This is a genomic window from Kineosporia sp. NBRC 101677, from assembly GCF_030269265.1.
Lineage (GTDB): Bacteria > Actinomycetota > Actinomycetes > Actinomycetales > Kineosporiaceae > Kineosporia > Kineosporia rhizophila.
In genome coordinates this window covers 166,129-221,171 of record NZ_BSTA01000006.1, presented here as the reverse complement: position 1 = coordinate 221,171, position 55,043 = coordinate 166,129, and the positions used below count along the sequence as shown (strand labels likewise).

Below are 55,043 nucleotides of genomic sequence, written 5' to 3'. Positions count from 1 at the left end.
TCTGACCGGCACCGGCCTGACGGCCACGGCCGTTGCGGTAGTGCTCAACTGTCTGGCCGCCGCGTCGGCCCGGGCCGCCGGGGTCGATTTCCGGATCCCCGACGGCGGCGAGGCCATTCCGCTGTCCGGGTTCGCCGTGGTGACCGGCTTCTTCTGCCTCGTGGGCGTCGTCCTGGCCCTGGCCTTCGGCCGTTGGAGCGCCCGCCCGGCCGAGCGATTCGGGCTCACCACGACGGCGCTGACCGCGGTCTCGCTCGTGCCGCCGTTCGTCTCCGGGGCCGATGCCGCCACCGTCGTCGCTCTGGTTGCGCTTCACCTCGTCCCCGCCGCGGTCATGATCCCGGCTCTGACCCGGCGACTCCCGGCGTTCCGCACCGATGAGGAACGCCGCGCAGCGCAGTCGGCCTAGAGTCCGGCGAAACGCTCGGGAAGGTCTCCCGCACCGCGCCGGTCGCGGGATCGGTCACCTGGTAGGGGTTCGTGCGGATACTCCGGTGGGTGGAGGGCCGAAGCGGACGATCGAGCGGCCTCCGGTGGCGTTGGCCAGGTCGGTGATGGCGGTGGCGGCGCCGTCGAGGTCGACCACGTCGCCGACCAGCTTGTCCAGGGGCAGCCGGCCGGCCAGGTAGGCCTCGGCGATGAGGGGGAAGTCGCGGGCGGGGACGGCGGATCCGTAGTTGCAGCCGACAACGGTCAGGCCGCGGGTGACCACGTCCCAGGTGTCGATGGCGGCGGTGGCGGCGATCGCGGGCATGCCGACCAGCACGGCTGTGCCGCCGGCGCCGAGGTAGCGCGGGGTCTGGGCGGCCACGGCCGGGGCACCGATGGCGTCGAAGGCGTAGGCGGCGCCGTCGGGGACGATGGCCAGGGCCTGCTCGACCTCGCTGCCGTCGGCGAGCACGGTGTGGGTGGCTCCCAGGTCGCGGGCGGCCTCGAGGCGGGCGGGCGAGCGGTCCACCGCGATGATCGGGTGGGCGCCGGCCTCGGCGGCGGTGGCGATGATGGCCTGGCCCACCCCGCCGCAGCCGCTCACCACCACGGCGTCGCCCTTGGCCACGGACACGGTCAGGCGCACGGCGCCGTAGCCGGTGGTGATCGAGCAGCCGATCAGGGCGGCGACGTCGGCGGGAACCGTGTCGGGCAGGCGCACCGCGGCAGCCTGGGGCACGACGATGTACTCGGAGAAGGCCCCGACTCCGAGGAAGGGCCAGACCTCGCCGTCGGCCGAGGAGACTGCGGTGCTGCCGTCGGGGAGCTGGTTGTCCAGGGCCGGGGAGCCGGTACACAGCCAGGGCCGGTCATGGGCGCAGGCCGGGCACGCGGTGCAGGCGACGTACCAGTTCAGGGCCACCGCGTCGCCCGGGGCCAGGTCCTCCACCCCGGGGCCCACTTGGTCGACCACACCGGCGCCCTCATGGCCAAGCACCAGACGGCGGCCCATCGGCCAGTCGCCGTTCACGGTGTGCAGGTCGGAGTGGCAGACGCCGGCCGCGGTCATCCGGACCCGGATCAACCCCGGGCCGGGCTCGGCCACCTGGGTGTCGACGACCTGGGGCGGTTCGCCGGTGCGGTCGTCGAAGACCAGGGCGCGCGATGCGATGGGCATGGTTCAGCTCTCGTCGGGGGCGGGCAGGTCGAGCACGAGGCGCCCGCAGAGGGCGCGCGAGACGCAGGGGAAGACGCAGTCCTGAGCCTCCCTCTCCTCCGGCAGGAGGATCTGGTCGCGGTGGTCGGCCTCGCCCTCCAGCAGGGGAGTTTCGCAGCTGGCGCAGGTACCTTCGCGGCACGACCACAGGATATCGGCACCGGCTTCGAGCAGTACGTCCAGCATGGGGGTGCCCGCCGGGACCTCGCGGACCGGGCCGCCGTGGCCGAACTGCACCTCGAAAGCTCCGTCCGGTGAACCAGCCTCAGCAGGGGCAGCCGTCGAGGGGTCGAACGACTCGAACCGCAGACGGCCGTCCGTGACCAGCCCGGCCAGCTCGTCCATCATCCGGCTCGGCCCGCAGGCGTACACCAGGGCGCTGTCCGGAGCCTGGGCCAGGGCCTGGGCCAGCGTGAAATCGGTGGCCTGCGAGCGATCCACGATCAGTGCCGCCTCGCCCAGCGCCGCGACCCGGTCCAGGAACGGCATGCGCTCGCGGGAGCGGCCCAGATAGACCAGCGAGAAGGGCTTTCCGGCCGCAGCCAGGTGCTCGGCCATGGTCAGGACCGGCGTGACCCCGATGCCCCCGGCCAGCAGCAGATGATGCTCGGCCTCCTCCAGGGGAAACATCGGCTTTGGCCCGGCCACCCGTACCTCGTGGCCGATCGCGAGCTGTTCGTGAACGTGCCGCGAGCCGCCGGTGCCGTCGGTGCGCAACAGCACCGCGAACGTCCAAACGCCTTCTTCGCCGGGCATTCCGCACAACGAGTACTGGCGCACGAGCCCGGGAGCCAGCTCCAGGTCTGCGTGGTCGCCGGGCTCCCAGGCCGGCAACCCCCGTCCTTCATCGGTACTGCGCACGCTCACCAGAACGACGTCTTCGGTGAGCTTCTGGTGAGCCACCACCACGGCGTCGAACCGCTCCAGGGGGCGCCGTGCGGGCGCCTCGACCGACACCAGGGTCATGCTCCGTATCCCATCCGCTGAGCGACCGCGGCCTGGAACATGGCGGTGATCTGGTCCCACGAGGGCAGCAGGGTGGTGTGGTTCGCGCCGTCCGAGGCCCGTCCGGCCTGGAGCTTGTACAGGAACGGGATGTCCTGCTCGTTGACGTGGAACAGCACGTCGCACAGGCTCTTCAGGGACTCGGCGAAGCGCGGCTCGGCGGCTCCCTGGTCGACGAACACCGCCATGTGCTCGACCGTGCGGTCGACCGCGGCCGGGGCCAGCGCAATCACCTGGAACCAGTCGGCCTCCAGGAACACCAGGGCGTTGGGGAAGACGCAGAAGATGTCCTGCGACTCGACCTTGCCGGCGGGCACGTCGCCGATGAAAGGCAGTGCGTCCTCGGACTTCTTGGCCTTGCCGACCGCGCCGCGGGGGTAACGGCCGCCCACGATGACCTGGCGGTCGATCACCACGTCGTCCACGTCCAGCGAGGCGGCGACCGGGCCGACCTGGGGGTGCACGAAGGGCAGGTGGTAGAAGTCGAGGAAGTTCTCGACCGCCAGCTTCCAGTTCACCTCGAGGTCGAAGACCCGTTCCTCGGCCAGGTGCAGCCGGCTGAAGTCGATGTGCGACCAGCGCTCGGCGAGCGGGCCGATCACGTCCTCGAACGGGGTGGGGTCGGGGCTCAGGTTCACGAAGATCATGCCTGCCCAGACGGCGCTGGGCACCGGCAGCAGGCCGAGCTTCTGCCGGGCCTCGGGGGAGGGGGCGCCGCGCCGCTCTCGGTTGAAATAGGGCGCTGCGGCGAGTGATCCGTCGAGATTGTAGGACCAGCAGTGGTAGGCGCACTGGATCCGCTGGGTCACCTCGATCGGTTCCTGGGTGACCACCATGCCGCGGTGCCGGCAGGAGTTGTGGAAGACGTTGACCGAGCCCTCGCCGTCGCGCACCATCAGCAGCGGCTTGCCGGCCACCTCGACCGGGTGCACGTCGCCCTCGTTGGCGATCCAGTGCGCGTATCCGGCCCAGACCCATTCGGCGCTGAAGATGAGCTTCTGCTCGCGGGCGAACTCGGCGGGATCGGTGTAGGCGGCGGCGGGCAGGATCGACTGGCCGTACGTCTCTTCCGAAAGCGGGCCGTCGACAATGGTGTTGCCGGTCTTGGTGGTCGAGTAGGTCGGTTCGGCGGTCATTTCGGGCACTCCTAGAACTTGAGGACGTTGGTGGGCGCGTTGGTCAGACGGCCTGGGCTTCGGTGATGGCTTGGGTGAAGGCCTCGGTGGCCCATTCCCGCAGCAGCGCCGCCTCGGCCCAGCGGTCGCTGACCTGGACGCCTTCGGCGTCGGTGATCGCATAGGGCGCAGTGCCGAGCTCGGTCAGGAACACCACGTCGCGGTTGGAACCCGAAAGTGCCCGCCGGCGCAGGATCTGCACGAAGGCGTCCTTCCACCAGCGCTGGGCCAGCTCGATCCAGGGCTGACTGGCGGGATGATGCAAAGGCAACTGGACCTGGCACCGTGAGGCCACCCGTCCTTGAGTTGATCCGGCTCTCTGCAGCAGAGCGGCGACGTGGCCCTCGATCTCGGCGGTGGGCGTCGAGGGGATCTCGGCGCCGACCACGTAGTGCGACAGGTCGATGGCCAGCTCGAGGTCTTCGGGCAGGCGCTGGGCCAGGGCGGCGGTGAATCGCAGGTCGTTGGTCATGGTGTTGCGATGCGTCTCGAGCTCCAGGCGCACCCCCTCACGGGCGGCGATACCGTGCCAGCGGGTGGCCAGAGCGGCCGCCTTGTCCAGATCGAGGGTGTAGTGCTGGGCGCACAGCACCAGGTCCTGGGCGCCGATCGTGGCGGCGTACTTCAGGGCGTCGGTGAGCACACCCTCGTCGGGGACGAAGGCCATCACCGTGGCGGTGAGACCGGTGCCCTGAGCCGCGGCGGCCAGGTCGGCGGCGGTGGGAGCCTGCGAGGCGCCGAGGTCGACCGCGAAGCCGCCGTAACCGGCCTCGACCAGCCGGGCCAGTTGCTCGTCCAGGGTCCACGGCCGCTCACTGCGCCAGGGCAGGTCCTCCATCGCCCACAGCGACTGCACGAAAGTCAGCCCGGGCTGTGGAGAAGCTTTGCCGTCGAAGCTCATGGCCACATATTTACGTTCGACTTTGCTCCGATGGCAAGCAAAAGTTGAGCCTGACGACGTTTGTAACAAACAACTATGCTGCTCGAAACATGCTGGGCGTGAGATGCACACCTATGGAGGGTTCTCGGTGACGACGGCAACGACCGACCAGGTCAAGGAGGCGGTGGCCGCAGCGCTGGCCGCCGACGGCCGGATGTCCGTGGAGGCACTGTCCCGCTCGCTGGGCCACACCAGTGTGCTCATCCGCCGGGCCATGACCGCGCTGGCCGAAGACGGCATCGCCGTGCGCGCGGTGGTCCATCCTTCCGTGCTCGGCCTGCACACCTGCGCCCATCTGCGGCTGCGGGTCGACGGCCCGCTGGAGCACGCGCTGCAGGCTCTGTGCGACCGGGAGGAAGTGCCCTTCGTCTCGCACGTGGCCGGCGGGCACACCCTGTCGGCCGAGATCCGGGTGGCCGACCGGCAGACCCTGGCCGGTGTGATGTCCGAGGTCGCGAACCTGCCCGGAGTGGTGGCGGCCGACCTCGACGAGTACCTCGACATCGTCCGCGACGCCAACCTCGACCTGCCCCGCCCCACCGTCGCCCAGCCCCTCGACGAGATCGACCGCGCCCTGGTCACCGAACTGCAGGCCGACGGGCGCCGCTCGTTCGCCGCGATGGGCGAGCAGGTCGGCCTCACCACCGCCTCCACCCGCAGCCGCGTGCTGCGCCTGATCGAGACCGGGGCCCTCAGCGTGGGAGTGCGCCGCCGCCCGGGCCCGGGCACCGTGCAGGTCGGCTACCGGCTGAGCGCCCCCACCGTTCCCGTCGACGTGCTCAAGGCGCTGCCCGGTGTCTCCTACCTGGCCACCACCCTCGGCTCGGCCGACTTCGTGGGCACCCTGACCTGCGCCTCGCTACGCGCCGCGTCCGACTCCCTGGCCCAGCTGCGGGCCCTGCCCGGCGTGCGCTCGCTGCACAGCTGGACCCACCTCGACGTCGTGAAAGAAATCTACGCACCCCCGACAGGAGCAACCCCGTGACCGAGCTGATCTGGCCCGCCCCGGCGGCGAAAGTGCCTCTGCGGGCCCGCCTCGACGTGGTCCCGGTCGAGGTCGTCGAGGCGCCCACGGTGCAGGACGCCGCCGTCTTCATGGCCGGCGCCGCCGTCACCACCGGCACCGTCGTGCTGCGCAACTGGTCCGCCCTCGCCGACGACCCGGCCGCCCCCGTCCTGCGCGACCTGCTGGCCTCGTTCGGCACCTACGTCGTGCGCTCGGCCGAGGGACTGACCTGCACCAGCCGCTCCACCTCCGGCCATCTGGAAGGCATTTCGTACGACCTTGCCGGCGCCCCGGGCCTGGCGGGCGTCGCCCTGGTGCTGGCCGCGCTGGCCGACAGCCCATCGCAGTTCACCGGCCTCGCCGAAGCGACCCGGGTCGAGCAGGTCGCAGCCAACCTGACCCGACTGGGCGCAAACTGCCACGTGCAGGCAGACGTGGTCACCATCGTCCCCAAGGAACTGCATGGCGGCCTCTGGAACTCGGCCGCAGATCCGGTGATCGCCGCCCTGGGAGCCGTGGTCGCCCTGGTGGTGCCCGACGTGCACATCACCGGTCTCAGCCCCGAGGCTCCGGCGCTGCAACCCTTTCTGAGAGTGTGGGACCGGGCCATGACGGCCGACGAGAACATCCTGCCCGGAACCAGTTCCGGCGCGGTTCCCTACTACACCTAGGTCAGCAACCGCACGACCTGCAGGGCCGCGAGCCCGATCAGGACCAGCCAGGCCAGTGCCAACAGAGCCACGCGTCCAGCCGCACGATCGGCCTGCCGCCACAGGTTCACCGTGAACCGCTGGGTGACCGACACCAGGATGAGCCCCAGCGCGCCGCCGAGCAGCACGCTCAGCACTAGTGTCACGAGCAGCAGGGCGAGAGTCGATTTGGGCAGAGGCGCCACCAAAGTGGCAGTGTGCTGATCGCTGTCGTAGAGCACCGGACTCATGTGCAGCTGGTTGTAGCCCAGTTCCGGTCGGTGTTCGCGCCCCTGGTCGTCGGTGACCACGTAGTTCTCCCAGCGGTCGCGGGGCACCTCCTCGCCCCCGCGCAGCAGCCGCGGCCGACGCCAGCCGCGGGACTCGATCTCCAGATCAACGCCGGCGATCTGTACCGGAAAACGCGACATGTCCGGCATCTTCCCGGCAGCGGGCAGAAGTCGCATCCTGGGCTCAGACCCCCAGTGTGTGCGAGCGCTTTACCAGTTCGGTCATGGCCTGCTGGAAGTCGTTGCGCTTCTGCTCGCTCCATCCGGCCGTGAGCTGGGCGAAAATCTCTTCCTGCCAATGGTGGGCCTGGTCGAGCAGGGACAGGCCGGCCGCCGTGAGTGACGCTTCGCGACGCCGGCCGTCTCCGGCCGCGGGGCTCAGCCGCAGATACCCCGCCGACTCGGCGTTCCGCACGAGCCGGGAGGCCCCGCTCTGATCGATGCCGATCTCGTACGCGACGGCGTTGACCGTGGCCGGCTGACCGCGCTCGGCCAGGGAATGGACGGCCTCGCTGACCAGTACCAGACGCCCCTGCTCGGCGACGGACTCTGCCTGCGCGGAGCGGCGCGACCAGTGCCGGACGAAGCCGAACAGGGTCTGCCCGGGGCCGGGGCCGGTCATTCGGAGGCCGCCATCTCGCGGCACACCTGGGCCAGTTCGAGAGCGGATTCGAGGTCGGGGAGGCGCAGGGCGGCCGTCACCTTGGTGCCGGAGACGCGGAACACCGTGGCCACCCTGGTCTCGGCCGTGCTCTGCGGCCAGGTGGCATCCTCCTCGACGACGATCAGCCGATCGTTCACCGGATGCCACGAGCGGGGAAGGAGCTGGATGCCGGAACGCTGCACCCACTCGGAGAACTGGGCGGGCGTGATCGAGCCGGCCCCCTTGGGCCCGAGGACCACGATCGGATCGCCCACGGCCTGCGCGGACCGCTCTGGGTCAGCGCTGTTGACGCTTGCGTGCCACTCTTCGACGGCGGCTCGGAGGTCGGTCTGCATGAACAGAACTGTATGCGATACGCATACAGTTTGTCTGGTCGGATGTCAGGCTGGATTCAGGGGCGGGAATTCCACCAATGGACGATCGTGCGGGCCGGCTGCTCCTGGTACACCGTGAGCGAGCCCTGCGACAGGTAGCCGACGTGCGGGGTGACCACGGTGCGGGGATGGTTGCGCAGGGGGTCGTCGAGAGCAGGTGGCTCGCCGGTGAGGACATCGAGCCCGGCGCCCCGTAGCCGGCCCTCGTCGAGGGCGGCCAGAAGGGCCTGCTGGTCGATGATCTCGGCGCGGGAGACGTTGATCAGGCTCGCCCCGGGCGGCATCTCCCTGAGCTGGACAGGCCCGAGTAGCGCGCGGGTTTCGTCGGACAGGGGCATGTGCACGGAGAGCACGTCGCTGGCCGAGATCAGTTCGTCGAAGCTGACGGGGAGCACGCCGTCGGGGGCCGGGACGTAGGGGTCGTAGCCGATCACGCGGCCGAACAGGGGCTGGGCGAGGCGGGCGAACTCGGCGCCGATCCGGCCCAGGCCCAGAACGCCCACGGTGCAGGAGGAAAGGCGCCGGGGCATGTGCTGGTAGGCCTCGGACCAGGCGCCGGCGGCGACCTGCTCGGTGACCCTCAGCCCACGCTCCACGGCCAGCACCAGGGCCAGGGCGTGCGCCGCGACCTCTTCGGTGGCGGCGCCGAGCAGGGGCTGGATCTGCACGCCGTGACGCTCGGCCGCCTGCAGGTCGACCATGTCGGCCCCGGCCGAGGTCAGGGCCACGAACTTCAGGTCGGGCACCTGGGCGAAGAACTCCTCGCCGAGGTGGGCGTAGCCGCCGACGGCGGCCACCGCTCGCCGGGCCGATTCCGGCACGGCCGGGTTGACGTCGAGTTCGAGAACCTCGACGTCGAAACCGGCCTGGGTGAGCAGATCGACGGCGGGGCGGGGGTCGAGGTCGGAGACGTCGGTCAGCAGGGCCAGGGGTCTCATCCCGAGACCCCGTCCAGCGCTCCCTCGGCCAGTTCACCTGCGATGTGGCTGAACACGTCGAGGCCGGCGAGCAGGTCTGCGTCGATCGTGTACTCGTGCTCGTTGTGCGAGAGGCCGTCGACCGAGGGCACGAAGACCAGCACGGTGGGCACGATGTTCTTCATGTTCGTGGCGTCGTGCCCGGCCAGGGTGACCAGGCGGTGGTGGGTGTGGCCGGTGGCCTCGGCGGCGCGCTCGGTCAGGGCGATGGCCTCACCGGCGAACGGTCCGCTCTCCCAGATCGACTTCCCGACGATCTCGACGGTGCAGCCGGTGCGCGCCTCGATCGCCTTGATCTGCTCGGTCAGCCGCTCGAACGCCACGTGCAGGACGGAGCTCTCGGGGGCCCGTAGATCGGCCAGGAGCTGGACCTCCCGGGCGATGGCGACGGGGGAGTTGGGCAGCACGTCGAGTTCGGCGACGGAGGTGTGCAGTTGCTCGACCTCGAAACCGTCGCACAGTTCCCGCACGGCCACGATGAACAGGGCGGCCGCGAGCAGGGCGTCGCGCCGGTCGGCCATCCGGGTGGAGCCGGTGTGGGCCTGTTCGCCGCTGATCAGGATCTCGTACTTGTAGGCGCACCAGGTGCCTTCGACCACGCCGATGGTCTTGCCGAGTTCTTCGAGGATCTTGCCTTGCTCGATGTGGATCTCGGCGTAGGCGGCGATCGGGAAGCGCCGGGCCTCGCCCCGCCCGCCGATCAGGTCGAGCGCCTGGGCCACTGTGACGCCGTTGCGGTCGGTGGTGGCCAGGGCCTTCTCCAAGGGCAGCACCCCGGTGAACACGGCGCTGCCCATCATGCTGGGCTTGAAGCGCGAGCCCTCCTCGTTGAACCAGTCCACCACGGCCACGTTGTAGGCCGGGGTGGTGCCGGCGGCCTGGTGGTTCTGCACCACGCGCAGGGCGGCGTGGGCGGCGCTGAGCACCCCGTAGGCGCCGTCGTACTTGCCGGCCAGGGGCTGACTGTCCAGGTGCGAGCCCATCAGCACGTAGGGCGCGTCGGGGGTGAAGGTGTAGAGGCCGAAGATGTTCCCGATCTCGTCGGTGAACACCTCGAAACCGTTGCCCTGCAGCCACTGGGTGAACCAGGCCCGGGTCTGGGCGTCCTCGGCGGTGGCGGCCTGGCGGTCGACCCCGCCGCCGGGAGTGGCGCCGAAGGTGGACATCTGGTTGAAGTCGTCCAGGAAGTTCATCGTGCTCACACCCAGTCCCGCTGCAGTTCCATGGTCGAGCAGTGCAGCCCGCCGCCGTTCTTGAGGATCTCGCGGTAGGGCACCGTGATCACCTCCACGCCGTGCTGGTCGGCCAGCATCTCGGCCGTGCGCGGCAGGTGGTCGGGCATGACCACCTTGCGCCGGTCGAGCACCAGCAGGTTGCTGGCCCATTCCTCGCGCGGGTCGACCAGAGCGAGCTCGACCCCGAGCTCCTTCAGGGCGGACATGTAGTCGTAGGGCGCCAGGCGGGGGTTCACCAGAGCCAGGTCGTCGTCGATCATAGACGAGCACATGTCCAGGTGGATCAGGTAGCCCGGCAGCGAGACCCGGTGCAGGGTGATGCCGCGGTCGGCCAGGATGTGCGCGAGCTGGCGGTAGCCCTCCACGTTGCAGCGCACCGAGGTGCCGAAGAACGCGGTGTCCGGGCGGACCTTCACGAACGTGCCGCCCTCGACCAGGCCGGAGCCGGTGATCGTGCCGAAGATCGGCATCCCGGCGGCGGCCACGGTGGCGGCGATCGAGGGTTCCTCGCCGCGCCGCACCCGGGCGGCCAGGCGGCCGATCACCGCGCCACCGGGCACGGTGATCAGCGGGTCGCGGGTGTAGATGGACTTGGTGTAGCTGCGCGGCATGTCGGGGGCGAAGTGCACCTCGACCCCCTGCCCGCGCAGCACCTGCACGAACTGCTCGTACTCGGCGGCCACCCGCTCCAGGTCGGGCAGCTCGGAGCCGGTCCAGTACCAGCGCCGGTCCGGGTCGACGAAGGCGTCCATGTCGGCGTCGTAGGCGTCGGCGCGCACGTCGGCCAGGCCGGTGCTGGGCCGGCGCATCAGCACCGAGCGCAGCTTGCCCACCTCGTCCTTCGCGCCCCAGCGCCGGCCCCAGGTGGCGGTCATCTCCCCGGCGTCCTCGAAGGCCGGGAAGGCCTCGGGGCCGAGGAGTTCGTGGAAGCGCCCGTCCGAGATCTCGGAGGTGGTGTCGGTGGTCTGAGCAGTCATGACGGTGGTTCCTTTCGGGCGTTCAGGGGCCGGGCGTTCAGAAGCCGGGCGTTCAGAAGCCGGGCGTTCAGGAGCCGGGCGTTCAGAAGCCGGCGGCGACGACGACGGTGACCGAGTCGGCCCGCAACGCCTCGTGCAGCGCCTGGCGCAGGGCTTCGGGGTTGTCGACCTTCACCGCGTGGGCGCCGAAACCGCGGGCGATGGCGGCGTGGTCGAACGCGGTGACCTCGGTGTCGACGCGCGTGGCGGCGGCCCGGTCGAAGGAGTCACGGATCTCGCCGTAGCCCCGGTTGTCCCAGATCAGCAGGGTCAGCTGGCGTTTCAGGTCGACCGCGGTGGCCAGCTCGGTGAGGGTGAACAGGCTGCCGCCGTCGCCGGCGATCGCCAGTACCGGCCGCCCGGGCTCGGCGATGGCGGCTCCGACTGCCATCGGCAGGGCCGCCCCGAGCGTGCCCAGGCCGTAGGTGGCCGTCCAGGCCGAGGGCTCGGGCGGGGAGAGGTAGTGGTGGGCGGTGTAGGCAAGCTGGGTGGAATCCAGTACCACGGCCGTGTTCTCGGGAAGGGCCTCGGACAGCGCGTCCAGCCAAGGGAAGTGCCCCTGGGACTGTTCGGTCCAAGCGACGTCCTCGCGAGCGTCCTTAGTTCGTTCTGGGCCCCTCAGCGCGGGTTCCCGCGTGATCAGAGCGGCCAGCGCGCTGAGCGCGGCATCGGCGTCGGACTGGATGGCCACCTTGGCGGGCATCGGGGCGTGGAGGTTGGCCGGGTCGATGTCCACCCGGATCAGGGCGCCGCCGATCCGGATCTCGCTGCCGGTGTAGAGCACGTCGGTCTCAGAGAACTCGGTGCCCACCGCCAGCACGACGTCGGCCTCGCGCAGCAGGTTCTGGGTGCCCTGGAACGGCAGCAGGGTGCCGACTGCCAGCGGGTGGCTGCTGGGCAGGAGTCCAGCGGCATTGCCGGTAGTGACGACCGGGGCGCCGACGAGTTCGGCCAGCTCGCGTACCGTTTCGCCCGCTGCGCGGGCTCCGCCGCCGGCGAGGATCACCGGGGTGCTCGCCTGGGTCAGCAACGCCGCTGCCGCCTCAAGGGCTTTGGAGTCGAGATTGGGGACGTCGGTGCTCTCGTCGGCGACCCGGGTGAACGGGCCGTCGATCTCGGTGGTGAGCAGATCGATGGGCACCGCGATGTGAGCCGGCCGCGGGCGGCCGGTGGTCATCGCCTTCCAGGCCTTCGCGACCAGCGCGGGCAGCTCCTCGGCGCTGTGCGCGAGCCAGGAGTGTTCGGTGACCCCGGCCACGGCCATCACCTGGTCGCGGATGTCGTGCAGCGGACCGCGTTCGCGCCCGAGCAGGTCCGAGCGCGTGGCGGCGGTGACGTACAGCAGGGGGATCGAGTCGTGCCAGGCCTGGGCGAGCGGGGTGAGGGCGTTGAGCACTCCCGGTCCGGTGACCAGGACACAGACCCCGGGCCTGCCGGTCTGGCGCGCGTACGCGTCGGCCATGAACCCGGCGCCCTGCTCGTGGCGGGCCGGCTGGGTGGAGATGCCGGCCTCGGCGAAACCGCGGTAGAACTCGATGGTGTGCACGCCCGGGATGCCGAAGACGGTGTCCACACCGTATTCGCGCAGCAGCAGGGCCAGCGCGTGGCCAGCTCGCATCAGAGGTACTCCTTAGTGCATGTGGGCGAGGAAGCGGCGGGTGCGCTCGTGCTCGGGGGAGTCGAAGAACTGCTCGGGCGGGGCCTGTTCGACGATCTGGCCGGAGTCGAACAGCGCCACCTCGGAGGCCACGCTGCGGGCGAAGCGCATCTCGTGGGTGACCACGACCATGGTCATCCCGTCGGAGGCGAGCTTCTCCATCACGTCGAGCACCTCGCGCACCAGTTCCGGGTCGAGGGCGGAGGTGGGCTCGTCGAACAGCATCAGCTGGGGCTTCATCACCAGGGCGCGGGCGATCGCCACGCGCTGCTGCTGGCCGCCGGACAGCTCGGCCGGGTAGGCGTGCGCCCGGCTGGACAGGCCGACCCGCTCGAGCATCTCCAGGGCCTGCTCGCGGGCCTCCTTCTTGGGCACCCTGAGCACGGTGGTGAGCCCGGACATCACGTTGCGGGTGGCGTCGAGGTGCGGGAAGAGGTTGAACTTCTGGAAGACCATGCCGATCGCGGTGCGCTGGCGGGCCAGCACGCGCTCGGGGGCGGGCCGCATCTGCAGTGGGCCGCCGACCACGCCGATCGGCTGGCCGTCGAGCAGGATGCTGCCGGAGTCGGCCGGCTCGAGCAGGCTGATCAGCCGCAGGATGGTCGACTTCCCGCTGCCGGAGGGGCCGAGCAGAGCCTTGACCTGACCGCGCTGGACGGTGAAGTCGACGCCCTTGAGCACCTCGACCTCGTTGTAGGACTTGTGCAGGTTCTGCACCTGCAGCAGCGGCTGGGGCTTCATGCGGGGACCTTCTCCTCGGCCGTGGGAGCGCCGGCGCGGTTCAGTGCCGGGAAGCGGCGCTTGGCGCGGGTGGACGTCCAGCGGTAGCGGCGCTCGACCCGGGTCTGCACCAGCATCAGGGCGGACACGATGACCAGGTAGTACACGGTGGCGGCGGCGTAGTACTCGGCGTAGCGGAAGGTCACGGCCACGCCCATCTGCGCGGTGGTGAGCAGTTCCTGCAGCGAGATCACGCTGGCCAGCGAGGTGTACTTGACCATGCCGATGAACTCGTTGCCGGTGGGCGGGATGGCCACCCGGATCGCCTGCGGCAGAACCACCTTGAACAGCACCTGGGCGCGGGTCATGCCCAGGGCGCGGGCGGCCAGCTCCTGGCCGTCGTCGACGCTGAGCAGGGCCGAGCGGATGATCTCGGCCATGAACGCGCCCTCGGCCAGGGCCAGGCCGACGAAGGCGGCCAGGAACGGCGTGTACCACTCCTCGCGGAAGACCGGGTTCAGCTGGGGCAGGCCGTTCCAGAGCATCAACAGCAGCAGCAGGGCCGGGATCGCCCGGAAGAACCAGATGTAGCTGGTGCACAGCGCCCGCAGCGGGGCCAGTTTCGAGGACTTGCCCAGGGCCAGACCGAAACCGATGACCACGGCGCCGATCTGGGCGGCCACGGCGAGGGTGAGCGAGAGCAGCGCGCCGCGCACGAACGCCTCGGACGTCAGCTGCTCGAAGAAGATGGTGGAGTCGAATTCCAAGGAGGGACCTCCGCCCCGTGGGCCGGCGGCCTGCGTTCAGGCCGGCCGCCGGCTGTGCGGATCAGTAGACGTCGAGGGACTCGGTGCTCAGGCCGTACTTCTCGGCGATCTTGCCCAGGGTGCCGTCCTCGTGCAGGGCCTTCAGCGCCTCACCGAGCGGGGCGGTGATCTCGGCGTCCTTGTTGGCGAACATGCCGAACTCGGTGCTGGGCGGGAAGAATCCCTCCACCAGGCGCAGCTTGCCGTTGCTCTTCTTGACGATGTCGACCGCGGCCACGTCGGTCTCGATCAGCGCGTCGGCCTTGCCGTTCATCACTGCCAGCACGGTGTCGGCGGTCTTGGGGTACTGCTGCACCGAGGTCTTGGTGGCGCCGCACTCGCCTGCGATGTCCTGCGCCATGGTGAGGTTCTCGGAGGCGTTCTGCCCGGTGATGGTCAGGCCGCAGAGGTCGGAGTTCTGGGTGGGCGCCAGGTCGGTGGACTCGCCCAGGATCAGCGCCGGGCCGGTCTGCATGTAGGAGACGCCGTCGAGCACGGCGGTGCGCTCCTCGCTCATGTACAGGCCGCCGGGGATGATGTCGCAGCGGTTCGACTGCAGGCCGGGCTGCAGACCCTCGAAGGTGGTGACCTGGGTGGCGAACTCCAGGCCCCAGTAGGAGGCCAGGGCCCGGGCGGCGTCGGCGTCGAAACCGATGATGTCGCCGGAGGTCCCGTTCTCGTAGTACTCCAGCGGCGGGTACTCCGGGTCGATGCAGACCGTCAGGGTGCCGTCCTTCACCAGCCCGGCGGGGGCAGCCGCCTGGGCCTCGACGACGGCGGCGCTGCCGGACTCCGAGGAGCCGGAGTCGGAGGAGTCCGAGCCGCAGGCGGAGACGCCGAGCAGCGTGGCAGCGGCGGCCGCGGCGATGATGCTTCGCTTCATGGAGGGTCGCTTCCTGTTACGGGACCGGGAGTTACCGAGCGGGTGCAGGGTGGGTAACTGCTGCGAACGCTAAGTGCCGTTTGTTTCCGTCAGGTTCCGAATCATTGCGATCCCACGTCCTGACCACGGATTCGGCTCCGGACGGCGGCGGCTGTGCGATCGTTTGGGCGTCCGGACGGGGGTCGGGCGAAGGATTCGGATCATTCGCGGACCGAAGAATTGGTTGCGCCGATTTTCACGGAGGCCCGGTGGGCGGTTCCCCGCAGGAAGACCTGAACGAGCGGCTGGTGGCCCTGCTGCGGCAGGACGGCCGGGCCCCGATCGTCGACCTGGCCGCGGGGCTGGGCGTGCCCCGCTCGGTGGTGCGGGGCCGGCTGCGCGAGCTGCGGGCCAGTGGTGACCTGGCGATCGTGGCGATGGCGCACCCGGCGGTGGTGGAACTGGACGTCGGCTGCCACCTTTCGATCAAGGTGGCCGGGCCCACCCGCCCGGTCGTGGAGCACCTGCTCGCCTCGGACAACGTGACGCTGGTCTCGCTGGTCAGCGGCCAGTACGACATCGTGGTGGAGCTGCGGGCCCGGGACCAGCGGGAACTGTTCGACGCGGTCGAGGAGATCCGGCTCTCCAGCGTGGTCAGCGAGGTCTGCACGCTGGTCTACGTCGACGTCCTGCGCAGTCCTTTCGCCGTGGCCACCCGGCCGGCGCGGGTGCGGCTGGACGAGATCGACCTGGCGATCGTGCGCAGGCTGCAGGAGGACGGCCGCCTGCCGTTCCGGGAACTGGCCGAGGCGGTGGGGGTTTCGGAGAGCACTGCGCGCACCCGCACGCTGGCCCTGCTGGAGCGGGAGGTGATGCGGATCTCCACGATCTCCCGGCGCAGCACCCGGACCCGGAACATGGCGATGGGCATCGGCCTGCACGTACGGGGCTATTCGGACGATCTCGTCGCCGCGGTGCTGGGGATCCCGGGCGTGGAGTTCCTGGCCACCGTGATCGGCAACTACGACATGATCGGCACGGTTTCGGGTAGTTCGTTACCCGCCCTGCAGGCCGTGATCGAGCAGGTGCGCTCCTCGCCCGACGTCACCGGCATCTGTACCTGGGTGCATCTGGACTTCGTGCGGGAGACCTACCGACTGCCCCTCGGCGCAAGCCCCCGAGCGACTTAACCAGACGCTTAAGTCACCGTTGACAGCGGTCGGCGGGCTGCGCATCCTGCCGGGAAACGACCGACTCCGAGGTGGGGCTCATGGACACCGGACAGCCTGAATCGCTCGGCTCGCCCCGGCCCGAGAGGGGTGGGCCCACGGTCGACGACGCCGTGGCCAACGCTGAGTCGGGCAGCCAGGTCGAGGGCGTGCACACCCCCTCGGGAGAAGCGGCCTCCGGTGAGTCGCGAGTGGAGCAGATGACCGAGGTACCCGGGGTCACCGAGCCCCGGGTGGACGGGGTCAAGGGCGAGGGGGAGCCGCTGCCGCCCGGGCCCTCGCCCGACGAAGTCGGATCGGGCGGAGCCCAGAGAGTGGTCGGGGCAAGAGTTTCGGACCGGAAAGCAGCCGAGTCGGACGACTAGGCCGGCCCGAGCCTCACCCGTCGCGGAGCCAGATCCTGGTGCAGGCGGGCCTGACCTGAGGTCGGGGTGGGCGACAGCCCGCGGCTGCCCGGTCGCGAGGTGTACACCTGGTACCGCGTGTACACCTCGCCGATCTGCCCTGTCCTGCCCCGCCGGTGGGTCGATGCTGCGGTGAGGGGGTGCAGTGTGCGGGTGCTCGGTGAAGGCCCGGGGTCTCAGGTGCTGCGTAGATGGCGGTCGGCGAAGTCGCCGTCCTGAGCGAACTCGACCGCCAGGGTCTGGGTGAGGCGCTCGATGGTGGCGGCCAGATTGCCCAGTTCGTCGGGCTGCCAGTCGCGGAAGGTCTGGCGCAGTGTCTCCACCCGCGCCTGACGTACCGCGGCCACGCGCCGGCGGCCGGCCTCGGTGATGGTGACGAAGACCGTGCGGTGGCTGTCCGGGTGCCGCTCCCGGCGCACCAGGCCGGCCTCGGCTAGCGGGGCGACCCGGCGGGTGGCGGTGGACGGGGTCATGTCCAGCTGCTCGGCGATCTCGCCCATCGCCAGCCCGGGCCCGTCGGCCAGGCGGGACAGGACCAGGAAGGCGGTGCGGTCGAGCATCGGCCCGCCGCCGGCCTCTCCGCGGTGGAAGCGGTGGAACTCGCCGAGGCGGATCAGCCACGCGATGGACTCCTGGATGCGGGCGAGGTCGGAGTCGACCGACGGTGACGTTGCCATGGCTCTCATGGTGCCGGATGTGCCGTTCCGGGGAACTCCAGCCAGTGCAACTAAGTCTATTGACTAGGTAGGAATTGCTGGTAGCGTCATTTTCACCCTGCAAGTGAAGGTGTGGAGGACATGACGTGACCGAGGTGCGACCGCAAGAACTGGCGCGCGTGCTGGAGGAGCTGGAGGCCGGGTCCGCCCAGCGGGAGCTCACGGGCGAACGCCCGCACGACGTCGTGGCCCGGCTGCGCGGCACCGGCTTTTTGAAGCTTCGGCTGCCGCGCGAGCACGGTGGGGCCGACGCCACCCTGCGTGAGGTGTTCAGCTCGCTCATCGACGTGGCCCGGGCCGACTCCAGCGTGGCCCAGGCACTGCGGGCCCACTTCGCCTACGTCGAAGGGCTGCGCTTCACCCCCGACAGCCCGGCCCGCACGGCAGCCCTGGAGGCGATCGCGGCCGGCAGCGTGATCGGCAACGCAATCACCGAACCCAGCGGCGCCGCCGCCGGTGACTTCGCGGGACTGGCCACCACGTTCGTCCCCACCGACGACGGCTGGGCGATCACCGGCACCAAGTTCTACTCCACCGGCACCCTGTACGCCGACCGCGTCTGGGTCTGGGGGGTCACCGACCAGGGGGTGCCGGCCAGCGCCCTGATCCCTCTCGAGCGCCCCGGCATCAAGGTGGTGGACGACTGGGACGGCTTCGGCCAGCGGGCCAGCGGCAGCGGCAGCACCCACTTCGAGGGCACCCCGGCCACCCGCGAGGAGGTCGTCGTGGCCGGCGCCGAGGCGCCCCCGCGCCTGGCGATCGGCTCGTTCCTGCAGCTCTTCCTCACCGCCGTCATCGTCGGGAACCTCGAGGCGGCCGACCATGACGCCCAGGCCCTGATCCGGGGCCGCAGCCGGGGCATCACCCACGCCACCACCGACCTGCCCCGCCACGACCCGGTCCTGCTGCAGCAGGTGGGCGACATCGCCAGCAAGGCCTACGCGGCCCGGGCCATCGTGCTCGACGCCGCGTCGCTGCTCGACGACGTGGACGCCCAGCTGCACAACCGCGAACTGGACGGCACCGCGGTCCAGGCCGCCGGCCGGCGCGTGGCCGAGGCCAAGATCTCGGTCGAGCGGCTGGCCCTGGACGCCGCGACCGCCCTGTTCGAGGTGGGCGGCGCCTCGGCCACCCGCGCCGGCGCCAACCTGGACCGGCACTGGCGCAACATCCGCACCCTCGCCTCGCACAACTCGACCCGGCTCAAGGCCCGGGTGATCGGCGACCACGTGATCAACGGCGCCGACCTGCCCGACAACACCTACTTCTGAAGGAGAACGACCATGTCCGCAAGCATTCCGGTAGAGGCGTTCGGCCCCAATGCCCAGAGCGTCGACGTGCCGGTGCTGGACTCGCACCTGCACCACATCGAGGAGGGCGAGGGCTCCCCGATCGTCTTCCTGCACGGCAGCCCGAGCAGCTCCTACCTCTACCGGCACGTGTTCCGGGCCCTGAAGGGCCAGGGCCGTCTGCTCGCGGTCGACCTGATCGGCTTCGGCGACTCCGGGCGCCCGGCGATCGACTACGAACTGGCCGACCACGAGCGCTATCTCGACGCCTGGTTCGACGCGCTCGACCTGCGCGAGGTCACCCTGGTGCTGCAGGACTACGGCGCCGCCTTCGGTGTCTCGTGGGCCGCCCGCCACCCCGACCGGGTGCGGGCCGTGCTGCTGGCCGAGCCGGTGATCCGGGACATCGAGTCCTCCGCCCTGCCCGAGGCCTTCGTCGGCGCCCAGCAGCTGATCCGCACGCCCGGCGACGGCGAGAAGTTCGTGGTCGAGGACAACGGCTTCCTGACCCAGGTGTTCCCCGGCGCCTTCCTGCAGCCCCTGGCTCCCGAGGACCTGGCCGTGTACCAGGCGCCGTTCCCGACGCCCGAGTCGCGCACCCACCTCATCCGGTTCCCCCGGAACCTGCCGATCGACGGAGTGCCCGCCACGAGCGTCCACTATCTGGCCCGTAACGAGGAGTGGCTGCGCACTTCGGCCGACGTGCCCAAGACCCTGCTCACCTACGAGCCCGGTTTCCTGCTCACGCCCACCATCGAGAGCTGGATCCGCGAGAACGTCGCGAACATCGAGATCCGTTCCGGCGGCGCCGGTGTGCACTTCGTGCAGGAGGAGCAGCCGCAGGGCATCGCCGACGCCGTGGTGGAGCTGCTGAAGCGGAGCCAGCGATGACCGACCAGGCCGAGGTCCGGGCCCTGCTGGAACGGATCGCCGAGGGCGCGGCCGAGCGAGAGGGCAACGGCACGGCGCCGTTCGAGCAGATCGCCTGGATCAAACAGGCCCGGCTGGGCGCCTACCGGGTACCGGTCGCCGAGGGCGGATCCGGCGCCGGGGTGCGCGAACTGTTCGACCTGGTGGTCCGGCTCAGCCACGCCGACTCCAACATCGGCCACCTGCTGCGGGCCCACTTCGGCACCGTGGAGGACATCCTGACCTGGCCGGCCTCGCCCCGCCGCGAGCGCTGGCTGGCCCGGGTGGCGGCCGGGGAGCTCTTCGGCAACGGCAACAACGAGCTGGGCGCGAAACACGCCGGTGACTACAACAAGTCGACCACGTTCACCCGGGACGGCGACCACTTCGTGGTCAACGGCACCAAGTACTACTCGACCGGTACGCTCTACGCCGACCATACCTTCGTCACCGGGGTGACGCCGGAAGGGCTTCCGGTGCAGGCGCTGCTGACGCTGGGGACCGAGGGCATCACGGTTGAGGACGACTGGGACGGCTTCGGTCAGTCGCTCACCGCGACGGGGACGACCCGTTTCGAGAACGCCCGGGTCTCCGCCGACGAAGTGACGCTTCCGCCGGAGGATCTCAGCTCGATCCCGCGCTGGCACCTCGGCCCGTTCTACCAGCACTACCTGAACGCCGTGGTGGCCGGGAACGTCCGGTCGGTGCTGGACGACGCGGTCGCCCTGATCCGTTCGCGGCGGCGTAGTTTCACCCACGGTTCGGCCGACCTGCCCAAGGACGACCCGGTGCTGCAGGAGGTGGTGGGGGAGATCTCGGCCCTGGCCTCGGCCGCCACCGCGGTGGTCCTGGAGACCGCCGGCGTCCTGGCCCGGGTCGCGCAGAGCCCGGGTGACGACGTGGTGCACGAGGCTGCCTTGCGCGCCTCTCAGGCCCAGGTGGTGCTCCACGACCTCGGTCTCCGAGCGGCGACGGCGCTTTTCGACGTCGGTGGGGCCTCGGCGGTCAAGCGCTCGGCCAACCTGGACCGGCACTGGCGCAACATCCGCACGGTGGTCTCGCACAACCCGGTGCGGTTCAAGAACCGCGCCATCGGCGATCTGCTGGTCAACGGCCAGACCCTGCCCGACAACACCTATTTCTGAACGGAGGCGGCCGCCTCGTGACCCGCCAGCTGCACCTCAACCTGTTCATCCTGGCCTCCGGCCACCACGAGGCGGCCTGGAGACACCCCTCGTCCACGCCGGAGCGGATGTTCGATCCGGGTTTCTACACCGAACTGGCCCGCGCGGCCGAGGCGGCCGCCTTCGACGCGGTGTTCCTGGCCGACATCCCCAAGCTCGACGACAACATCGAGTTCAACTCGGCCGGCCGGCTCGACCCGATCGTCACCCTGGCCACGGTCGCGGCCGCCACCGAGCGGATCGGGCTGATCGGCACCGCCTCCACCACCTACTCCCACCCCTGGCAGCTGGCCCGCTCGTTCTCCAGCCTGGACCACCTGTCCCGGGGCCGGGCGGCCTGGAACATCGTCACCACCGACTCCCCGGCCGCGGCCCGGAACTTCGGGCTGGACGCCAGTCCGGACGCCGCCACCCGCTACGAGCGCGCCGACGAGTACGTGGACGCGGTGCTCAAACTCTGGGACAGCTGGGAGGACGAGGCGATCCGGCTGGACCGGGCCGCGGGCCGCTACCTCGACCCGTCCCGCATCCACCACCCCGGCCTGCGCACCCAGCACGTTCGCGTGGCCGGCGCACTCACCGCGCCCCGGCCGCCGCAGGGCTACCCGGTGCTGGTGCAGGCCGGCTCCTCCAACCACGGCCGCGCGTTCGCCGCCAAGTACGCCGAGGCCATCTTCACCGCCCAGCAGCACATCGACGACGCCCGCGCCTTCTTCGCCGACGTGAAGGGCCAGGCCGCCGCCCGAGGCCGCGACCCCGAGCACGTCAAGGTCCTGCCCGGTCTCAGCCCGGTCATCGGGGGCACCGAGGAGGAGGCGCTGCGGCTGCAGGCCGAACTCAACGAGCTCACGGTGCCGGCGTTCGGGCTGATGCAGCTGAAGGACTTCGCCTACGTCGACCTGGACCACCTCGGCCTCGACGACCTGGTGCCGGAGGAGGCCTTCGCCGGGGCGGGCGACGTGACCGACAACCTCAAGAGCCGCACGCAGGTCTACGCCGACATCGTCCGCCGCGAGAAGCCGACCCTGCGGGAACTGCTGCACAAGCTCGCGGGGGCCCGCGGGCACAAGGTCCTGGCCGGCACCCCGGAGCAGGTGGCCGATCACATGGAGCACTGGTTCAGCAGCGGCGCGGCCGACGGCTTCAACGTCATGCCGCCCTCGCTGCCGGGCGGGCTCGACGCCTTCGCGGAGACAGTGGTGCCCCTGCTACGCAAGCGCGGCCTGTTCCGGGAGGGGTACACCGGTACGACACTGCGGGAACACCTGGGCCTTCCTCGCCCGGACAACCAGTACACGCGGTGAGACCATCGGGGCGGACTCACCCGGAGAGGACACCCCGTTCATGACCTTCCCGCACCGTCTGCCGACCCGTCCGATCGCTGACCCGGCCGCCGTAGTGGCCGGCGAGCGTTACCGCATCACCGTGCTGGCCGACGGGCTGGTGCGCCTGGAGTACGCCGAGGACGGCCGGTTCGAGGACCGCGCCTCGACCTTCGCGGTCAATCGCCTGCTGCCGGTTCCGCAGTTCCGGGTGCAGGAGACCGACAGCCACCTGGAGATCGTGACCGAGCGCTTCCGGCTCACCTACGACCGGGGCCCGTTCACCACCAGCGGGCTGAGCCTGGCCGTGCTGGGCGGGGTCAGCAGCTACCACTCGATCTGGCGCTACGGGCAGGACGAGCCCGGGCTGGGCGGCACGGCCCGCACGCTCGACGACACCGGCGGGCCGGTGCCGCTGGAGCCGGGCGTGGCCTCACGCAATGGGTTCGCTGTGATCGACGACTCGGGCTCGTTCCTGTTCGAGGACGACGGCTGGGTCTCGGCCGAGAATGTTCACCGCCAGGACCTGTACGTGTTCGCCTACGGCCGCGACTACCAGGCCGCGCTCCGGGCCTTCTACGCGGTTTCCGGACCCACCCCGGTACTGCCGCGATATGCCCTGGGCAACTGGTGGAGCCGCTACTACCGCTACACCGCCGAGTCGTATCTGGCTCTGATGCAACGGTTCCGGCAGGAGGGCGTCCCGTTCTCGGTCAGCGTGCTGGACATGGACTGGCACCTGGTGGACATCGATCCGGCGCACGGCAGCGGCTGGACGGGCTACACCTGGAATCGCGAGATGTTCCCCGATCCTTCCGCTTTCCTCCAGCAACTGCACCAGATGGGCCTGCACGTGACCCTCAACGTGCACCCGGCCGACGGCGTCCGCTCGTTCGAGGACGCCTACCCGGCCATGGCCGAGGCCCTCGGCCGTGACCCGGGCGACCCGATCGCGTTCGACGTGACCGACCGCGACTTCATGGCCGCGTACTTCGAGGTGCTGCACCGCGGCCTGGAGGATGACGGCGTCGACTTCTGGTGGCTGGACTGGCAGTCCGGGCCGCACTCCCGCGTCGCCGGGATCGACCCGTTGTGGATGCTCAACCACTTCCACTACCTGGACAACCAGCGCAGCGACCGGCGGGCGCTGACCTTCTCCCGCTACGCCGGGCCGGGTAACCACCGCTATCCCATCGGCTTCTCGGGAGACACGGTGATCTCGTGGGAAGCCCTGGCCTTCCAGCCGCACTTCACCGCCACCGCGGCCAATATCGGCTACGGCTGGTGGAGTCACGACATCGGCGGTCACTTCTTCGGTGCTCGTGACGACGAACTGGCCACCCGCTGGCTGCAGTTCGGCGTCTTCTCGCCGATCCTGCGTCTGCACTCGGGCAACAACCCGTTCATCACCAAGGAACCCTGGACGTTCCCGGGCCCCTTCCAGGAGGTGATGACCCAGTTCCTGCGGCTGCGGCACCGTCTGGTGCCCTACCTGCACACCATGAACCACCGGGCCGCCACCGAGGGCCTGCCGCTGGTCCTGCCCATGTACTACGCCTTCGCCGAGGCCGCCGAGGCCTATCAGGTGCCCAACCAGTACCAGTTCGGCAGCCAGTTGCTGGTCGCCGCCATCACCGAACCCACCGATCGCCGCACCGGCCTGGCCCAGGTCAAAGCCTGGCTGCCCGAGGGGATCTGGGTGGATGTGCTCACCGACCTGGTCTACCACGGTGATCGGGAGATCCTGCTGCACCGGGACCTCGGCGCCATCCCGGTTCTGGCGCGCGGTGGCGCCATCGTTCCCCTGGATGCCGCACAGGTTCCGGCGAACGACCTGGCCCACCCCGAGCACCTGGAAGTGCTCGTGATCGTCGGCGCCGACGGGCAGTTCGAACTGATTGAGGACGATGGTGCGCCTCAGGGCGCCCAGGTCACCACTGCGATCGGTTACGTCCACGACAGCGGCACGCTCACCGTCGGCCCGGCCCAGGGGGATGTCAGCCTGGTGCCCCGCACCCGACGCTGGACCTTCACCTTCCCCGCTCTGGCCACCTCTGCCGATCCGGTCGCCACGGTGGACGGACAGCCTGTGGTGGTGCACACGGAACCGGCCAGCCGCCGGATCAGCATCACCGTCGACGACGTTCCGGCCACGTCCGCTCTGCGTCTCGAACTCGGCCACCGACCGCGGCTTCGGGACAACGACGTCCTCAACGACGTCTTCAAACTGCTCGACCGGGCCCAGATCGAGTACCAGACCAAGTCGAAGGTGCTGACGGTCGTCGAGGCGGACCAGCCGGTCCCGGTGCGGCTGTCCCGGCTGCAGGCGCTGAACCTGGAGTCGGCCCTGTTCAGCGCCCTGGGGGAGATCCTGCTGGCTCGCGCCGACTGATCGGGCACCGGTTGCCCAGGATCGCTCTTGCCGGCGCTCACCCGGTGACGTGCTCCAGGACGGCCGGAAGGGTGGTCACGCCGTCGTCGGCCAGGAAATGACCTGCCTGGGGGACGATCTGGGCGACAGTGCCCAGCCGCTGCGCCAAGGCATCGGTCGCCTCGGCCGGAACCAGGGCGTCGTTGTCCGAGCGCAGCACCCTCAGCCGACGGGTGCGGGTGGCGATGCGCTGCAGGGCCTCGTCACTGACGTCACCGGTGATCGGGTCGGCCAGGTAGCCGTCCAGCTGGGGGAGTGCGGGCAGCGGGCCGGTGAATCCGGCGACCAGGGTGAGGCCGCCCAGCTCCCAGGTGCCCGGATCGGCCGGCAGGGTGGCCAGGTGGCGCAGAAGGGTGAGACAGCCCAGCGAGTGCGCGACCAGGTGGGTCCGGGCGTCGACGGGACCGACTGCGGCGGCGGTGGCGGCCAGCCATGCCTCGGCTTCGGGCGCTTGAGGTTCGGGCAGGGCCGGAACTCTGGTCGCGATCCCGAGTGCGGTCAGTTCCTGGCTCAGCCAGCCGAACCAGTGGTCGTCGGGGGTGGCTCCGTAGCCGTGCAGCACGACTACCCGGTCGATCAGCGCTGCCGGGCCGGGGGCGACGAGGTTGTGGGGGCGAAGAGGGCCGTCCATGCGTCCGTAAGGTAGGCAGTGACGTCAGTGTGAGGGTCAAGACCGCCGGGGGCGGGCCGGCGACGAGGGGCGGCACGATGCGGATCGGGCAACTGGCTCAGCTGAGTGGGGTCAGCCGGCGGGCCTTGCGCTACTACGACGAGCAGGGCCTGCTCGTAGCCACGCGCGACGCCAACGGGTTCCGCAACTTCCCCGACGACGCACCGGTCCTGGTTGCGGCGATCCAGGAGATGTACGCGTTCGGCCTGAACTCGGAGATGGTGCGCCGGTTCCTGCCCTGTGCGCGCACCGCTGACCATCGGCTCACCTTCGAGATGTGCCCGCAGTTGCGTGAGGCCCTGGCCGAGCGGCGGGCGGAGGTCACCCGGCGGATCGTCGAGCTGGCCGCTCAGCAGCGTGCGCTGGACGCCCATCTCGTGCCCGGCTGAGGCGAGGCTGTTCGGGTGATCGCACCGGTTGCTCCCGGCCGCAGGTCAACCCGGCTTGGCCGGGGCCCGATACCTCTGGTTGGCGCCGCGTCCGTGCGCATACGGCGGAGGGGGACGAACGGTGGTGGACAAGGCTGGGCGACAGCCGCTGACACGGTTCCTCGCACAGCAGGGGGAGCGCCCGACGCGGCGGGCCCTGCTGATCAGTTCGGCGTTCGCGGTGATCTTCGCGGTCGCGGTGTTCCTGGGCCGGCTGACCGTGGCGGAGGGCACCAACCTGAGCCTGGTGTGGCCGGCGGCCGGGGTCGCGGCGGTGTGGTTCGCGGCTCAGCGCCAGGCGGGCACCCGGCGTCTGGACTACGCCCTGCTGGCCGTGCTGACGTTCGTGATCAACCTGGGCACCGGTGCCTCGCCGCTGCTGGCGCTGTGTTTCGCCGGGGCCAACGTTGTCCAGGTCGGGCTGCTGCACCACCTGCTGCGCCGGTGGAACCCGAAGCTCTGGGGCACCGGCGGTGATGAGCCCCTGACCGGTATGCAGCAGCTCTTCGGGCTGCTCACGGCCTCGGTCGTGGCCACTGCGGCCGGTGGTGTGCTGGGACCGCTGGCGGTGGGGGTGATCACCGGCAACTGGTCGGTGCTGCCGGCCGTGGTCTGGATGGTCCGCAACACGGTCTCGGTGGTGCTGTTCCTCGGGCTGGGCCTGCGGGTGGGGTACCTGATCAGCGCCCATCGCAGCGTGCGGGCCTCCGGTGAGGCGTCGTTCGGGGGCTCGGGCCGGGCCGTCCTGCTGCCCTTCATGCGCCTGAACGGGGCCCGGCGGCTGGAACTGGCCGTTCTGGTGGCGATCTCGGTGGCCGCCTACGTCCTGGTCTTCGTGGTGCTGCCGGAACTGCCGATCGCCTTCCCTCTGCTGGCCCTGACCGTCTGGGCGGCGCTGCGGTTCGACACCACGATCGTGGTGGTGCACGACTTCCTGGCCGGGGCCGCCGCGGTGGTGTTCACCCTGGCCGGGCACGGTCCCTTCACCCTGGTGGAGGACTACGCCACCCGGGCCCTGATCGTGCAGGCCTTCGTCGGCCTGGTCGCGGTGGTCGGCCTGGCCCTGGCGCTGGGGCGCGACGAGCGCGAGGTGCTGCTGTTCCAGGTGCACCAGCGGGCCCGCGAGGCGGAGACGGCCACCCAGGCCAAGTCCGCGTTCCTGGCCACGATGAGCCACGAGATCCGCACCCCGATGAACGCCGTGATCGGCATGTCCGGCCTGCTCATGGACACCCGGCTGGACGCGCAGCAGCGTGAGTTCGCCCAGACCGTCCGCGACAGCGGCGAGGCGCTGCTGACGGTCATCAACGACATCCTGGACTTCTCCAAGATCGAGTCGGGCAACCTCGAGCTGGAGGAGCACCCGTTCGAGCTGGAGGACTGCATCGACAGTGCGGCGGCGGTGACGGCCCTGGCCGCCAGCCGCAAGGGCCTGGAGATGGTGGTCCGGGTGGACGAGCGGTGCCCGTCGGTGCTGGTCGGTGACGTGACCCGGTTCCGGCAGGTGATCGTCAACCTGCTCGGCAACGCGGTGAAGTTCACCGACAAGGGCGAGGTGGTCCTGGAGGTGTCGGTGGCCGAGCCACCGGCCGACCTCCCGCCCGGCCGGGTGCAGATCCAGGTCTGCGTGCGCGACACCGGTATCGGGATCCCGAAGGAGCGCACCGGCCGCCTGTTCCAGGCCTTCACCCAGGTCGACGCCTCCAACACCCGGGTCTACGGCGGCACCGGGCTGGGGCTGGTGATCAGCCGCCGCCTGGCCCAGGCGCTGGGCGGCGACCTCAGCGTGGAGAGCGAGGTGGGGCAGGGGTCGGAGTTCACCTTCACCGCCCAGATGCAGGTGGCGCCGGAGCGGCGGCGCGAGCGCTACGACACGGTCCTGTCCGAGTCGCTGGCCGGGCGGCGGGTTCTGGTGGTCGACGACAACGCGACGAACCGGCGGGTGCTGCAGCTGCTGCTGAACCGCTGGGGCATGATCAGTGTCGAGGTGGACGGGCCGCTGCCGGCCATCGACCTGATCGCCAAGGGTGAGCCGATCGACGTCGCGGTGGTCGACCTGCACATGCCGGACATGGACGGCGTCCAGATGGCCGAGCGCATCCGGGAACTGCCCGCTGGGCGCGACCTTCCGATGGTGATGCTCAGCAGCATGGACTGGCGCCCGGCCGACCGGGGCCGGCTGTTCGCCGCGGTCATGACGAAACCGGTGCGGGCACGGCAGTTACGCACCTACCTGGAAGACATCTTCGCGCCGGTGGAGTCGGTGCTGCGCACGGTCGAGGCCACCGGAGGGCGGCGGGCCCGCGATCCGCAGCCCGGGCCGGTGCGGGCCGCGCGCAGCCTGAAAGTCCTTGTGGCCGACGACAATCAGATCAACCAGAAGGTGGCCCAGGTCATGCTGACCCAGCTGGGACACCAGGTCGACACCGTGGCCAACGGCCGGGAGGCGTTCGAGGCGGTGAACCGGGTGGAGTACGACCTGGTGCTGATGGACGTGCACATGCCGGAGATGGACGGTCTCGACGCCACCCGGATGATCCGGGCCCAGGCGCCGCCGGGGCAGCGGGACGTGCCGATCCTCGCGCTCACCGCCAGCGCCCAGGCCGAGGACCGGGACGCCTGCCTGCGCGCCGGCATGAGCTCGTTCCTGACCAAGCCCATCCGCAAGGCCGAACTGGCCCGGGCGTTCGAGGACATCTTCCCGCCGGAGCCCACGGCGGTGGGTGAGGACGTGACCCACCCGGCCCAGCCCTTGGGATGATCTTTCGTGATGCGCGCTCCGAAGAGTGGGGCTAGCTTTCTCGTCGTCCGGAGAAATCACGACGGGTCGTTCGAAAGGGTTGCAGCATCATGTCGTTCATTTGGGCCATCATCGCGGGACTCATCGTTGGTGCGATCGCCCGGCTCGTCCTTCCGGGCCGGCAGAACATCCCGATCTGGCTGACCATCCTGCTGGGTATCGTCGGTGCGGTCGTGGGTAACGCCGCCGCCGTCGCCCTGGGGGTCGGCGAGACCAACGGGATCGACTGGATCCGCCACATCATCCAGGTCGCGGTCGCCGCTGGTCTGATCGTCCTGGCGGAGCCGCTGTACTCGCGCCGCTCCGTGCGCCACTGATCTTCACCGATCAGCACCGCAGTAGCTTCCGAGAGGCTCCAGGCTCAGGCCTGGAGCCTCTCAGCTGTTTGCTCCTCGGCGCGCATGCTCAGACCGGGCCGGTGGTGCAGGTAGGAACTGCCCGGCCGGGACTTGGCCGAGTACTTGGCCGAGTACATGGCCACGTCGGCCCGGCGCAGCAGCACGTCCGGGTCCTCCAGCGCGGTCCCGGTGGCGATGCCGATGCTGACCCCCACCACGAGGGCCTGCGACCCGAGCAGGACGGGTTGTTCGAGGGCCTGCACGATCCGCTGGGCCACCTCGTCGGCCGCCCGGGCCCCGCCGCCGCGTAGTGCGACCACGAACTCGTCGCCGCCCAGTCGCGCCACGATGTCGCCCGGCCCGACGGTGGCACGCAGCCGTTCGGCCACGGCTGTCAGCAGATGGTCGCCGGCGGCGTGGCCGAAGATGTCGTTGATCTGCTTGAACCCGTTCAGGTCGAGGAGCAGGACGGCCAGTTCGCCGTCGCCGGGGCGGACCCGGCTGCCGTCGAGCTGCTCGTGCAGATAGGCCCGGTTGGCCAGCCGGGTCAGGCCGTCGTGCCGGGCACTGTGGTGCAGTTCACCGAGGATGCGGTGGTTCTCCTTCAGCACGCTCACCTGGCGCACCGTGACCAGGGCGGTCACCCCCGCAGCACCCACGACCACCACCTCGTCGACCGTGCCGCCGGGGCCGAAGGCATCGAGCAGCAGGAGCAGGTGCACCGCCCCCACCGCGGCGTAGGGCAGCAGCGAGTACGAGCGTCGCGGGGCGGAGACGTCGGGCGAGAAAGGCACCGGGCCCAGCCTGCGCTGGCGTTCCGCGGCGGCGGTGGCGAGCATGAAGCACAGCGGATTGCCCACCATCGTGCCGAACAGGTAGGGCCGGAAGTCGTCCAGGTAGGGCTGCAGGGAAGGTGCCACCGTCCCGATCACCGATCCGGCGATGATCAAGGTCAGCACCGATCCGCGCACCACCCGCTGCCCGGACAGCAGCACCTTGGCGAAGGCGAAGACCACCACCATGGCGGCCACGGTCAGGGCCATGGAGGCGAAGACCTGGCCACCCTCCATCGCCATCCGGCGGGTCTGCACGTGCCACAGCAGCACGCCGGCGCCGACCATGATGACGCCGGCGTCCAGCACCAGGCGGGCGTTGTCGCTCTTGCTCCGGGCCAGCAGGGGCAGCCGCAGCAGGGCGCAGATGATCGTCGCCATGGCCAGGGAGGCCCCGGCCACGAGCACCGGCGTGGCGTGCGGGCCGCCGATCTCCGGCTGCCGCCACACGTCCACGCCCTGCCCGCTCAGCGCCACGCCCAGGATGCCGATCGCGCAGCTCAGGGTGAGCCAGAAGCGGCGCTGGGCCGGGTCCACGGTGCAGGCGCGAGCGGTGCGGGCGAACGCGAAGGCGGCAACCGCGGCGGCCAGCGGGGTCGGCAGCCACAGCAGCGCCGAGACCGGGGCCGAGGGCCGGTACGAGCCGGCCAGGCACACCACGAAGGTGACCACGGCCAGCGTGGCCAGGAGCCCGGCGGCCCGCGTCGGCCAGGAGATCGGTGGGACGGGCAGGCGCCGATGCACGCTCGTCCTCCGCTGACCCACGTCGCCGGTCCAGGCCGGGCCCTGGCTGTCGGTGCTACCCGTCGGTCAGGAAGTACCGCATCTGAGGTGTGCGGGTCCTTGGGATCAGTACTGGTAGGCCGGGTAGGTCAGGTAGCCCTGGTCGCCGCCGGCGTAGAACGTCTCCTGGTCGGCGTGTGCGAGCGGCAGGCCGGCCCGCAGCCGCTCGACCAGGTCGGGGTTGGCCAGGTAGGCCCGGGCGAAGCTGATCAGGTCGGCCCCCAGCCCGAGCCAGTGGTCGGCGGCGGCCCGGTCGGCGCGGGCGGCGGGGTCGGCCGACCGGATGGGGTTGACGATGAGCGTCCCGGGCCAGGCACGTCGTAGTCCCAGCAGGGTCTCCTCGTCGGTCGCCGTGGTCAGGTGCACGTAGGCCAGGTCGAGCTTGGCCAGTTCACCCAGCAGGGCGCCGTACAGCTGTGGGACGTCCTCGTCGACGGCGTCCCAGATCCCGGCGCCGGGGGAGAGCCGGATCCCGACCCGGTGGGCGCCGACCGCGTCGGCCGTGGCCGCGGCGGCCTCGACGGCGAAGCGGATGCGCCCGCTCACCGACCCGCCGTAGCGGTCGGTGCGCTGGTTGGCGCTGCTGGAGAGGAACTGGCCGATGAGGTAGCCGTTGGCGCCGTGCAGTTCCACCCCGTCGAAACCGGCGTCCATGGCCCGTGTCGCGGCGCTGGCGTACACCAGGGCCTCCTGCCCGGCCTCGGTGGTGGACAGGGCGCGGGGTACCTGAGCCGGCTGCGGACCGGTGGAGGTGAACACGGTGGTGTTGCGCGCGGCCACGGCGGAGGGCCCGACTGGCTGGATCCCGGTGTGGTCGGAGTGGCCGACCCGGCCGGCGTGCATGATCTGGCCGAAGATCCGCCCGCCGTTGACGTGGACGGCCGAGGTCACCTGCTTCCACGAGTCGGCCTGGGCCTGGTCGGCCAGGCCGGCGCTGTTGGGGTTGGCCTGGCCCTGCCGGCTGGGCTGGATGCCGTCGGTGATGATCAGCCCGGCGGTGGCGCGCTGGGCGAAGTAGGCGGCCATCGACGCGGTGGCCAGGCCCTCGGGGGTGGACCGCACCCGGCTCATCGGGGCCATCACCACCCGGTTGGGCAGGCGCAGGCCGGCCAGGTCGTAGGGCTGCAGGAGGGAGTTCGTTGTGGTCACGCCAAGGACGCTAAAACCTGCCATTGGTGTCAGGGGCAAGTCCGCCTGCCCGGCGGCCGTCAGGGGCCGACGAGCAGGCGGTCATGCGAGCAGAACCTAGCGGTACGACAGCCCGTGGCCGCGCCGGAACAGCGGCTTCACCGAGTCGTCGGCCACGTCCGGCAGCTGGGCTGCGACCGCCTGCTGGCTGGAGGGCAGCTCGAACGGCAGGCGGCCACCGGGCCGGCGCTCGCCGAGGATCGTCTCTAGCAGGACGGAGTCGGAGACACCGTAGTTGGCCAGGACGGCGTCGGCCCGGTCGGTGACGTTCGTCAGGATCAGCGGCCGGTCCAGCTTGGGCACCGCCACGGTGGGCACGCCCGCGTCCACGGCGGCCTGGAAAGCCTGGTAGTCGGGCTCTTTCCCGGTGAAGGCCAGGTCGGTGAGGTCGGCGCCGCCGCGCGGGTCGGACAGGCGGACGATGGCCAGGTCGGCCTGGGCCGGGTCGGTCACCGCGCTCAGCCCCTGGGCCTTGATCGCTTCGGCGCTGATTCCGGGGGCGTAGACCGAGCGCACCTTCTTCGCCTTGGCCGGCAGGGTCTTGGCGTGGTTGGTGAGCAGGGTCAGCGAGGCGGCCTGAGCCTTGTCCCCGACCGCCTGGAAGCGGGCGCTGCCGGAGATCGTGGCGGCGGCCTGCTCATCCACGTAGGGGTTCTCGAACAGGCCGAGCTGGAACTTCTGCACCAGCACCCGCTTGGCGGCCTCGTCCACCCGATCGCGGCTCAGTGAGCCGTTGTTCACGGCCTGGACCACGTAGCTGGGCTCGTTCGAACCGCCCACCTGGTCGACGCCCGCGGTGATGGTCAGGGCGAAGCGTTCCACCACGGACAGGTCCTCCACGCCCCAGGGCATGCCCACGCCCCAGGAGCCGACGAACGAGGCCGGGGGACGGGTGTCGCGGCACACCTGCGGGCAGTTGCCGGTGATGCCCCAGTCCGAGACGATCACCCCGTCGAAGCCGTACCGCCCGCGCAGCAGGTCCTGCAGCATGTACGTGCTGAAGCCGGCCCCGACCTGCTCGACCTTGTGGCCCCGGTGCACCAGGTCTTTCAGGATCGAGTAGGTCGGCATGATGCCGGAGGTCTGGGCATCGAACGCCCCGGTGTACGGCACCAGGTGGGTCTCGAAGTTGTTGCCCGGGAAGGCCGCGTACCGCCCGTAGTAGTAGTGGCTGTCGTAACCGTTGACCTGGGCACCGTATCCGGCCCAGTGCTTGGTCACCGTGGCCACGCTGTCTGCGCCCAGACCGTTGTCGCCGTCCTGCAGTCCGGCGACATAGGCGCGCACCTGCTTCTTGGCGGCCTGGGCGTCGGAGCCGAACGTGCCGTTGATCCGCGTCCACCGGGGTTCGGTGGCCAGATCGGCCTGCGGGGAAAGGCCTTCGGTGATGCCGACGGCGCGGTACTCCTTGCGGATGATGTCGCCGAGCTTCTGGGTCAGGCGCGGGTCGCCGGCGGCGCCCAGGCCGATGGCGTCCGGCATCGCGGTGGTGCCGATCCGGGCGACGGTCTGCCCCTCGGTCACCGAGAAGCCGTTGCGGGGATCGGTCGAGACCACCACCGGGATGCCCAGGGGCTGGCTCTCGGCCGCTTCCTGAACCGTGTTGTTGGCGGCGGCGATCTGCCCTGGAGTGGCCGAGAGCCGGGTGATGAACGTGGTGATGCTGCGCTTGCCCACCAGGTCGGACACCTGGGTGGCGTTGTAGCCGGTGCCGGAGACCGGCAGGGTGCCGTGCACCAGCAGTCCGGCCTTCTGCTCCAGCGTCATCCGTTTCAGCAGGTCGGCGGCCCGCTGGCCGGGGGAGCGGCGCCAGTCCTCGTACGGGGTCAGTTTCCCGTCCCGGTCCAGGTCACGGAACTTCAGGCCGCCGACCGAGATGATCGGCGCCTGGCGGGAACTCAGCTCGGGTTGTCTCGGCCCGGCGGCCTGGGCCGGGCCTGCGCCCACGGCCAGGCCGGCGGTCACGGCGGCCAGTGCCGTGGTGACCAGGGCTGCCTTGGTCCGGGTGCGCCGGTGACTCGCCGGGGACGCCTTCGTCCGCTTGCTCATGGGTTCTCCTTAGATACCGCTGTTCGGCCTCGGCCCGCTCCTTGGGCCGAAGACGTTCCAGTAAGCGCCAGAACAAGCTCAACCGGGCCGCAGCCAGGAGCCGAGCAGCACCTCGATCGCCTGGGACATGTTCACGTCCTGGTCGTAGAGCCACTGCACCTGCAGGCCGTCCATCACCGCGAGCAGGACCCGGGCGACCACCTCGGCGTCCAGGTCGGCGCGCAGCCGGCCCTCCTGCTGGGCCCGGCGCACGTCGTCGGCCGCGTTCTGGCGCAGCCGTTCGTAGCGCTCGGCGAAGTAGGCGTGTGCGGGGGAGTCGCCGGAGGTGGCCTCGGCGGCCAGTTTCGTGAACAGCCGCACCATGCCCGGGCGTTCGGCGTTGTGGTCCATCAGGTCGGCCAGGTTCTCCACCGGGATGACGCCGCCGCCACCCCACTGCGCGCTGTCCTCGCGCTCGCGCTCCTGCAGCACCGCCAGGATCAGGTCGGTCTTGCCGGGGAAGTGGTGCGCGAGCCCGGTCTCGCTGATCCCCACCCGCGCCGCGATCTGCCGCATCGAGGTGGCCCCGTAGCCCTGCTCGGTGAAAACCTCAGCGGCAGCGCGCAGGATCTCGCGTCGTCGTTGAGGTGTCTTGGCGTAGGTGCCCCGGGAACGTCCCGCCGGCGTAGTCATGCGCTGACGCTACGTCGGGAAAGAGAAAATGGGGGACGTGTCCTGCTTTCGTTTGCGCCGAACGGTCAGGCACCGATCGGGTCAGGCCGCGATGGACTCGCCGGGATCGAGGGTGAGCATCGGTGTGGCCGTTGGACCGGTCTCGCCGAGGAACATGCCCATCGAGGCGCGCCCGATCTCACTGAGCATCACGTCGTGGATCTGCACCGTCCGGCGAGGAGCGACAGCCTGCACGAAGTCGATGGCCTCACCGACCTTGAACCACGGCCCACTGACCGGCAGGAGCAGGGTCTCGACCTCGGCGCCGGGCAGCAGATAGGCGTCGCCCGGGTGGAAGACGGTGCCACCGACCACATAGCCGACGTTGTGGGGGACGGCGATACCGGCGTAGATCTGGGCGTGCTCGCCACCCACGGCGCGGATCTCGACTCCGCCGATGTCGAACGTCTCGTGCCCCCGCAGGGCGGTGACCCGGCCCGCGCGGAAGGCGTCGGTGTCTTCGAGGTCCCTGACCACCGAGGCCGGTGCCCACAGGCGCAGTTCGGGGCGGGCGGCGAGCGCGGCGCGCACCTCGTTCGCGGCGAAGTGGTCGAAGTGCTCGTGGGTGACGAGCACGGCGGTGGCGCTCGCCAGCAGTTCCGGGGTGTTGGGAGTGAAAGTGCCCGGATCGAGCAGGATCCGCTGGCTGGCCTCCTCAAGGACGACGGTGGCGTGGGTGTGCTTGGTGAGTTTCACGAGGGCGGGTCTCCATCACGATGTACAACATAGCTGTATATCCAAACTGTACAACATAGTTGTGTACCCTGACGGATCAGAGGCTCACCGACGTCCCAAGTTGTGCACCTATGCTGTACATTTCTGAAAGTGACAACTGAGGACGATCTCGCGGCCGAACTGAGCGAGTCGTTGCGGCAGTCGGTGGGCGCCTTTGTGCGCGCCACACGTTCGCGGGCCGACACCCTGCCGCCGTCACGCTCGGAAACGCTGGGACTGCTGGCCCGTTCGGGCCCGCAGTCGATGGCCGAGCTGGCCGCCGGGCGGGGCGTGAGCCACCAGACGGTCAGCCGGATGGTCACCGAGCTGGAGCAACTGGGGCTCCTCGGCCGCTCACCCAACCCTGAGGACGCGCGCGGCTACCTGATCGCGATCAGCGACCGGGGGCGCTCCGCTCTGGAGGCCGACCGGCAGGCTCGCCGGGACCGGATCGGTGCGGCGATCAGCGCCGTCCTGACGCCGGCCGAGCGAAAGGTCCTGGCCCAGGTGCCCGGGCTGCTCGACCGGTTGTCGCAGGAGATCGCCACCCCGACCTGACCGGTCGCCCCGGCGCCTCAAGAAAAGACCCGAACGGCCGAAGCCTAGAGAGTTGTCCAGGGCCTGGGGGCGAGCGGTGCGGGGCGGTGTGCGGATGCGTACGGCCGGTTTCACTCTGGTGGAACTGCTGGTCGTGATGGTGATGGCCGGGATTCTGGCGGCGATCGCCATCCCGGCCGTTGCCGGGCAACGCCGCCGCGCCGTCGACGGGGACATGAAGAGCGACCTGCGGGCGGTGGCGGCCCGGATGGAGACGTATTTCGCCGATCTGAACAGCTACCCGACCACGATCACCATTTCCGGCAACAACGCCGTCCTGCCCGGCGGGTACACCACCCGGCTCTCGGCGGGCACCACGATGTCGGTGACCACGCCGGCCCGGGCCAACAGCATCCTCACCTACTGCCTGGTGGCCTCGCGCAAGTCCGGGGCCTCGCCGGGCACCCAGAACTGGGTGTGGATCAACGACAAGGGCGGCCTGCAGAGCAGCGGGGTGGTGACGTGCAGCTGAGGGCCCCGAGGACTCTGAGGACTGATCAGCGCGGTTTCACCCTGATCGAGGTGATGGTCGCCCTGGTGCTGATGTCGCTGATCCTGATGTCCGGAGGGATGTTCATGATGCGGGCGATGTACACCTCCTCGTCCCTGGGCACCCGGGACTCGGCCACCACGGTGGCCAACCAGGTCCTGGAGGAGGTGCGGGCCATGGACCCCACGTTCGACGGCGACGATGTGATCCCGCTGGTCTACGGGCGCACCAAGTCGGCAGTGGTGGCGCAGTGGGGCACGGCCGCGAGCGCCGGGGTGGACGTCAGCCAGACCTACGTGGGCAGCGGCAGTACCGACTACGACAACGCCACCTACGACGCGGGCACGCATGCGGTCAGCATCCCGTTGGAGCAGAAGAGGACCTACGGAAACCGCGACTACACCGTTTCCATGCTGATCGGGGCGTGTGCCCGGGCGGACACCGGAGGCGCTTGCACCAAAGGGACGACCGGCTCGCTGTTGCTGCGGGTGGTCGCCCTGGTGCGGTGGAAGAGTCCCCTCGACCAGTGTCCCGCCACCGGATGCACGTACGCCGCGGCGACCCTGATTGATCCGGCCAAGGACCCGCAGTTCAACTCCAGCCGCCGTCCGGTCGCGAACGCCGACAGCGCCTCCACCACCGCCGGCACGTCGGTGGACATCCCCGTGACGTTCAACGACAGCGGAGTCTTCGCCCTCTACGGGGCGGTCTCGCTGATGTCCACCCCGGCCAACGGCACGGTGTCGGTGTACTCCACGAACAACATCGTGAAGTACACGCCCAAATCGGGTTTCGCCGGGATCGACACGTTCACCTACCGTGTGGTGGACACCTCGAACCGGGTCTCGGACGTCGCCGTGGTGACCGTGGTGGTCTCACCGCTGAGCGTGCCCGTGCCCCTGCCCACCTCGATCGGTGGCCTGCTCGGGGCCGCACCGTGAGGGCCCGCGGGGAGGACGGCCTGACCCTGATCGAGATGATCGTGGCGATGACCATCTTCGGTGCGGTGCTGGGCATGTTCGTCACCGTGGTCGCGAACTTCACCGCGATGACCACGAAAACGGTGAACCTGGCCGACCAGAGTGCCGACGCCCGGGTGGTGTACAACCTGTTCGACCGCTCGGTGCGCTCGGCCTCGGCAGTGAACCGGCCGCAGCGCACCGGCAACAACTGGTACGTGGAGTGGCTGTCGACGGTCACCGATCCGGAGCTGTGCACCCAGTGGGTGCTGCGCACCGACACCGACACGCTCGCCCTGCGCACGTGGGTACCGGTCTCGTCCGGCACGACCACCCCGTCGAACTGGCGCACGGTGTCCACCGACGTGGTGAACACCAACGCCCAGGCGCCTTTCGTGTTCACCGCGGCGACCATGACCAGCCCGCTGCAGAGCCTGGGGGTCAACCTGTACTACCAGCGGGGCGCCGACACCGGGCCGACCCAGAGCAACACCACGTTCGTGCTGCTGAACTCCGGGATCTCGGCGCTGTCGAACCCGGACGTGAACGACGACGACGTGAGTGACAAAGAGGTCTGCACCGACATCGCGAACCGGCGGCCCTGATGGGGAATCCCGAGCAACCCTTGGCTGCCCGCGGCGATCAGGGCGTTGCCCTGATCACGGTGGTGGTGGCGATGCTGGTGCTGTCGGCCCTGAGCCTGCTGACCCTGGGTGCGCTGATGTCTCAGGTGGCGCCGGTGGAGTACCAGACCAAGGCCAACCTGACGATCAATGCGGCGAAAGGGGGGATGGACGCCGCCCTGGCGGCGATCCGGAAGGCCACCTACGTGGAGAGCGGCACGACCTACGGCGACCGCGCCAAGCTCCCGTGCTGGACCTCCCAGGTGGGCACGCTGCAGGCACCGATCACCCGGGCGACGGTGAGCTACTCGGTCAGCATCCGCTACTTCAAGAGCGACCCCACCCCGCAGTCCGAGACCTGGCGCACGATCAATGCGCTGCCCTGCACCCAGGGGCTGGGAACATTGATCACCCCGGCCTTCGCCCAGATCACCTCCTCGGCCACCGGTGCCGCGCTGGCGAACCTGCCGGCCAGCTCGGGCGACCGCACCCTGCAGGGCACCTACACGTTCAGCCTGACCAACCCGCAGCTGCCCGGCGGCCTGATCAAGGACCCGCAGGGCCTGTGCTACATCGGAGGCCTGCTGCTGGGATCCGGGGTGACCGTGGGCACCTGCGCCCCCGGCGCGGACGAGCAGATGTGGATCTACACCACCAATTATCAGCTGGTCCTGGTCGCCACCCGCGCGGCGGACGGCACCGGCGGCCTGTGCCTGGGGGCCTCGAGCAGTACCGGGGCCACGGCCATGAAGGTCTGCGACATCACCGACTACGGTCAGCGGTGGGGGGTCAGCGGCAGCAACCCGGTGCACCTCTTCGGCCACCTCGGCGGTCAGTACAACAAGACCTGGTGCCTGGGCCCCGCCACCACCGGATCGGCGGGCAGTCCGGCCGTCGCGAGCACGGGTACCTGCGGCGACGCTGCGCGCGGGGTCTACCCGCAGCCGTCGGTCGGCGCGGGGGCGGCCGGGACACTGGTGAAGACCCAGGAAGAGATTCACCGCAAGCCTTTGCAGTGGGTGAACTACCAGGAGTTCGGCCGGTGCATGGACATCAACGGCTGGAACGTCAGGGCGAGCATCCACATCGTCTACCCGTGCAAGCAGGACCCGATGGCCGGGGCGACCTCGGCCGCCTCACCGGGCTGGAACGAGGTGTTCACCTGGGACATGAACACCAAGTACTTCTACGCCAACGCTGCTTCCAGCAGCAACAAGCCCAGTGACCCGAACGACCCGGCGTACTGCATGAAGAGCCCCAACAAGATCGGCGGGTACGTCGGCTTCTCCACCCTCTGCAGCGCGGTGACCACGGCGACGGCAGCCCCGTTCAAGTGGACGGTGAACCGGGACACGGGAATCTACGCAACGAGTTACACAGTGGTCGACAGCTACGGGCGGTGCCTGGCCAACGGCCCACCGACCGGCAGCTACTCGTCGCTGATCACCAGCACCTGCGACGGCAGCGAGGGGCAGAAGTGGAACGCCCCGGCCGGTTTCGCCCCCTCCGACCTGACCAGCATCCAGGAACTGCGCAACTCGTCCTGATGCCGGTCCGGCCGGAGCGCAAAGGTGTCCGCTGGCCGGAGGTCCCCCGGCCGTCCGCCCGAAAGGATCAGAGCATCCATTGGGGCGAACTGCAGGAGACACACATGATCATCGTCATCGTCGAGTTCGACGTCGCTGCCACCGACCGGCCCGTGGCCCTGGCCCACCTTCACGCGCTGCGGGAAGCGGCCTGTGTGATGCCGGGAAACCTGGCCTACCGGGTGCACGCTTCCCGCGAGAACGAGACCGGCATTACCTTGGTGCAGGAGTGGCAGGACGAAGAGGCGTTCTCGGGCTATCAGACCTCTGATGCCTTCGTGGCCTCCGGCCCGGTACTGCGGCCGCTCATGACCGGGGTCCCGGTGAGCCGCCGGTTCCGGGCCGAGCTGCTGGAGACGGTGGCCTGAGTTCGCGGTGATCTAGGGGAGGAGCGGTGATGGCGCGCGAGGCGTTCGCCTTCGCCCGCACCTTCGCTCCCGGGCCGGCCCGCGACCTGCTGGTGGACCACCACTACCTGCTCTGTGCGTCCTCCGGCGCTCTCCGGCTGGAGGAACCCGGACAGTCGTGGTTACTGCCGCCGGCGAGGGCCGCCCTGATCGAAGCCGGACGACCGATCCGGGTGAGCATCCCGCAGTCGGTGAGCACCGCGTCCGTGCTTTTCAGCACTGGCTTCGCCCCGCAGCCGCCGGCCCCGCTGGCGGTGTTCGATCTCAGCCCGCTGGCCCGCGCGCTGGTGGCGGAGTGCCGCGGCTGGGGTGAGAGCGAGGAGCCACTGTCTGCCTATGCGGCTGCCCTGTTCACCGCCCTGGCCGCGGTGACGTGGCGACTCGCCGAACGCCCGAGCCCGGTCGGGCTGCCGACCGGCCGGTCGGCGGAACTCGGCCAGGCCCTGCAGATCACCCAGGAACGTCTGGGCGATGACCTGCGGTTCGAGGACGTGGCCGCCCGGGTCGGGCTGGCGCCCCGGTCGCTGGCCCGCCGGTTCGAGGACGAGCTGGGCATGACCTGGCGGGCGGTGCTGCGCCGGATGCGGGTGCTACGGGCGATCGAGGAGCTGGCGGCCGGGGACGCGCCGGTCACCCAGGTCGCCTTTGCCGTCGGCTACTCGTCACTGTCGGCGTTCAACGCTGCCTTCCGTGAGCTGACCGGCCGTACTCCGAGCGAGTACCGGGCCAGCTTCCGGCCGTCGTAGAGCCGCGTGAGTCTGGTTGATCGGCAGGTTGGTGCTCTCCGGCCAGGACGATCCGCCCGAACACCTCCCCGGCGTCCATCCGGCGGTGTGCCTCGGCGGCCTGGTCCAGGGGAAGAACGTCGTGGATCACGGCCCGCAGGTCGCCCCGGGCGGATGCCTCGAACTGCTCGCTGCGTGCCTGGCCTCTCTGCGCGGCGGGAATGCTGTCGAGACTGAAGGTAGCCAGCGACCGAGACTGCTGGAACGACTGCAGTAGGCGCGCACCTACGTCCATTGTCGGCATTCCCGCCACAGCACCCACCAGCACGAGACGCCCGTTGGCCGCCAGGCGATCGATGAAGTCGGGGACGTCGGGACCGCCGGCGATGTCAATGATCACGTCGTAGGCTGCTTCTGCGGGGCCGCCGGTCCGATTGAGGACGTTTGTGGCCCCCAGTTCGCGAAGCCGGTCACCTCTGCTCTGGGAGGAGGTGGTCACTGCGACCGCGCCTGCGCCGGCACGGGCGGCGATCTGTACCGCCGCGATACCGATGCTGCCCCCGGCTCCACGGACCAGCACGGATTCACCGGCGCTGAAATGCGCATGTCTAAGCGCGAAGTGAGCGACGGTGGCGGCGCTGCCCAGCGTGGCGGCCTCGATGCTGCTCAGGCCGCTCGGGAGCGCTGTGATGTCTTCGACTGCGGCCACCGCCATCTCGGCGTATCCACCGCTCATGCCGGTGAAAGCCCAGACCTGGCGGTCCTTCCAGGAGGGATCGACCCCGTCGCCGACCGCGACCACGGTGCCGGCGACCTCGCTACCGGGAATCAGGCCCGGCCCGAAATCGGTTCTGCGGATGGTGCCCCGGCGGATCACGGCGTCGACTCCGCCCACCCCGATGGCCTCGGTCGCGATCAGGACCTGTCCAGGGCCGGTCGCTGGGGTGGGAACCTCCACCACGGCCATGCCGCTGGGGTCGCCGAATTCATGAATCACTACTGCGCGCATCGTCTTTCCCGGTGTCTCGTGCGGTGGTGCCGTACAGTCGGGGACGTTAACGGACGCCCGCGTCCGCTTGGAGGAAGTGAGACGGATGGACGATCAGATGCCTCGGCTACGCGCGGATGCGCAGGACAACCGCGACCGATTGCTCGAAGCCGCCCACGCACTGTTCGCCGAACACGGCCTCGACGTCACCATGCGCCAGATCGCCCGCCGGGCCGGAGTGGGCCCGGCCACGCTGTACCGCCGCTTCCCGACCCGGCAGGACCTGATCGAGGCCGCGTTCGCCAACGAACTGCAGGCCTGCAGTTCGATCGTGGAGGACGGATGCGGGGACCCGGACCCGTGGCTGGGGCTGTGCTCGATCATCGAACGGCTCAGCGTGCTCAATGCCCGCAACCACGGCTTCGTCCAGGCTTTCCACGCGGAGAACGCGACCATCGGCGCCCGGGAACACCGCGCCTGCCTGCTGCGCATGGTCACCCGGCTGGCCGAGCGCGCCAAGCTGGCCGGGGCTCTGCGCCAGGACTTCACCGCGGACGACTTCGTGCTCGTGCTGCTCGCCGGCCGCGGCCTGACCACGCTGCCACCACCGCAGCGGGAGGCGGCGGCCCGCCGGTTCGCCGCCCTCAGCATCGACGGACTGCGAGCCCGAGCGTAAAGGTGGCCTGTCAGCTGACCGGATGTACTCCGAGCGGGTACTGGGCCAGCTTGCGGCCCCTGACTGTGCGTCAGGCACTCGTCCGGACGGGTGTTGGGTTGCCTGAGCACGCGTGTTCGCCGACCGGCCGGCCGTAGGGAGCCGGTGGTGACAGGTGCAGGCCGCGGGATCGCGGCGCGAATGCGTAGGTGGATCGGCGATGCGGCGGCCGTGCCCCGACCGGTGCTGTGGGTGCTGGGTGTGGCGGCGGTGGGGCAACTCGTGCTGTGCCTGCGCTGGGACGGTGTGGCGGAAGGGCAGATCTGGCAGGGGGCGCGGATCGTCTGCGTGGCGATGATGCTGGCCGCGACCCTGTGGATCGTGCACTGGCGGGTGCGCCGCACGCCCGGTGAGCGGCGGGTGTGGCGGGTGCTAGGGCTGGCCCTGGCGGTGTTCGGGGTCAGCAGCCTGAGCACGCTGATCCTCGGCCTGGTGCCGGATCTGGCTCACCTGGCCGCGGTCCCGTCGGCGGTGGGCACGTTCATCGCCTTCCCGCTCGCCTTCCGGGCGGTGGTGCGCTGGAGCCGGCGCAGCGCCGGGGTGGATCCGGACGATCTGCTCAACGGCTTCAGTTCGGTGTTCGTGGCCGCCGCTGCGATCGGCTGTGTGCTGGCCTGGGCCCACCCGGCGGACGGTCAGACGCTGCTGCTGACCACCCTGTCGTGGGGCCAGCAGCTCACCGCGGCGCAGAGTGCGGTGTGGGTGATTCTGGTGTTCAGCGCGCTGACGGCCGCATCGGTCAGCCGCCTGTACCGGGACGTGCGCATCTGGCTGGTCACCGGCGCCTACGCCCTGGCCGGCAGCAGCAGCGCAGCCGCGTGGTTCAGCGACGGGGCCCGGCCGGGCTGGACCGTGGCGGTGTGGTGTGTGGGGCTGCTCCTGGTCAGCGCGGCGGCGCTGCGCCCGGTGCGGTTCGTCCCGGTCGCCGCCTCGGACCCGGTCAAGTCCACCGTCGGTGCCTTCGTGATCGTCAGCGCGGGCGTCGCGGTGCTGGTGACCGCTCTGCTCACCGGCGTCCCGGCGATCGTGTCGCTGTTCGCGGCGGCGGCCGTGATGGGTTCCAGCGTGCGCCTGCTGGTCAACCTGCACGAACTGCTGCAGCTGGAGGCCAGCCGGGCCCAGGCCCTGACCGACGAGCTGACCGGCACCGCCAACCGCCGCGCGCTGCTGGCCCACCTGAACTCGACCCTGGCCCACGGCACCACGACCCAGCTGATCGTCTTCGACCTCGACCACTTCAAGGAGGTCAACGACGGCCTCGGCCACGGGGCCGGCGACGACCTGCTGCGGATGGTCACCCAGCGCCTGCAGGACAAGCTGCCGGAGGGAGCCGTGCTGGGGCGGTTGGGTGGCGACGAGTTCGCCGTGGTCACCACCGGTGCCGCCACCGGGGCGACGCTGCCGGCGCTGGACGAGGTGTTCGCCGAGCCCTTCCAGCTGACGCAAATGAGTGTGCACATCGACCTCAGCATCGGCCTGGCCTACTGGCAGCCCGACGCCCAGGCAGGCATAGGCCTGGATGCGGCCACCCTGATGCGGCAGGCCGACACCGCCATGTACGACGCCAAGCGCAACGACCTCAGAGCGGTCACCTACGACCCGGAGCGTCACGCCGACCCGCAGGGCCTGCTGTCCATGGTGGGGGAGCTGCGCCGGGCGATCAGCACCGGGCAGCTCGTCGTGCACTACCAGCCCCAGTTGCATGCCGGCCGGCCGGTCGCCGGCCGGGCCGGGCAGCTGGCCGGGGTGGAGGCGCTGGTGCGCTGGCAGCACCCGCGCCTGGGGCTGCTGCTGCCGGCCGACTTCCTGCCCCTGGCCGAGTCGCACGGCCTGATGGACGCCATCACCCACCAGGTGCTCGCCCAGGCGGTCGCCCAGCAGGCCCAGTGGCGGGCCACCGGCCGAGACATCCGCGTGTCGGTGAACCTTTCGGCCGGCACGCTGCTGGACGCCTCACTGCCCCGGACCGTGGACCAGCTCCTGGCCCAGCACCGGGTGCCCGCCACCTCCCTGGTCCTCGAGGTGACCGAGACCGCGCTGCTGCGCGAGCCCGACCGCAGCCTGCTGGTGGTCGAGGCGCTGCGGGCGATGGGCGCCCAGGTGAGCATCGACGACTTCGGCACCGGCTACTCGTCCCTGACCCAGCTGCGTCAGCTCCCGGTCAGCGAGCTCAAGCTGGACCGCTCGTTCACCGTCGACCTGCTCACCGACCCCCGGGCCGCCGCCATCGTGGCCAACACCATCGCCCTGGCCCACGACCTGAGGCTGCGGGTCGTCGCCGAGGGGGTGGAGGACGAGCCCACCCTGGCCGCCCTGTCCGACCTGACCTGCGACGAGACCCAGGGCTACCTGCACACCCAGCCGCTGTCGGCGCAGGCCTTCGACGGCTGGCTGCAGCGCCACGAGAGCGGCGCCGGCCTCACGTCGTCCTCGCAGGTGGCGGTCTGAACGAAGAAGCCCGGCCGTCAGGCGGCGTCGGGCCGGGCCAGCTGCTGCACGACCCGAAGCAGATCTTCAAGGGGAACCGACAGATTGGCCGGCCGCTCGGCGCTGCGGCGCAGCCCCTCTTCGATCCAGGCCCGCATCAGGACCGACGGCTTCACTCCCTGCCGTCTGGCCTCGCTCTCGACGGCCTGAGCCATCGCCATGGACAGACGGAGAGTCTTGTTCACTTCGAGATTCTCGGCATCGAGATCCGGCGCCTGGGCAGGCTCTCCCTCGGCAATGAGCTCCGAATGATCCATGTTCAGAATGTCCCGTGCCGACTGTGCATCCATGATCAGTTCCCTCCTCGGGCCCGTCGGAAGCTGGCAATCTCGGGTTCGGTCATCTCACTGGAGCTCGTGTTGCAATGCGCGTGCAACGCGGTCAGGTCACCGTAGAGCCGCGTCGCCGGGAAAGCCGCGTCGCCAGAGGATGGGGGCAGCAAGAAGGCCATGTTCCCGGGTTGCTTCTCGGGGACGGGCCTCTCGAGCTACAACGTCGAACATGCTCGGCGATCATGAGATGGCCACACTTTTCGCCAAACCGGCCGAGGCCTCTCCAATGCGCCGATGCTCCCGCGGCCAGCCCGGCCGTCAGGCGGGCGGGGTGTTGGCGGCGTGCCGGCCGACGATGTAGCCGTAGACGATGCCCTGGCCGATGGTGGCGCCGGCTCCGGGGTAGGTGTTGCCGAAGGCGTTGGCCGCGGTGTTGCCGATCGCGTAGAGGCCCGGGATGGGGGAGCCGGTCTCGTTCAGGGCCCGGCCGAGGCCGTCGGCCCGGATGCCGCCGCAGGTGCCCAGGTCCGAGAGCACCACCTGCACGGCGTAGAGCGTGCCGGTGAGGGGGCGCAGGTTGGGGTTCGGGGTGACGGTCGGATCACCGTAGTAACGGTCGTAGGCGCTTGCGCCCCGGTGGAAGTCGTCGTCGACCCCGGCTGCGGCCAGTTCGTTGAACCGCTCCAGCGTCGCGGCCAGCCCCTCGGCGCCGGTCGCCTGCGCCAGTTCGGCGGGAGTATTGGCCCGGTGGGCGATTCCGGCCTCGTACCACGACCGCGGCAGCGGGGCGCGGGGAAAGACGGCGCCGGCCAGGACGTAGCTGCTGCGGTACTTCTCGTCGAAGACCAGCCACATGGTGGGTAGTTCGCCGTCGCGCCGGGCCTGGGCGAGGGTGGCCTGGCCGAAGGTCATGTAGTCGCACGACTCGTTCACGAACCGGCGGCCGGTGCCGTCGACCATCAGTGAGCCCGGCAGAGAACGCTCGGCGAGCAGGATCTGGGGGGCCGCGTCGCCGACCGGGGCCACGGAGGGGAACCACCAGGCCTGGTCCATCAGGTCGGTGCCGGCTCCGGCTTCCTGGGCGGCATGAATACCGTCTCCGGTGTTGCTCTCCGCGCCCAGACTCCAGTCCTGCAGCTGCGGGTGGTGATGGGCGTGCCGCATCGGCAGGTGGTGGTCGAAACCGCCGGTGGCCAGCACCACCGCGCGGGTGGCGCGGACGGTGAGGCTCTGGCCGTGGTGGCTCAGCTCCACCCCGGTGACCCGGCCGTCCTGGGTGAGCAGGTGTTCCAGACTCGTGTCGGTCCAGACCGGGATGCCGGCGCGCAGGACGCCGGCGAACATACCGGCCGCGATGGCCTGACCGCCCGCCGCGTACTCACGCCCGATGGCCAGACCACCGACGCCCTGCACCACCCGCCTGAGCACGCGGGGCAGCGCCCGGCCCGGGGTGCGGGCCATCAGGTTGAGCCACTTGTAGTCGGCGCCGGTCACCGGCATCGGCACGGGCGCGGCGACCGGGGTGGGGCGCAGCCGGGCGCGGTCCGGGCCCAGCACGTGAAGGTCCAGCGGCCGGCACTCGCAGCTTCGCCCCACTGCGGCGCCGCCGGGCAGTTCGGGGTGGTAGTCGCTGTAGCCGCGCACCCACACGAAGCGCATCGGGGTGGTGCGCTGCAGCATCTGCACGGCGGCCGCGCCGTGGTCGAGGAAGCTGCGCCAGCGTTCGGCCGGCGCCGTGCCCGCGACCACGTTCTCCAGGTAGGTGGCGGCGCGCTCGTAGGTGTCGCCGGAGCCCTGGTCGGCCAGCACCGGGTTGGCCGGGATCCAGAAGGCGCCACCGGAACGCGCCGTCGAACCCCCGACGAAGGCGGACTTCTCCACCACGACGACCGACAGCCCGGCCTCGTGCGCGCTCAGCGCCGCGGCCAGCCCGGTGCCGGAACCGATCACCACGACGTCCACCGTGGTGTCGGAGGGCTGCTGGGGGAGGGACATGGGGAACTCCTAGCCTCGGGCCACGCTGCCCGATCTTCAGCGGTCGAGGATCGCGAGGACCTCGGCCAGCTGCTCGATGCTTTCCTGGGTGATCGGGTCGAGCACGAGCTGGAGGTGGGTGGCGCCGGCGGCGGCCATGGCGGCCAGGTGCTGAGCGATCTCTTCGGCGGTGCCCTGGACCGGTGGGACGGCCGACTTGTAGCTGCTCTCGCCCATCACCCGGCCCTGCCCACCCGGGAAGGCCACGAGAACCGCCGCGGTGGCCTCCACCAGGTGACCATGAGCGTCCACTTGTTCTTTCAGGGCCGCGAAGCCCTCGGGGGTGTTGCCGTACCGGTTCCACCAGGCGTTCCACGAGGTGATGTGGCCCAGCCCGATACCCAGCATGCGCGGGCCGGTGGAGCCGAGCATCAGCGGTACGCCGCCGGGGCGCACCGGGCCCGGGTCGAGCACGCAGTTCTCCAGGTCGTAGAACTCGCCGTGGAAGTCGATCTGCCCCTCGGACAGGAGGGTGCGGATGATGGTGAACGCCTCGGCGAACCGCGAAACCCGCTTGTCGTAGGGGAATCCGAAGGCCCGGTACTCACGCTCGTTCCAGCCTGCCCCCAGCCCGAGGATCAGCCGGCCGCCGGAGATCGCATCGACCGTGGCCGCCTGCTTGGCCAGCATGGCCGGGGCGTGGAAGCTGGTGGCCGCGACCAGCGGGCCGAGCTCGACCCGTTCGGTGACCGCGGCCAGCGCGGCCAGTGACGTCCACACCTCCCAGGGGCCCCGGGTGGTACCGCCGGGCAGGTCGTAGAGCAGGTGATCGCCCAGCCACAGGGAGTCCAGGCCGATCGCCTCGCCCGCCCGGGCCATGGCGAACAGTTCCGGCCAGGCCACGGCTCGTTCGACTTCGGGCAACTGGACGCCGATCTTGCACGGTCGGGACATTGCCCCACCATAGTTCGCGCCGTCCGGAAAGGGCAGGGGTGCTCAGTTCTTCGCTGTCATGGCCAGATAGAGCTTGCGGGCCGGGACCGGGGGAACCGGGAGCGGTTCGGCGTGCTCGGCGCTGAGGGACTGCAGGAAGTAGCCCACCAGGCGCCGCCAGGCGTCCGGGGCCTGGTCGAGGGTGTGGGCGATCACCCCGGCGTTGGCCATGAGGATCAGCATCAGATCGTTGGGGGCGAAGTCGGCCCGCAGGCGCCCCTGCGTCTGGGCGCGCCGGGTGAGCGCACTGAAACTCCGGTAGGCGCGCGATCTTTCCGACTCGAACTCGGGCGCGGCCGGGAAGGCCCCGATGAGCACCTGGGTGAACCCCCGGTCGCTGGCCTGTAGTTCGCACACCTGCAGGACGCACTGGCGAAACCCCTCCCAGGCGTCGGGGAGCTCTGCCGCCGCCTCGGTGAGCTCGGCGTAGCGGCGCATCCGGTCATGGAAGACGGCCGCCACCAGTTCGTCGCGATGGGCGAAGTTGCGCAGGGCCGTGGCGATCCCCACCCCGGCGCGGCGCGCCACCTCGTTCATCGAGGCGTCCAGGCCCAGATCGGCGAACGCCCCGGCCGCCGCGGCGACCAGACGCTCCCGATTGCGTACCGCGTCGGCCCGTCGGCCCGCCTGCTGAGCACCCATGGAGAGCAAGGTTACGCGACCCCGGAATATCTGGATAGGGCACTCCAGTTATGCTGCCCGTCGAAATGGAGCGGGTGCTCCAAATGATCGGGAGGCAAGTCGTGGAAGTCGGGATCGCGTCGCTCAGCGACGTGGGGGCAACAACAATGGACGTCGGTCGCCGGACCCGGGAGATCGTGCGGTACGCGGTGCTCGCCGACGAGCTGGGTCTGGACGTGTTCGGCCTGGGAGAGCATCACGGCGAGGACTTCGCCGTGTCCTCACCGGCCGTGGTGCTCGCGGCGGTGGCCCAGGGCACCCGCCGGATCCGGCTGGCCAGCGCGACCACCGTGCTCACCACGCTCGACCCGGTGCGCGTGCACGAGGACTTCGCCACGCTCGACCTGCTCAGCCAGGGACGCGCCGAGATCGTCGTGGGCCGCAGCGCCTATCCCGACCCGTTCGCGCTGTTCGGCGTCGATCTGGCCGACTACGACGAGGTCTTCGCCGAGAAGCTGGACCTGCTGCTGCGCCTGCGTGAACAGCCGCGCATCACCTGGAACGGCCGGCATCGGCCCGCCCTGCAGGATGCCGCCGTGGTGCCGCGCCCGCACCAGGAACAGCTGCCGGTCTGGCTCGGGGTAGGAGGCTCACCCGCCAGCCTGGAACGGGCCGGTCGGCTGGGCCTGCCCATGATGCTGGGGCTGATCGGCGGCACCATCGAGCGGGCCCGCGCCGCGGTGGAGCTGTACCGGTCGGCCGGGGAGCGGGCCGGGCACGACCCGTCCGTGCTGAAGGTCGGTCTGGCCACCCACCTGCTGGTCACCACCGACCGTGCGTCGGCCCTGGCCGCCTACCCGAACTACCGATCCTTCCTGGCGCCGAAAAGACCCGGTGCGCCGGGCTTCATCGTCGACCAGGCCACCTTCGAGGCTGGAATGTCGCCGTCGGGAGTGCTGATGATCGGCAGCACCGAGGCAGTCGCCGAGAAGGCCCTGCGGATGCGGGATCTGCTCGGCGCCGACCGCATCCTCTCCCTCGCCGACTGGGGCGGCCTGGCTCCCGGCCGCGTCGAGGACAGCATCGCCCGTTTCGCCCAGCACGTAGCCCCCACCCTCCGGAAGGACTCCCTCTGATGTTCATCGCCACCGTCATCGTCTCCGTTCTGCTCGCCGTCGCCCTGATCGCCTCGGCCGGCGGCAAGTTCCGCCGCAACGAGATCGCCCTGAAGATCTCCAAGACCACCGGCTGGCCGGAGAACCTGCTCTGGGCCCTCGGTGTGCTCGAGGTCGCGGGTGCAGCCGGGCTGATCGCCGGCCTGTTCTGGTGGCCGCTCGGGGTTGCTGCCGCCATCGGCGTCACCCTCTACTTCGCCGGCGCCGTGATCTCACACCTGCGGGTGCGCGATCCCGAGTGGCAGCCTGCCGTCGTCATGGGGCTGATCGCGGCGGCCGCCCTGACCCTGCGGGTGCTCAGCGCCTGAGAGCGCTCGGATCCGGAACAAGTCATTTCACTGATGCGCAGACCGTCGGCGTCCGCGCAGACTGGCTCACCGGCCGTTCGGGCCCCGGGCGGTCGGTGAGCCGACGAGGAGAGACCAGATGACCATCGAGGAACTGATGCACGCCAACCTGCTGGAGGTGTTCGGCGAGCGAGACGCCGAGCGGCGCCGGGCCGCCATCGAGCGCACCTGCGCGCCCGACGTGCGGTTCAGCGATCCGCAGGAGGTGGTGGTCGGCCGGGACGCCCTGTCGGCCAAGGCACAGAAGATTCTGGACGAGGCCCCCGGCTTCGTCTTCTCGCCGGCCGCTCCCGCATACGCGGTTCAGAACCTGGGTCACCTGGCCTGGAACTTCGGGCCACAGACGCAACCGCCGATCGTGCGGGGGATCGACATCGCTCTGGTCGAGAACGGCCTGATTGCCAGCTTCTACACGCTTCTGCTGAACGACTGAATCGAGGACGGGTGGTGAGGCCCGGTCGGTCAGTGTCGCCGGCCCTGGCCTACGCCGCGTATTTCGCCGGACTGGATCATGTAGCCGCAGGAACGGCGTCACAGCAGTGCTTCTCGAGCCACTGACTGCGACGCTGCTGCAGTCGCAGGCGACGAGGGAGCCCTCGATGGACGTGAGAGAGGAACAGCGGGTCGGGGGCAGCAGCGCCGGTTCAGGCAGTCGGTTCAGGCAAAGGCAGGAACGGCGATGTTGCCCTCTTCACCGCTCGCGGTGGTCTCCCGCTGGTCGGTGACCAGGTAGATGCCCTCCGTCGACCAGGCGTCCGTCTCACCGCAGAACACCCGGCTGCCGACCGCGACCACCCCGGTCCAGGACCTGCCGTCGTAGCGACCGCCACGCAGCAGCAGCACCCGGTCGTCCATCTGGTGGGCGGCCGTGGTGCGGTACTGATTCCTGCTGGAGGTTTCGTCGTGCTTGCTCACGCAGAGCCCCTGACTGGGCATGGGCGTCACCTCCGGCGGGTCCGGAGGTCGTGGATCGCCCTGCCGATCCCCTTGACGGTACGTCATGGTGCGGCCGGGTTCGATCCGAGCAGACTTCGAGCAGACGGCGCTCCCGCGGGCGTGGCACCACTTCGACCCAGGCGGGCGCGCGGAACTGGCCCACAAATGTCTGAAGACACTTGAGGAAGGCCAGTCGTAAGCTGCTACGGATGAACACGATCGATGCGGGCGTGCTGACCGTCGCCTACCTGCAGGAAGGCCCCGAGGACGGGTGGCCGGTGGTGCTGTCGCACGGGTTTCCCTACGACGTGCACGCCTACGACGAGGTGGTGCCCCTCCTGGTCGCCGAAGGGGCCCGGGTCGTCCGCCCGTACCAGCGGGGTTTCGGCCCGACCCGGTTCCGGTCGGCCGAGACCCCGCGCAGTGGCCAGCAGGCCGCCCTCGGGAGCGACCTGCTGGCCCTGATCGACGCGCTCGGCCTTCACCGGCCGATCCTGGCCGGGTACGACTGGGGTGGTCTGGCCTCGTGCGTGGCCACCGCTGCCGAGCCGTGGCGGGTGGGTGGCCTGGTGTCGATGGCCGGCTACGACGTCCTGGACATCGCGGGGCAGGGGGAGGCGTCCCCGCCGTCCCTGGAACAGGTTGTCTGGTACCAGCACCTGTTCCAGACCGAGCGCGGCCGCAAGAGCCTGGCCGCCGACCGCCGTGGGCTGTGCCGTCTGCTCTGGCAGCAGTGGTCGCCGGGCTGGCGGTTCGACGACGACACGTTCGCCCGCACCGCAGCCTCTTTCGACAACCCTGACTTCGTCGACGTCGTGGTGCACGCCTACCGTCACGCTTTCGGCCTGGCTGCGGGCGATCCGGCCTGGGAGGCGCTGGAGGGCAAGCTTTCCCGCAAGCCACCGATCACCGTCCCGGCCGTCACCCTCGACTGCACCCAAGACCCGCTCAAGCCGGGCGGCACCGCGCACCACGCCTCCCACTTCACGGCCCGCCACGAGCATCGCGTGGTCGAAGCCGGGCACAACCTGCCCCAGGAGGCGCCGGAGGCCTTCGCCGATGCGGTCCTGACGGTTCAGGGCTGGCTCGGCACCGGATCGTAACCACCCGAGGCGATCTCGCTGAGCAGCGAGGGCCGGCTCGGCGTCCAGCCGAGGGTCTGGCGTGCATGCTGGCCGGTTGCCTGCTGGTTCACCAGCAGGGCCGCGCCGAAAGGGCCCAGCCGTTCGATGGTCTGCTGCGGGGTCTCGGGCACGACCCGGCCCGCCAGGCCCAGCCGGTGACTGGCCGCCTCGCCCAGTTCCCGGGTCGTGGGGTTCTCGCCCGAGACGCCCAGGAACCGGGAACCGTGCTCGGCGCGAACGAGCGCCGCGACGTAAAGGCGCGCCAGATCGTCCACATGAACCGTGGTCCAGTGCTGGGTGCCGTCACCGATCAGGGTGAGCGCGGCCGGGTCGCCGACGCGTTCGCCGGCGAACACGACGTTGGGGATGCCGCCGTGCCGCCCGTACACCACGGCCGGCTCGATCAGGACCGAGCGGATTCCCGGTGCGGCGAGCACTCGTTCGTCGATCTCGGACCGCCAGCGGACGATCGTGGGCGCGTCGGTCGGGGTCTGTTCGGTGATCTCGTCCCCGGCTCCGTGGACCCAGACACCGCCGGTACGGACGAAGGGCTTGCCGGATCCGGCGAGGCCGGCGAGCACGGCGTCGGCGAAGTCGGCCTCGGCCGCGCTGCTGGTCTCGTCGCCCGGGGAGGCGGTGGTGATGACACCTTCGCTCTGCTCGGCCAGACGCCGGACCAGGTCGTGATCCTGCATGTCGCCGACCACGGGCGAGCCGCCCTCCTTGCGCACGGCGGCGGCCTTGTCGTCGGTGCGGACCAGGGCGGTGACGGTGTGGCCGGCCTCCAGCAGGGCGGCCAGGACGCCCCCTCCGATGTAGCCGGTGGCTCCGGTCAGCAGGATGTTCATGGTTCGCGCCTTTTCGTCAAAGATTTGTGGACGCCGGTGGGCGGCCTCCTCGAGTCTGGGCCGACCAGGCCTATCGGGGGAAACGAAAAGTTCCGATGAGGGTCAGCGCTCTGGGCGATAAGCTGGGCGGATGGAACAGCGGCAGCTGGAGTACTTCGTGGCGGTGGCCGAGGAGCTCAGCTTCACCCGGGCGGCCGCCCGCACCATGGCAGTCCAGTCCACGGTGTCAGCCAGTATCCGCACCCTCGAGCGCAGCCTCGGGGTGACGCTGTTCGACCGTTCCACCACGAAGGTGGCCCTGACGCCGTCCGGGCGGTCCCTGCTGCCCCAGGCCAAGCGGGCCCTGGAGGCTCTCGACGAGGCCCGCCGCGCCGTCGGCGGTATCTGCGAGGGGCTGCGGGGGAGCCTGCGGGTGGGAACGCTGGCCGGGCTGAGCGTGGTCGACCTGCCGGGGCTGGTGGCCGACTTCCGCCAGCAGCATCCCGGCGTGCAGTTGCATCTCAGCGCTGATCCCTCCGGTTCGGAAGGGCTGCTGGAAGGGCTGCGCTCGAACGCCCTCGACCTGGCCTTCGTCGGGGTGGAGTCCGGCGACGTCCGCGACATCGAGCTCACGCCGATCGCCGAGTACCAGCCGCGCCTGCTGGTGCCGGCCGGGCATCCGCTGGCCGGGGCGAAGGCGGTGTCGATGAACGAGCTGAGCCCGTCCCCGTTCATCGACATGCCGGCCGGATTCTGCAATCGGGGCCGCACCGACGCGGACTTCCGGCGGGCCGGGGTGGCTCGCTCGATCGTCGTCGAGGTCACCGACCTGACCTCGATCCCGGGCTTCGTCGAGGCCGGGGCCGGGGTGGCCGTCGTCCCGCCGTTACAGACCGAGACCGGCCGGCGGGTGGTGCCGGTCGCGCTCGATCCGCCCGCCACGCCGTGGATCCTGGGCCTGGCCCGGCCGGCCTCGACCACCCGCACCCGGGCGGCCGAGGCGTTCACCGCGTTGGTGCCGAACCGCACGGGCGCCACCCAGCGATTCTGAGCAGTGCTCAGAGGCGGTCCAGCAGGCCCTCGAGATCCCGCTCACCCTCACGGGTCTGCACTCCGGCGGCCAGCTGGCGGCGCGCCACCTCGGCCAGGTCTTCGGTGAACAGCGAGTACAGGGCGGCGTTCTCGACCGCGTAGACCTCGTGCGGGGCCGGCGGTGCGGCGGCGTCGACGATCTGCTTGAGCGCGGCCACGACCTCGGGCTTCACCTTCGCCATCCGCTGCGCCAGGGCGTCCACGAACGCGTCGAGTTCGTTGGCCGGCAGCGCCCGGTTGACCAGGCCGTAGCGCTCGGCCACCTCGGCCCCGACCAGCTGACCGCCGACCAGGAGCTCCAGGGCCCGGGCCCGGCCCACCAGGCGGGTCAGGTTCACCGTGCCGCCACCTCCGGGCACGATGGTCAGATGGGCCTCGGGCTGCGCCTGCCCCGAGGCCCCGATCGCCGCGAAGCGCAGGTCGAGGCTCATCAGGAACTCGTTGCCGGCGCCCCGGGCGAACCCGGCCAGCTTGCCGATGGTGACCTGGGGCAGGGTGCGCACCTCCTCGCTCAGGGCCTCGAGGATGTTCAGCCCGTCGGGGATCTCGGCCCCGGGCGCGGCGTCGATGGCGGCCTGGGTGGCCCGGGGCAGGGCCTCCGGGTCGGTCACGTAGGCCATGTCGCCGTGGGCGCTGAAGAACTCCGGGTCGGCGCTCTGGAACACGATGACCCGCACGGCCGAGTCGCCGCGCACCTGGTGCACGAAGCCCCGCAGCGACGGCAGCAGGACGGCGTCCATCAGGTTCAGGGGTGGGTGGTCGAGCGTCACGGTGGACACGCCCTGGGTCACGGTGACGTGGAGGCCGGGCCAGGTGGTGTAGTCCATGAGGGGATCCTTCGCAGAGGCGCCGGGGCTGTTCCCCAGCGGCACCCCTTGACCGTATGTAGCCGTCGATCAGACAGGCCATGCCTGAAAACCTCGATCTGTTGATCGGATGTCTCACCGGCGTACGATGCGTGAGTGGATCCTCTGGCTGACGCGCTGACCATCTCCGGAGTCCAGGGAGCGCTCGGCACCCGGGTCGAGGCGGGCGGCCCCTGGGCC

At 70.4% G+C, this 55,043-nt stretch carries 57 protein-coding genes (2 of these 57 only partly in view); 28 read left to right on the top strand and 29 right to left on the bottom strand.

Features of this window, described 5'->3' with window-relative positions:
• On the top strand, positions 1-409 hold the 3' portion of the coding sequence (locus tag QSK18_RS19085) for a DUF6069 family protein (protein ID WP_232809653.1). The gene continues 41 nt to the left of window position 1, outside the view; only the last 409 of its 450 coding nucleotides appear in the window; the start codon falls outside the window, past its left edge; its stop codon occupies positions 407-409.
• A 54-nt stretch (positions 410-463) separates the two neighbouring features.
• Here the strand turns inward: QSK18_RS19085 and QSK18_RS19080 are convergent, their stop codons facing one another.
• The 4 genes from QSK18_RS19080 to QSK18_RS19065 are packed head-to-tail and all read right to left on the bottom strand — an operon-like array spanning position 464 to position 4,726.
• A complete protein-coding gene (locus tag QSK18_RS19080; protein WP_285621203.1) occupies positions 464-1,606 on the bottom strand; it encodes an alcohol dehydrogenase catalytic domain-containing protein in 1,143 nt (380 codons plus the stop codon).
• Positions 1,607-1,609: 3 nt separating this feature from the next.
• Positions 1,610-2,611, bottom strand: coding sequence for a PDR/VanB family oxidoreductase (locus QSK18_RS19075; RefSeq protein WP_285621200.1), 1,002 nt, complete (start codon positions 2,609-2,611; stop codon positions 1,610-1,612).
• Complete coding sequence (locus QSK18_RS19070) at positions 2,608-3,786, bottom strand: aromatic ring-hydroxylating oxygenase subunit alpha (protein ID WP_285621197.1); 1,179 nt, start codon at positions 3,784-3,786, stop codon at positions 2,608-2,610. The genes QSK18_RS19075 and QSK18_RS19070 overlap by 4 nt, the downstream gene beginning before the upstream one ends.
• A 43-nt stretch (positions 3,787-3,829) precedes the next feature.
• Entirely contained in the window at positions 3,830-4,726 is an 897-nt protein-coding gene (locus QSK18_RS19065; RefSeq protein WP_285621195.1) for an IolE/MocC family protein, read from the bottom strand.
• Positions 4,727-4,853: 127 nt separating this feature from the next.
• Here QSK18_RS19065 and QSK18_RS19060 point away from each other — a divergent pair, with 127 nt between their 5' ends.
• Both QSK18_RS19060 and QSK18_RS19055 read left to right on the top strand, forming a co-directional pair.
• A complete protein-coding gene (locus QSK18_RS19060) occupies positions 4,854-5,750 on the top strand; it encodes an Lrp/AsnC family transcriptional regulator (RefSeq protein ID WP_232809658.1) in 897 nt (298 codons plus the stop codon).
• Positions 5,747-6,442, top strand: a complete 696-nt coding sequence (locus QSK18_RS19055) for a carboxyvinyltransferase (RefSeq protein WP_232809659.1) — start codon at positions 5,747-5,749, stop codon at positions 6,440-6,442. The genes QSK18_RS19060 and QSK18_RS19055 overlap by 4 nt, the downstream gene beginning before the upstream one ends.
• Here QSK18_RS19055 and QSK18_RS19050 read toward each other — a convergent pair.
• The 10 genes from QSK18_RS19050 to QSK18_RS19005 form a co-directional block, all read right to left on the bottom strand.
• Positions 6,439-6,891 carry a hypothetical protein gene (locus tag QSK18_RS19050; RefSeq protein WP_232809660.1) on the bottom strand — a complete coding sequence of 151 codons (453 nt, stop codon included), beginning with the start codon at positions 6,889-6,891 and terminating at the stop codon, positions 6,439-6,441. The genes QSK18_RS19055 and QSK18_RS19050 overlap by 4 nt on opposite strands.
• Before the next feature lie 43 nt (positions 6,892-6,934).
• Positions 6,935-7,372 carry a MarR family winged helix-turn-helix transcriptional regulator gene (locus QSK18_RS19045; protein WP_232809661.1) on the bottom strand — a complete coding sequence of 146 codons (438 nt, stop codon included), beginning with the start codon at positions 7,370-7,372 and terminating at the stop codon, positions 6,935-6,937.
• A complete protein-coding gene (locus QSK18_RS19040) occupies positions 7,369-7,749 on the bottom strand; it encodes a hypothetical protein (protein ID WP_285621191.1) in 381 nt (126 codons plus the stop codon). The genes QSK18_RS19045 and QSK18_RS19040 overlap by 4 nt, the downstream gene beginning before the upstream one ends.
• A 56-nt stretch (positions 7,750-7,805) precedes the next feature.
• A complete protein-coding gene (locus QSK18_RS19035) occupies positions 7,806-8,726 on the bottom strand; it encodes an NAD(P)-dependent oxidoreductase (protein WP_285621189.1) in 921 nt (306 codons plus the stop codon).
• Positions 8,723-9,958, bottom strand: coding sequence for a M20 family metallo-hydrolase (locus tag QSK18_RS19030; RefSeq protein WP_232809870.1), 1,236 nt, complete (start codon positions 9,956-9,958; stop codon positions 8,723-8,725). Before QSK18_RS19030 ends, QSK18_RS19035 begins: the two co-directional genes overlap by 4 nt.
• A gap of 5 nt (positions 9,959-9,963) precedes the next feature.
• Positions 9,964-10,977 (bottom strand): dimethylarginine dimethylaminohydrolase family protein, encoded by a 1,014-nt coding sequence (locus QSK18_RS19025; protein ID WP_232809664.1) that lies wholly within the window; start codon positions 10,975-10,977, stop codon positions 9,964-9,966.
• An 82-nt stretch (positions 10,978-11,059) separates the two neighbouring features.
• Positions 11,060-12,634, bottom strand: coding sequence for a 5-guanidino-2-oxopentanoate decarboxylase (locus tag QSK18_RS19020; RefSeq protein ID WP_232809665.1), 1,575 nt, complete (start codon positions 12,632-12,634; stop codon positions 11,060-11,062).
• A gap of 12 nt (positions 12,635-12,646) precedes the next feature.
• Positions 12,647-13,414: an amino acid ABC transporter ATP-binding protein gene (locus QSK18_RS19015; RefSeq protein WP_269809760.1), complete on the bottom strand. Its 768-nt coding sequence runs from the start codon at positions 13,412-13,414 to the stop codon at positions 12,647-12,649.
• Positions 13,411-14,160: an amino acid ABC transporter permease gene (locus QSK18_RS19010; RefSeq protein WP_232809666.1), complete on the bottom strand. Its 750-nt coding sequence runs from the start codon at positions 14,158-14,160 to the stop codon at positions 13,411-13,413. Before QSK18_RS19010 ends, QSK18_RS19015 begins: the two co-directional genes overlap by 4 nt.
• A gap of 61 nt (positions 14,161-14,221) precedes the next feature.
• A complete protein-coding gene (locus QSK18_RS19005) occupies positions 14,222-15,082 on the bottom strand; it encodes a transporter substrate-binding domain-containing protein (RefSeq protein ID WP_285621181.1) in 861 nt (286 codons plus the stop codon).
• A gap of 248 nt (positions 15,083-15,330) precedes the next feature.
• Here QSK18_RS19005 and QSK18_RS19000 point away from each other — a divergent pair, with 248 nt between their 5' ends.
• Positions 15,331-16,251, top strand: a complete 921-nt coding sequence (locus tag QSK18_RS19000) for an Lrp/AsnC family transcriptional regulator (protein WP_232809668.1) — start codon at positions 15,331-15,333, stop codon at positions 16,249-16,251.
• Between the two features lie 80 nt (positions 16,252-16,331).
• Positions 16,332-16,655, top strand: a complete 324-nt coding sequence (locus QSK18_RS18995; protein WP_232809669.1) for a hypothetical protein — start codon at positions 16,332-16,334, stop codon at positions 16,653-16,655.
• A 215-nt stretch (positions 16,656-16,870) separates the two neighbouring features.
• Here the strand turns inward: QSK18_RS18995 and QSK18_RS18990 are convergent, their stop codons facing one another.
• Positions 16,871-17,371: a MarR family winged helix-turn-helix transcriptional regulator gene (locus QSK18_RS18990; protein WP_232809670.1), complete on the bottom strand. Its 501-nt coding sequence runs from the start codon at positions 17,369-17,371 to the stop codon at positions 16,871-16,873.
• 125 nt (positions 17,372-17,496) lie between these two features.
• Between QSK18_RS18990 and QSK18_RS18985 the strand changes: the two genes are divergently transcribed.
• The 5 genes from QSK18_RS18985 to QSK18_RS18965 are packed head-to-tail and all read left to right on the top strand — an operon-like array spanning position 17,497 to position 24,506.
• Entirely contained in the window at positions 17,497-18,681 is a 1,185-nt protein-coding gene (locus QSK18_RS18985; protein WP_232809671.1) for an acyl-CoA dehydrogenase family protein, read from the top strand.
• A gap of 12 nt (positions 18,682-18,693) precedes the next feature.
• A complete protein-coding gene (locus QSK18_RS18980; protein WP_232809672.1) occupies positions 18,694-19,590 on the top strand; it encodes a haloalkane dehalogenase in 897 nt (298 codons plus the stop codon).
• Complete coding sequence (locus tag QSK18_RS18975) at positions 19,587-20,753, top strand: acyl-CoA dehydrogenase family protein (protein ID WP_232809673.1); 1,167 nt, start codon at positions 19,587-19,589, stop codon at positions 20,751-20,753. Before QSK18_RS18980 ends, QSK18_RS18975 begins: the two co-directional genes overlap by 4 nt.
• A gap of 17 nt (positions 20,754-20,770) precedes the next feature.
• Positions 20,771-22,096 (top strand): LLM class flavin-dependent oxidoreductase, encoded by a 1,326-nt coding sequence (locus QSK18_RS18970; protein ID WP_232809674.1) that lies wholly within the window; start codon positions 20,771-20,773, stop codon positions 22,094-22,096.
• A gap of 40 nt (positions 22,097-22,136) precedes the next feature.
• Entirely contained in the window at positions 22,137-24,506 is a 2,370-nt protein-coding gene (locus QSK18_RS18965) for a glycoside hydrolase family 31 protein (RefSeq protein WP_232809675.1), read from the top strand.
• A 37-nt stretch (positions 24,507-24,543) separates the two neighbouring features.
• Here the strand turns inward: QSK18_RS18965 and QSK18_RS18960 are convergent, their stop codons facing one another.
• On the bottom strand, positions 24,544-25,176 hold the full coding sequence (locus QSK18_RS18960) for an RBBP9/YdeN family alpha/beta hydrolase (protein WP_232809676.1): 633 nt from the start codon (positions 25,174-25,176) through the stop codon (positions 24,544-24,546).
• A gap of 29 nt (positions 25,177-25,205) precedes the next feature.
• Between QSK18_RS18960 and QSK18_RS18955 the strand changes: the two genes are divergently transcribed.
• The 3 genes from QSK18_RS18955 (at position 25,206) to QSK18_RS18945 (ending at position 28,760) form a co-directional block, all read left to right on the top strand.
• Positions 25,206-25,604: a MerR family transcriptional regulator gene (locus QSK18_RS18955; RefSeq protein WP_285621160.1), complete on the top strand. Its 399-nt coding sequence runs from the start codon at positions 25,206-25,208 to the stop codon at positions 25,602-25,604.
• Positions 25,605-25,725: 121 nt separating this feature from the next.
• A complete protein-coding gene (locus QSK18_RS18950; RefSeq protein ID WP_285621156.1) occupies positions 25,726-28,404 on the top strand; it encodes a hybrid sensor histidine kinase/response regulator in 2,679 nt (892 codons plus the stop codon).
• A gap of 89 nt (positions 28,405-28,493) precedes the next feature.
• On the top strand, positions 28,494-28,760 hold the full coding sequence (locus tag QSK18_RS18945; RefSeq protein ID WP_232809679.1) for a GlsB/YeaQ/YmgE family stress response membrane protein: 267 nt from the start codon (positions 28,494-28,496) through the stop codon (positions 28,758-28,760).
• Between the two features lie 44 nt (positions 28,761-28,804).
• Here the strand turns inward: QSK18_RS18945 and QSK18_RS18940 are convergent, their stop codons facing one another.
• From QSK18_RS18940 to QSK18_RS18920, 5 genes are all read right to left on the bottom strand, one after another.
• Entirely contained in the window at positions 28,805-30,358 is a 1,554-nt protein-coding gene (locus QSK18_RS18940) for a GGDEF domain-containing protein (protein ID WP_232809680.1), read from the bottom strand.
• Positions 30,359-30,463: 105 nt separating this feature from the next.
• On the bottom strand, positions 30,464-31,546 hold the full coding sequence (locus QSK18_RS18935; RefSeq protein WP_285621152.1) for an oxidoreductase: 1,083 nt from the start codon (positions 31,544-31,546) through the stop codon (positions 30,464-30,466).
• Between the two features lie 96 nt (positions 31,547-31,642).
• Positions 31,643-33,634 (bottom strand): glycoside hydrolase family 3 protein, encoded by a 1,992-nt coding sequence (locus QSK18_RS18930; protein WP_232809681.1) that lies wholly within the window; start codon positions 33,632-33,634, stop codon positions 31,643-31,645.
• 78 nt (positions 33,635-33,712) lie between these two features.
• The gene (locus QSK18_RS18925; RefSeq protein WP_232809682.1) at positions 33,713-34,306 is read right to left on the bottom strand and encodes a TetR/AcrR family transcriptional regulator; all 594 of its coding nucleotides are present in this window, start codon (positions 34,304-34,306) and stop codon (positions 33,713-33,715) included.
• A gap of 81 nt (positions 34,307-34,387) precedes the next feature.
• On the bottom strand, positions 34,388-35,041 hold the full coding sequence (locus tag QSK18_RS18920) for an MBL fold metallo-hydrolase (protein ID WP_232809683.1): 654 nt from the start codon (positions 35,039-35,041) through the stop codon (positions 34,388-34,390).
• 129 nt (positions 35,042-35,170) lie between these two features.
• Here QSK18_RS18920 and QSK18_RS18915 point away from each other — a divergent pair, with 129 nt between their 5' ends.
• From QSK18_RS18915 to QSK18_RS18885, 7 genes are all read left to right on the top strand, one after another.
• Positions 35,171-35,617 carry a MarR family winged helix-turn-helix transcriptional regulator gene (locus QSK18_RS18915; RefSeq protein ID WP_232809684.1) on the top strand — a complete coding sequence of 149 codons (447 nt, stop codon included), beginning with the start codon at positions 35,171-35,173 and terminating at the stop codon, positions 35,615-35,617.
• Positions 35,618-35,669: 52 nt separating this feature from the next.
• Complete coding sequence (locus QSK18_RS18910; protein WP_232809685.1) at positions 35,670-36,128, top strand: type IV pilin protein; 459 nt, start codon at positions 35,670-35,672, stop codon at positions 36,126-36,128.
• A complete protein-coding gene (locus QSK18_RS18905; protein WP_232809686.1) occupies positions 36,119-37,087 on the top strand; it encodes an Ig-like domain-containing protein in 969 nt (322 codons plus the stop codon). The genes QSK18_RS18910 and QSK18_RS18905 overlap by 10 nt, the downstream gene beginning before the upstream one ends.
• Positions 37,084-37,710: a PulJ/GspJ family protein gene (locus QSK18_RS18900; protein ID WP_232809687.1), complete on the top strand. Its 627-nt coding sequence runs from the start codon at positions 37,084-37,086 to the stop codon at positions 37,708-37,710. Before QSK18_RS18905 ends, QSK18_RS18900 begins: the two co-directional genes overlap by 4 nt.
• Entirely contained in the window at positions 37,710-39,275 is a 1,566-nt protein-coding gene (locus tag QSK18_RS18895) for an RICIN domain-containing protein (protein ID WP_232809688.1), read from the top strand. The genes QSK18_RS18900 and QSK18_RS18895 overlap by 1 nt, the downstream gene beginning before the upstream one ends.
• Positions 39,276-39,379: 104 nt before the next feature.
• The gene (locus tag QSK18_RS18890) at positions 39,380-39,682 is read left to right on the top strand and encodes a putative quinol monooxygenase (protein WP_232809689.1); all 303 of its coding nucleotides are present in this window, start codon (positions 39,380-39,382) and stop codon (positions 39,680-39,682) included.
• Positions 39,683-39,711: 29 nt separating this feature from the next.
• Positions 39,712-40,467, top strand: a complete 756-nt coding sequence (locus QSK18_RS18885; RefSeq protein ID WP_232809690.1) for an AraC family transcriptional regulator — start codon at positions 39,712-39,714, stop codon at positions 40,465-40,467.
• Here QSK18_RS18885 and QSK18_RS18880 read toward each other — a convergent pair.
• A complete protein-coding gene (locus QSK18_RS18880) occupies positions 40,397-41,455 on the bottom strand; it encodes a zinc-binding dehydrogenase (protein WP_232809691.1) in 1,059 nt (352 codons plus the stop codon). The two genes, QSK18_RS18885 and QSK18_RS18880, sit on opposite strands and share 71 nt — an antisense overlap.
• 85 nt (positions 41,456-41,540) lie before the next feature.
• Here QSK18_RS18880 and QSK18_RS18875 point away from each other — a divergent pair, with 85 nt between their 5' ends.
• On the top strand, positions 41,541-42,110 hold the full coding sequence (locus QSK18_RS18875) for a TetR/AcrR family transcriptional regulator (RefSeq protein WP_232809692.1): 570 nt from the start codon (positions 41,541-41,543) through the stop codon (positions 42,108-42,110).
• Positions 42,111-42,257: 147 nt separating this feature from the next.
• Entirely contained in the window at positions 42,258-44,597 is a 2,340-nt protein-coding gene (locus QSK18_RS18870; protein ID WP_285621136.1) for a putative bifunctional diguanylate cyclase/phosphodiesterase, read from the top strand.
• Positions 44,598-44,614: 17 nt separating this feature from the next.
• On the opposite strand, the gene QSK18_RS18865 is transcribed toward QSK18_RS18870, so the two are convergent.
• From QSK18_RS18865 to QSK18_RS18850, 4 genes are all read right to left on the bottom strand, one after another.
• The gene (locus QSK18_RS18865; protein ID WP_232809694.1) at positions 44,615-44,926 is read right to left on the bottom strand and encodes a hypothetical protein; all 312 of its coding nucleotides are present in this window, start codon (positions 44,924-44,926) and stop codon (positions 44,615-44,617) included.
• A 300-nt stretch (positions 44,927-45,226) separates the two neighbouring features.
• Positions 45,227-46,903: a 3-ketosteroid-delta-1-dehydrogenase gene (locus tag QSK18_RS18860; protein ID WP_232809695.1), complete on the bottom strand. Its 1,677-nt coding sequence runs from the start codon at positions 46,901-46,903 to the stop codon at positions 45,227-45,229.
• Between the two features lie 36 nt (positions 46,904-46,939).
• Positions 46,940-47,836, bottom strand: coding sequence for an LLM class flavin-dependent oxidoreductase (locus tag QSK18_RS18855; protein WP_232809696.1), 897 nt, complete (start codon positions 47,834-47,836; stop codon positions 46,940-46,942).
• 42 nt (positions 47,837-47,878) lie between these two features.
• Complete coding sequence (locus QSK18_RS18850; protein WP_232809697.1) at positions 47,879-48,517, bottom strand: TetR/AcrR family transcriptional regulator; 639 nt, start codon at positions 48,515-48,517, stop codon at positions 47,879-47,881.
• Between the two features lie 101 nt (positions 48,518-48,618).
• Between QSK18_RS18850 and QSK18_RS18845 the strand changes: the two genes are divergently transcribed.
• From QSK18_RS18845 to QSK18_RS18835, 3 genes are all read left to right on the top strand, one after another.
• Positions 48,619-49,632, top strand: coding sequence for an LLM class flavin-dependent oxidoreductase (locus QSK18_RS18845; RefSeq protein ID WP_232809698.1), 1,014 nt, complete (start codon positions 48,619-48,621; stop codon positions 49,630-49,632).
• Positions 49,632-49,979 (top strand): DoxX family protein, encoded by a 348-nt coding sequence (locus QSK18_RS18840; protein WP_232809699.1) that lies wholly within the window; start codon positions 49,632-49,634, stop codon positions 49,977-49,979. The genes QSK18_RS18845 and QSK18_RS18840 overlap by 1 nt, the downstream gene beginning before the upstream one ends.
• A 118-nt stretch (positions 49,980-50,097) precedes the next feature.
• The gene (locus QSK18_RS18835; protein ID WP_232809700.1) at positions 50,098-50,451 is read left to right on the top strand and encodes a nuclear transport factor 2 family protein; all 354 of its coding nucleotides are present in this window, start codon (positions 50,098-50,100) and stop codon (positions 50,449-50,451) included.
• A gap of 224 nt (positions 50,452-50,675) precedes the next feature.
• On the opposite strand, the gene QSK18_RS18830 is transcribed toward QSK18_RS18835, so the two are convergent.
• Complete coding sequence (locus QSK18_RS18830) at positions 50,676-50,954, bottom strand: hypothetical protein (RefSeq protein WP_232809701.1); 279 nt, start codon at positions 50,952-50,954, stop codon at positions 50,676-50,678.
• A gap of 209 nt (positions 50,955-51,163) precedes the next feature.
• On the opposite strand from QSK18_RS18830, the gene QSK18_RS18825 reads away from it, so the two are divergent.
• Complete coding sequence (locus QSK18_RS18825) at positions 51,164-52,057, top strand: alpha/beta fold hydrolase (protein WP_232809702.1); 894 nt, start codon at positions 51,164-51,166, stop codon at positions 52,055-52,057.
• On the opposite strand, the gene QSK18_RS18820 is transcribed toward QSK18_RS18825, so the two are convergent.
• Positions 52,030-52,926 carry an NAD-dependent epimerase/dehydratase family protein gene (locus tag QSK18_RS18820; RefSeq protein ID WP_232809703.1) on the bottom strand — a complete coding sequence of 299 codons (897 nt, stop codon included), beginning with the start codon at positions 52,924-52,926 and terminating at the stop codon, positions 52,030-52,032. The genes QSK18_RS18825 and QSK18_RS18820 overlap by 28 nt on opposite strands.
• Positions 52,927-53,056: 130 nt before the next feature.
• On the opposite strand from QSK18_RS18820, the gene QSK18_RS18815 reads away from it, so the two are divergent.
• Positions 53,057-53,956, top strand: coding sequence for a LysR family transcriptional regulator (locus QSK18_RS18815; RefSeq protein ID WP_232809704.1), 900 nt, complete (start codon positions 53,057-53,059; stop codon positions 53,954-53,956).
• Between the two features lie 7 nt (positions 53,957-53,963).
• On the opposite strand, the gene QSK18_RS18810 is transcribed toward QSK18_RS18815, so the two are convergent.
• Positions 53,964-54,824 carry an enoyl-CoA hydratase/isomerase family protein gene (locus QSK18_RS18810; RefSeq protein ID WP_232809705.1) on the bottom strand — a complete coding sequence of 287 codons (861 nt, stop codon included), beginning with the start codon at positions 54,822-54,824 and terminating at the stop codon, positions 53,964-53,966.
• Positions 54,825-54,959: 135 nt separating this feature from the next.
• Here QSK18_RS18810 and QSK18_RS18805 point away from each other — a divergent pair, with 135 nt between their 5' ends.
• Positions 54,960-55,043, top strand: partial view of an AraC family transcriptional regulator gene (locus QSK18_RS18805; RefSeq protein ID WP_232809706.1) — the start only. The gene runs 834 nt beyond the window's last position; only the first 84 of its 918 coding nucleotides appear in the window; its start codon is at positions 54,960-54,962; the stop codon falls past the right edge of the window.

Excerpts from the sequence above, each read along its gene's own strand:
- QSK18_RS19080 (WP_285621203.1), bottom strand. The coding sequence starts at position 1,606 with ATGCCCATCGCATCGCGCGCCCTGGTCTTCGACGACCGCACCGGCGAA.
- QSK18_RS19075 (WP_285621200.1), bottom strand. The coding sequence starts at position 2,611 with ATGACCCTGGTGTCGGTCGAGGCGCCCGCACGGCGCCCCCTGGAGCGG.
- QSK18_RS19070 (WP_285621197.1), bottom strand. The coding sequence starts at position 3,786 with ATGACCGCCGAACCGACCTACTCGACCACCAAGACCGGCAACACCATT.
- QSK18_RS19065 (WP_285621195.1), bottom strand. The coding sequence starts at position 4,726 with ATGAGCTTCGACGGCAAAGCTTCTCCACAGCCCGGGCTGACTTTCGTG.
- QSK18_RS19050 (WP_232809660.1), bottom strand. The coding sequence starts at position 6,891 with ATGTCGCGTTTTCCGGTACAGATCGCCGGCGTTGATCTGGAGATCGAG.
- QSK18_RS19045 (WP_232809661.1), bottom strand. The coding sequence starts at position 7,372 with ATGACCGGCCCCGGCCCCGGGCAGACCCTGTTCGGCTTCGTCCGGCAC.
- QSK18_RS19040 (WP_285621191.1), bottom strand. The coding sequence starts at position 7,749 with ATGCAGACCGACCTCCGAGCCGCCGTCGAAGAGTGGCACGCAAGCGTC.
- QSK18_RS19035 (WP_285621189.1), bottom strand. The coding sequence starts at position 8,726 with ATGAGACCCCTGGCCCTGCTGACCGACGTCTCCGACCTCGACCCCCGC.
- QSK18_RS19030 (WP_232809870.1), bottom strand. The coding sequence starts at position 9,958 with ATGAACTTCCTGGACGACTTCAACCAGATGTCCACCTTCGGCGCCACT.
- QSK18_RS19025 (WP_232809664.1), bottom strand. The coding sequence starts at position 10,977 with ATGACTGCTCAGACCACCGACACCACCTCCGAGATCTCGGACGGGCGC.
- QSK18_RS19020 (WP_232809665.1), bottom strand. The coding sequence starts at position 12,634 with ATGCGAGCTGGCCACGCGCTGGCCCTGCTGCTGCGCGAATACGGTGTG.
- QSK18_RS19015 (WP_269809760.1), bottom strand. The coding sequence starts at position 13,414 with ATGAAGCCCCAGCCGCTGCTGCAGGTGCAGAACCTGCACAAGTCCTAC.
- QSK18_RS19005 (WP_285621181.1), bottom strand. The coding sequence starts at position 15,082 with ATGAAGCGAAGCATCATCGCCGCGGCCGCCGCTGCCACGCTGCTCGGC.
- QSK18_RS18995 (WP_232809669.1), top strand. The coding sequence starts at position 16,332 with ATGGACACCGGACAGCCTGAATCGCTCGGCTCGCCCCGGCCCGAGAGG.
- QSK18_RS18990 (WP_232809670.1), bottom strand. The coding sequence starts at position 17,371 with ATGGCAACGTCACCGTCGGTCGACTCCGACCTCGCCCGCATCCAGGAG.
- QSK18_RS18980 (WP_232809672.1), top strand. The coding sequence starts at position 18,694 with ATGTCCGCAAGCATTCCGGTAGAGGCGTTCGGCCCCAATGCCCAGAGC.
- QSK18_RS18975 (WP_232809673.1), top strand. The coding sequence starts at position 19,587 with ATGACCGACCAGGCCGAGGTCCGGGCCCTGCTGGAACGGATCGCCGAG.
- QSK18_RS18965 (WP_232809675.1), top strand. The coding sequence starts at position 22,137 with ATGACCTTCCCGCACCGTCTGCCGACCCGTCCGATCGCTGACCCGGCC.
- QSK18_RS18960 (WP_232809676.1), bottom strand. The coding sequence starts at position 25,176 with ATGGACGGCCCTCTTCGCCCCCACAACCTCGTCGCCCCCGGCCCGGCA.
- QSK18_RS18945 (WP_232809679.1), top strand. The coding sequence starts at position 28,494 with ATGTCGTTCATTTGGGCCATCATCGCGGGACTCATCGTTGGTGCGATC.
- QSK18_RS18930 (WP_232809681.1), bottom strand. The coding sequence starts at position 33,634 with ATGAGCAAGCGGACGAAGGCGTCCCCGGCGAGTCACCGGCGCACCCGG.
- QSK18_RS18925 (WP_232809682.1), bottom strand. The coding sequence starts at position 34,306 with ATGACTACGCCGGCGGGACGTTCCCGGGGCACCTACGCCAAGACACCT.
- QSK18_RS18895 (WP_232809688.1), top strand. The coding sequence starts at position 37,710 with ATGGGGAATCCCGAGCAACCCTTGGCTGCCCGCGGCGATCAGGGCGTT.
- QSK18_RS18890 (WP_232809689.1), top strand. The coding sequence starts at position 39,380 with ATGATCATCGTCATCGTCGAGTTCGACGTCGCTGCCACCGACCGGCCC.
- QSK18_RS18885 (WP_232809690.1), top strand. The coding sequence starts at position 39,712 with ATGGCGCGCGAGGCGTTCGCCTTCGCCCGCACCTTCGCTCCCGGGCCG.
- QSK18_RS18880 (WP_232809691.1), bottom strand. The coding sequence starts at position 41,455 with ATGCGCGCAGTAGTGATTCATGAATTCGGCGACCCCAGCGGCATGGCC.
- QSK18_RS18875 (WP_232809692.1), top strand. The coding sequence starts at position 41,541 with ATGGACGATCAGATGCCTCGGCTACGCGCGGATGCGCAGGACAACCGC.
- QSK18_RS18865 (WP_232809694.1), bottom strand. The coding sequence starts at position 44,926 with ATGGATGCACAGTCGGCACGGGACATTCTGAACATGGATCATTCGGAG.
- QSK18_RS18860 (WP_232809695.1), bottom strand. The coding sequence starts at position 46,903 with ATGTCCCTCCCCCAGCAGCCCTCCGACACCACGGTGGACGTCGTGGTG.
- QSK18_RS18855 (WP_232809696.1), bottom strand. The coding sequence starts at position 47,836 with ATGTCCCGACCGTGCAAGATCGGCGTCCAGTTGCCCGAAGTCGAACGA.
- QSK18_RS18850 (WP_232809697.1), bottom strand. The coding sequence starts at position 48,517 with ATGGGTGCTCAGCAGGCGGGCCGACGGGCCGACGCGGTACGCAATCGG.
- QSK18_RS18840 (WP_232809699.1), top strand. The coding sequence starts at position 49,632 with ATGTTCATCGCCACCGTCATCGTCTCCGTTCTGCTCGCCGTCGCCCTG.
- QSK18_RS18835 (WP_232809700.1), top strand. The coding sequence starts at position 50,098 with ATGACCATCGAGGAACTGATGCACGCCAACCTGCTGGAGGTGTTCGGC.
- QSK18_RS18830 (WP_232809701.1), bottom strand. The coding sequence starts at position 50,954 with ATGCCCAGTCAGGGGCTCTGCGTGAGCAAGCACGACGAAACCTCCAGC.
- QSK18_RS18825 (WP_232809702.1), top strand. The coding sequence starts at position 51,164 with ATGAACACGATCGATGCGGGCGTGCTGACCGTCGCCTACCTGCAGGAA.
- QSK18_RS18820 (WP_232809703.1), bottom strand. The coding sequence starts at position 52,926 with ATGAACATCCTGCTGACCGGAGCCACCGGCTACATCGGAGGGGGCGTC.
- QSK18_RS18815 (WP_232809704.1), top strand. The coding sequence starts at position 53,057 with ATGGAACAGCGGCAGCTGGAGTACTTCGTGGCGGTGGCCGAGGAGCTC.
- QSK18_RS18810 (WP_232809705.1), bottom strand. The coding sequence starts at position 54,824 with ATGGACTACACCACCTGGCCCGGCCTCCACGTCACCGTGACCCAGGGC.